General features: G+C 40.5%; 51 protein-coding genes (2 of these 51 running past the window's edge). 29 read left to right on the forward strand and 22 right to left on the reverse strand.

The window, feature by feature from the left end; translation table 11 throughout:
• Window positions 1–1851, forward strand: partial view of an NAD(P)/FAD-dependent oxidoreductase gene (locus tag GO495_RS29065; RefSeq protein ID WP_157303462.1) — the 3' portion only. The gene continues 1194 nt to the left of window position 1, outside the view; only the last 1851 of its 3045 coding nucleotides appear in the window; its start codon lies off the left edge, out of view; its stop codon occupies window positions 1849–1851.
• 51 nt (window positions 1852–1902) lie between these two features.
• Here GO495_RS29065 and GO495_RS29070 read toward each other — a convergent pair whose 3' ends face one another.
• The gene (locus GO495_RS29070) at window positions 1903–2391 is read right to left on the reverse strand and encodes a TlpA family protein disulfide reductase (RefSeq protein ID WP_157303463.1); all 489 of its coding nucleotides are present in this window, start codon (window positions 2389–2391) and stop codon (window positions 1903–1905) included.
• Between the two features lie 176 nt (window positions 2392–2567).
• Between GO495_RS29070 and GO495_RS29075 the strand changes: the two genes are divergently transcribed.
• From GO495_RS29075 to GO495_RS29095, 5 genes are all read left to right on the forward strand, one after another.
• Window positions 2568–2915 carry an RNA polymerase sigma factor gene (locus GO495_RS29075; protein WP_157303464.1) on the forward strand — a complete coding sequence of 116 codons (348 nt, stop codon included), beginning with the start codon at window positions 2568–2570 and terminating at the stop codon, window positions 2913–2915.
• Between the two features lie 140 nt (window positions 2916–3055).
• Complete coding sequence (locus tag GO495_RS29080; protein ID WP_157303465.1) at window positions 3056–4036, forward strand: hypothetical protein; 981 nt, start codon at window positions 3056–3058, stop codon at window positions 4034–4036.
• Between the two features lie 89 nt (window positions 4037–4125).
• Window positions 4126–5787 carry an NAD(P)/FAD-dependent oxidoreductase gene (locus GO495_RS29085; protein ID WP_157303466.1) on the forward strand — a complete coding sequence of 554 codons (1662 nt, stop codon included), beginning with the start codon at window positions 4126–4128 and terminating at the stop codon, window positions 5785–5787.
• A 464-nt stretch (window positions 5788–6251) separates the two neighbouring features.
• Window positions 6252–7259 (forward strand): helix-turn-helix domain-containing protein, encoded by a 1008-nt coding sequence (locus GO495_RS29090; RefSeq protein WP_157303467.1) that lies wholly within the window; start codon window positions 6252–6254, stop codon window positions 7257–7259.
• Between the two features lie 50 nt (window positions 7260–7309).
• Complete coding sequence (locus GO495_RS29095) at window positions 7310–7864, forward strand: hypothetical protein (protein ID WP_157303468.1); 555 nt, start codon at window positions 7310–7312, stop codon at window positions 7862–7864.
• On the opposite strand, the gene GO495_RS29100 is transcribed toward GO495_RS29095, so the two are convergent.
• Both GO495_RS29100 and GO495_RS29105 read right to left on the reverse strand, forming a co-directional pair.
• On the reverse strand, window positions 7857–8606 hold the full coding sequence (locus GO495_RS29100) for a hypothetical protein (protein ID WP_157303469.1): 750 nt from the start codon (window positions 8604–8606) through the stop codon (window positions 7857–7859). The two genes, GO495_RS29095 and GO495_RS29100, sit on opposite strands and share 8 nt — an antisense overlap.
• Before the next feature lie 69 nt (window positions 8607–8675).
• The gene (locus GO495_RS29105; protein WP_157303470.1) at window positions 8676–10118 is read right to left on the reverse strand and encodes a hypothetical protein; all 1443 of its coding nucleotides are present in this window, start codon (window positions 10116–10118) and stop codon (window positions 8676–8678) included.
• 277 nt (window positions 10119–10395) lie between these two features.
• Here GO495_RS29105 and GO495_RS29110 point away from each other — a divergent pair, with 277 nt between their 5' ends.
• Together GO495_RS29110 and GO495_RS29115 are read left to right on the forward strand one after the other, a co-directional pair.
• Window positions 10396–11397, forward strand: a complete 1002-nt coding sequence (locus GO495_RS29110) for a helix-turn-helix domain-containing protein (RefSeq protein ID WP_157303471.1) — start codon at window positions 10396–10398, stop codon at window positions 11395–11397.
• A 169-nt stretch (window positions 11398–11566) separates the two neighbouring features.
• Window positions 11567–12655, forward strand: coding sequence for a type I restriction endonuclease (locus GO495_RS29115; RefSeq protein ID WP_157303472.1), 1089 nt, complete (start codon window positions 11567–11569; stop codon window positions 12653–12655).
• 121 nt (window positions 12656–12776) lie between these two features.
• Here the strand turns inward: GO495_RS29115 and map are convergent, their stop codons facing one another.
• Both map and GO495_RS29125 read right to left on the reverse strand, forming a co-directional pair.
• Entirely contained in the window at window positions 12777–13541 is a 765-nt protein-coding gene (gene map, locus GO495_RS29120) for a type I methionyl aminopeptidase (protein ID WP_157303473.1), read from the reverse strand.
• 1 nt (window position 13542) lies between these two features.
• Entirely contained in the window at window positions 13543–14787 is a 1245-nt protein-coding gene (locus GO495_RS29125; RefSeq protein WP_157303474.1) for a DEAD/DEAH box helicase, read from the reverse strand.
• A 54-nt stretch (window positions 14788–14841) separates the two neighbouring features.
• On the opposite strand from GO495_RS29125, the gene GO495_RS29130 reads away from it, so the two are divergent.
• On the forward strand, window positions 14842–15510 hold the full coding sequence (locus GO495_RS29130; protein WP_157303475.1) for a DUF1345 domain-containing protein: 669 nt from the start codon (window positions 14842–14844) through the stop codon (window positions 15508–15510).
• 1 nt (window position 15511) lies between these two features.
• Here the strand turns inward: GO495_RS29130 and GO495_RS29135 are convergent, their stop codons facing one another.
• The 4 genes from GO495_RS29135 to GO495_RS29150 form a co-directional block, all read right to left on the reverse strand.
• Entirely contained in the window at window positions 15512–16411 is a 900-nt protein-coding gene (locus GO495_RS29135) for a hypothetical protein (RefSeq protein WP_157303476.1), read from the reverse strand.
• On the reverse strand, window positions 16408–16875 hold the full coding sequence (locus GO495_RS29140) for a hypothetical protein (protein WP_157303477.1): 468 nt from the start codon (window positions 16873–16875) through the stop codon (window positions 16408–16410). Before GO495_RS29140 ends, GO495_RS29135 begins: the two co-directional genes overlap by 4 nt.
• A gap of 53 nt (window positions 16876–16928) precedes the next feature.
• Entirely contained in the window at window positions 16929–17771 is an 843-nt protein-coding gene (locus tag GO495_RS29145; protein ID WP_157303478.1) for a hypothetical protein, read from the reverse strand.
• Between the two features lie 161 nt (window positions 17772–17932).
• The gene (locus tag GO495_RS29150) at window positions 17933–18190 is read right to left on the reverse strand and encodes a DUF6520 family protein (protein ID WP_157303479.1); all 258 of its coding nucleotides are present in this window, start codon (window positions 18188–18190) and stop codon (window positions 17933–17935) included.
• A 207-nt stretch (window positions 18191–18397) separates the two neighbouring features.
• On the opposite strand from GO495_RS29150, the gene GO495_RS29155 reads away from it, so the two are divergent.
• Genes GO495_RS29155 through GO495_RS29170 form a run of 4 tightly spaced genes read left to right on the forward strand, consistent with a single transcriptional unit; the run spans window position 18398 to window position 21263 of the window.
• Window positions 18398–19078: an NUDIX hydrolase gene (locus GO495_RS29155; protein WP_157303480.1), complete on the forward strand. Its 681-nt coding sequence runs from the start codon at window positions 18398–18400 to the stop codon at window positions 19076–19078.
• Window positions 19079–19080: 2 nt separating this feature from the next.
• Complete coding sequence (locus GO495_RS29160) at window positions 19081–19611, forward strand: RNA 2'-phosphotransferase (protein ID WP_157303481.1); 531 nt, start codon at window positions 19081–19083, stop codon at window positions 19609–19611.
• On the forward strand, window positions 19611–20531 hold the full coding sequence (locus GO495_RS29165) for an ADP-ribosylglycohydrolase family protein (RefSeq protein ID WP_157303482.1): 921 nt from the start codon (window positions 19611–19613) through the stop codon (window positions 20529–20531). The genes GO495_RS29160 and GO495_RS29165 overlap by 1 nt, the downstream gene beginning before the upstream one ends.
• Window positions 20532–21263, forward strand: a complete 732-nt coding sequence (locus GO495_RS29170; RefSeq protein WP_157303483.1) for a metallophosphoesterase — start codon at window positions 20532–20534, stop codon at window positions 21261–21263. It abuts the gene before it with no gap.
• On the opposite strand, the gene GO495_RS29175 is transcribed toward GO495_RS29170, so the two are convergent.
• Together GO495_RS29175 and GO495_RS29180 are read right to left on the reverse strand one after the other, a co-directional pair.
• On the reverse strand, window positions 21264–21848 hold the full coding sequence (locus tag GO495_RS29175; RefSeq protein WP_157303484.1) for a hypothetical protein: 585 nt from the start codon (window positions 21846–21848) through the stop codon (window positions 21264–21266).
• A 30-nt stretch (window positions 21849–21878) separates the two neighbouring features.
• Entirely contained in the window at window positions 21879–22874 is a 996-nt protein-coding gene (locus tag GO495_RS29180; protein WP_157303485.1) for a phosphotransferase enzyme family protein, read from the reverse strand.
• Between the two features lie 123 nt (window positions 22875–22997).
• Between GO495_RS29180 and GO495_RS29185 the strand changes: the two genes are divergently transcribed.
• Entirely contained in the window at window positions 22998–25217 is a 2220-nt protein-coding gene (locus tag GO495_RS29185) for an InlB B-repeat-containing protein (protein WP_157303486.1), read from the forward strand.
• Between the two features lie 33 nt (window positions 25218–25250).
• Here GO495_RS29185 and GO495_RS29190 read toward each other — a convergent pair whose 3' ends face one another.
• Window positions 25251–25769, reverse strand: coding sequence for a hypothetical protein (locus tag GO495_RS29190; protein ID WP_157303487.1), 519 nt, complete (start codon window positions 25767–25769; stop codon window positions 25251–25253).
• Between the two features lie 95 nt (window positions 25770–25864).
• On the opposite strand from GO495_RS29190, the gene GO495_RS29195 reads away from it, so the two are divergent.
• From GO495_RS29195 to GO495_RS29225, 7 genes are all read left to right on the forward strand, one after another.
• On the forward strand, window positions 25865–27439 hold the full coding sequence (locus GO495_RS29195; RefSeq protein ID WP_157303488.1) for a flavin monoamine oxidase family protein: 1575 nt from the start codon (window positions 25865–25867) through the stop codon (window positions 27437–27439).
• Window positions 27436–28572, forward strand: coding sequence for a pyridoxal phosphate-dependent aminotransferase (locus tag GO495_RS29200; RefSeq protein ID WP_157303489.1), 1137 nt, complete (start codon window positions 27436–27438; stop codon window positions 28570–28572). The genes GO495_RS29195 and GO495_RS29200 overlap by 4 nt, the downstream gene beginning before the upstream one ends.
• Window positions 28569–29549 (forward strand): hypothetical protein, encoded by a 981-nt coding sequence (locus GO495_RS29205; RefSeq protein ID WP_157303490.1) that lies wholly within the window; start codon window positions 28569–28571, stop codon window positions 29547–29549. The genes GO495_RS29200 and GO495_RS29205 overlap by 4 nt, the downstream gene beginning before the upstream one ends.
• Window positions 29550–29718: 169 nt before the next feature.
• Window positions 29719–31377 (forward strand): RICIN domain-containing protein, encoded by a 1659-nt coding sequence (locus tag GO495_RS29210; RefSeq protein WP_157303491.1) that lies wholly within the window; start codon window positions 29719–29721, stop codon window positions 31375–31377.
• Between the two features lie 323 nt (window positions 31378–31700).
• Window positions 31701–32801: a hypothetical protein gene (locus tag GO495_RS29215; RefSeq protein WP_157303492.1), complete on the forward strand. Its 1101-nt coding sequence runs from the start codon at window positions 31701–31703 to the stop codon at window positions 32799–32801.
• A gap of 242 nt (window positions 32802–33043) precedes the next feature.
• On the forward strand, window positions 33044–33790 hold the full coding sequence (locus GO495_RS29220; RefSeq protein ID WP_157303493.1) for a hypothetical protein: 747 nt from the start codon (window positions 33044–33046) through the stop codon (window positions 33788–33790).
• Window positions 33774–34394 carry an ATPase gene (locus GO495_RS29225; protein WP_157303494.1) on the forward strand — a complete coding sequence of 207 codons (621 nt, stop codon included), beginning with the start codon at window positions 33774–33776 and terminating at the stop codon, window positions 34392–34394. The genes GO495_RS29220 and GO495_RS29225 overlap by 17 nt, the downstream gene beginning before the upstream one ends.
• Before the next feature lie 444 nt (window positions 34395–34838).
• On the opposite strand, the gene GO495_RS29230 is transcribed toward GO495_RS29225, so the two are convergent.
• The 3 genes from GO495_RS29230 to GO495_RS29240 all read right to left on the reverse strand — a co-directional run bounded on the left by GO495_RS29230 (window position 34839) and on the right by GO495_RS29240 (window position 36289).
• Window positions 34839–35405 carry a hypothetical protein gene (locus GO495_RS29230; protein ID WP_157303495.1) on the reverse strand — a complete coding sequence of 189 codons (567 nt, stop codon included), beginning with the start codon at window positions 35403–35405 and terminating at the stop codon, window positions 34839–34841.
• A 168-nt stretch (window positions 35406–35573) separates the two neighbouring features.
• Window positions 35574–35894, reverse strand: a complete 321-nt coding sequence (locus tag GO495_RS29235; protein WP_157303496.1) for a LytR/AlgR family response regulator transcription factor — start codon at window positions 35892–35894, stop codon at window positions 35574–35576.
• 104 nt (window positions 35895–35998) lie between these two features.
• Entirely contained in the window at window positions 35999–36289 is a 291-nt protein-coding gene (locus tag GO495_RS29240) for a hypothetical protein (RefSeq protein ID WP_157303497.1), read from the reverse strand.
• Between the two features lie 564 nt (window positions 36290–36853).
• Here GO495_RS29240 and GO495_RS29245 point away from each other — a divergent pair.
• Both GO495_RS29245 and GO495_RS29250 read left to right on the forward strand, forming a co-directional pair.
• The gene (locus tag GO495_RS29245) at window positions 36854–38179 is read left to right on the forward strand and encodes a hypothetical protein (RefSeq protein ID WP_157303498.1); all 1326 of its coding nucleotides are present in this window, start codon (window positions 36854–36856) and stop codon (window positions 38177–38179) included.
• A 123-nt stretch (window positions 38180–38302) separates the two neighbouring features.
• Window positions 38303–38566, forward strand: coding sequence for a hypothetical protein (locus GO495_RS29250; RefSeq protein ID WP_157303499.1), 264 nt, complete (start codon window positions 38303–38305; stop codon window positions 38564–38566).
• Window positions 38567–38614: 48 nt separating this feature from the next.
• Here the strand turns inward: GO495_RS29250 and GO495_RS29255 are convergent, their stop codons facing one another.
• Window positions 38615–40756 carry a family 78 glycoside hydrolase catalytic domain gene (locus tag GO495_RS29255; RefSeq protein ID WP_240915373.1) on the reverse strand — a complete coding sequence of 714 codons (2142 nt, stop codon included), beginning with the start codon at window positions 40754–40756 and terminating at the stop codon, window positions 38615–38617.
• 443 nt (window positions 40757–41199) lie between these two features.
• Here GO495_RS29255 and GO495_RS29260 point away from each other — a divergent pair, with 443 nt between their 5' ends.
• Both GO495_RS29260 and GO495_RS29265 read left to right on the forward strand, forming a co-directional pair.
• Window positions 41200–42045, forward strand: coding sequence for a glycosyltransferase family 2 protein (locus tag GO495_RS29260; protein ID WP_157303501.1), 846 nt, complete (start codon window positions 41200–41202; stop codon window positions 42043–42045).
• 554 nt (window positions 42046–42599) lie between these two features.
• Window positions 42600–43562, forward strand: coding sequence for a hypothetical protein (locus GO495_RS29265; RefSeq protein WP_170302743.1), 963 nt, complete (start codon window positions 42600–42602; stop codon window positions 43560–43562).
• 7 nt (window positions 43563–43569) lie between these two features.
• On the opposite strand, the gene GO495_RS29270 is transcribed toward GO495_RS29265, so the two are convergent.
• From GO495_RS29270 to GO495_RS29280, 3 genes are all read right to left on the reverse strand, one after another.
• The gene (locus GO495_RS29270) at window positions 43570–46179 is read right to left on the reverse strand and encodes an outer membrane beta-barrel protein (protein ID WP_157303503.1); all 2610 of its coding nucleotides are present in this window, start codon (window positions 46177–46179) and stop codon (window positions 43570–43572) included.
• A 132-nt stretch (window positions 46180–46311) separates the two neighbouring features.
• Window positions 46312–47481: an acyltransferase family protein gene (locus GO495_RS29275; protein WP_157303504.1), complete on the reverse strand. Its 1170-nt coding sequence runs from the start codon at window positions 47479–47481 to the stop codon at window positions 46312–46314.
• 98 nt (window positions 47482–47579) lie between these two features.
• Window positions 47580–48218, reverse strand: a complete 639-nt coding sequence (locus tag GO495_RS29280) for a hypothetical protein (protein ID WP_157303505.1) — start codon at window positions 48216–48218, stop codon at window positions 47580–47582.
• A gap of 381 nt (window positions 48219–48599) precedes the next feature.
• Between GO495_RS29280 and GO495_RS29285 the strand changes: the two genes are divergently transcribed.
• The 4 genes from GO495_RS29285 to GO495_RS29300 all read left to right on the forward strand — a co-directional run bounded on the left by GO495_RS29285 (window position 48600) and on the right by GO495_RS29300 (window position 54795).
• On the forward strand, window positions 48600–49625 hold the full coding sequence (locus tag GO495_RS29285) for an AraC family transcriptional regulator (protein WP_157303506.1): 1026 nt from the start codon (window positions 48600–48602) through the stop codon (window positions 49623–49625).
• Between the two features lie 460 nt (window positions 49626–50085).
• Window positions 50086–51636 (forward strand): hypothetical protein, encoded by a 1551-nt coding sequence (locus tag GO495_RS29290; protein WP_157303507.1) that lies wholly within the window; start codon window positions 50086–50088, stop codon window positions 51634–51636.
• Window positions 51637–51674: 38 nt separating this feature from the next.
• Window positions 51675–54371 (forward strand): class III lanthionine synthetase LanKC N-terminal domain-containing protein, encoded by a 2697-nt coding sequence (locus GO495_RS29295; protein ID WP_157303508.1) that lies wholly within the window; start codon window positions 51675–51677, stop codon window positions 54369–54371.
• 163 nt (window positions 54372–54534) lie between these two features.
• A complete protein-coding gene (locus GO495_RS29300) occupies window positions 54535–54795 on the forward strand; it encodes a hypothetical protein (RefSeq protein WP_157303509.1) in 261 nt (86 codons plus the stop codon).
• A gap of 77 nt (window positions 54796–54872) precedes the next feature.
• On the opposite strand, the gene GO495_RS29305 is transcribed toward GO495_RS29300, so the two are convergent.
• The 3 genes in view from GO495_RS29305 to GO495_RS29315 are tightly spaced (at most 34 nt apart) and all read right to left on the reverse strand, a layout consistent with a single transcriptional unit that may run on beyond the window.
• Complete coding sequence (locus tag GO495_RS29305) at window positions 54873–56426, reverse strand: S8 family serine peptidase (protein WP_157303510.1); 1554 nt, start codon at window positions 56424–56426, stop codon at window positions 54873–54875.
• A 25-nt stretch (window positions 56427–56451) separates the two neighbouring features.
• A complete protein-coding gene (locus GO495_RS29310; RefSeq protein WP_157303511.1) occupies window positions 56452–57618 on the reverse strand; it encodes a TlpA disulfide reductase family protein in 1167 nt (388 codons plus the stop codon).
• A 34-nt stretch (window positions 57619–57652) separates the two neighbouring features.
• On the reverse strand, window positions 57653–57671 hold the final stretch of the coding sequence (locus tag GO495_RS29315; protein WP_157303512.1) for a RagB/SusD family nutrient uptake outer membrane protein. It continues 1442 nt past the right edge of the window; only the last 19 of its 1461 coding nucleotides appear in the window; its start codon lies off the right edge, out of view; it ends in the stop codon at window positions 57653–57655.

A 57671-nucleotide genomic window follows, 5' to 3' on the forward strand; every position in this document is an offset into this window, starting at 1 on the left:
AATGAAACGGATGCTTTCTGGAAATTATCCGACGATAAAATTGCGGCACTCGCCATAGAGGAATTACAAAAAATAGGACTGGCAGAAGCAGAAGATGTACTCGACAGTACCGTATTAAGAGTAGAAAAAACATACCCCGCTTACTTTGGCGCTTACGAACGCTTTGACGAAATAAGACAATTCACGGATCAGATAGACAACCTCTTCCTGGTTGGCCGGAACGGGATGCATAAATACAATAACGCGGACCACTCTATGCTGACCGCTATGGTAGCTGTAGACAATATCGCTGCCGGCGTTACTACCAAGGAAAATATCTGGTCGATCAATACAGAACAGGAATACCACGAAGAAAAAACAAGCGGTGCTCCGGAGACTACGGCCAACATCTCCCTGAAAGATTACATATTCAAAGTGCAGGAGAACAGGCCCTATATGTGGACTGCCATCATTGGTGTCATAGTCCAACTGCTGTTCTTCAAATACTGGTATCCCTTTGCCAGTTATATCAATGGTGATTCCTATGCTTACATGGAAACCGCTTATCTGAACCTGGACATCAATACTTATCCTGTAGGTTATTCCATGTTCCTGCGGCTGTTCAGTGTATTCACTCATTCAGATACAGCACTGGTCGTGTTCCAGTATGTGCTGTTGCAATCCAGTGTACTATCGCTGGTATATACCTTATTCTATTTTTACAACCCGGCAAAACTCACCAAAATCGGCTTATTCGGCTTTATGCTTTTTAACCCGGTATTCCTGTACCTGGCCAATTACGTATCCAGCGATACACTCTTTCTTTCACTAAGTATCATGTGGTTTACCTCTCTGTTATGGATCATTTACAGGCCTTCCACAAAACTGATGGTATTCCATAGCCTGGTGTTATTCCTCGCCTTCACGATCAGGTATAATGCATTGTTTTACCCGATGATAGCGGCTGTGGCTTTCCTGTTATCTAAAAGACGTTACCCGTTAAAACTGGCCGGACTGGCACTCTGCGTACTATTGATCGGCAGCTTCATAAACTATAACACGAACAAATACAAAGAGCTGGCAGGCTTCAAACAATTCACCCCATTCACCGGCTGGCAAATGGCCAATAATGCGATGTATGCGTATAAGTTTGTCCCGCCTGCCAAACGCAAACCTACACCTGCAAGATTCCAAAAGATAGATAAGATGGTCCGCGATTATTTCGACAGCACCCGTAATAACCGCATGCATCCCGAAGAAGACCTTGTTGCCAGTACGATCTATATGTGGACGCCTTCCGCTCCCTTACGCATGTACATGCAACAACAGTTTAAAAAGGATTCCACTGCCCCGGAAATGAAACGCTGGGCTACGGTAGCCCCACTGTACAAAGACTATGGCACGTTCCTGATAAAGACATACCCCGCAGCCTTCTTTCAATATTATCTGTTCCCCAATGCATTGAAATATTATGCGCCTCCGGTAGAATTCCTGGAAAGCTACAGTACAGGCGTAGATAGTGTACATCCGATCGCACAAAAGTGGTTCGATTACAAGAGCAATAAAATAACAACAGTATTTAAAGACTTCAAAGTAAATATCCTCGATTTCTATCCCATTCTGGTAGGAACAATGAATGTGATCTTCTTCCTGGGTATGATCAGTTTCCTGGTACTGGAAGGATATAAACAGCATAAGCTGATGGGGAAGGGATTGCTGCTGGTAGTATGCCTGTGGCTGGTGAATTTTGGATTTAGTGTATTTGCATCACCTATAGCACTACGGTTCCAGTTATTCCCTATCATCGTCATGACATCCTTTGCGTTCTTATTTATGGGATATATCATAAGTGAAGCCACTAAGAAAGAGTAGTCTCCCTGAATATAAAAAAGCTCCACCCGTAAGAGTGGAGCTTTTTTTATATCATTCTGTGCTTTCTATAATTTCGCCTGCACTTATCTTTCCGATAAATGCTTCGTGCAGGATCTTGTTCTTCCTGTAAATAGCCGTAAAGGGTACCCCGCGGGCTTCATAATAATTGCTAAAGAACTCAGTATAATCTCTTCCGACTGTAACATTGGGATATTCATTCAATGCATACTGTTTACAGAATGCTTTCATTTCATTGAAAGGCGCAGTTGTAATCAGATAAAACCGAATATCCTTCATCTTATCCATTTCACTTACGATCTCTTCCATCTGCGCATGTGAATACGGGCAATGAGTTCCAAAATAGAACAACACAACAGGCTTACCGGCAGGAATACTACGGGTAGTAAAATAAGTAGTGCTATCAGCCAGCAGCAGGCTGAATATCGGCAATGGTTTCCCTTCCTTTCCCGTCTCTTCACGGTTACGCGCCAAACAACCTGAAAGCGCTATCAGTGGTAATAAAACCCAAAATCTTCTCATGGTGATGTATTTTAATTTGGGGAGTGGGTATTCAATATCAAATGTAGGTTGGCCTTGTGATACAAAAGTTAGGAGATCCGGTAAATCAATAACCACTTGTTAACAAAAGTATGCAAGCGATTAACCTAATTTCATATTTGAATTCCATCGATATTTTTGATATCTAAAGAGCCAATATGAAACCAAAATTTGCAATAGATCAAATACCGGACATAAGACTGATTAATGCGCTTAAATCTGACAAGGATCATGCTGGCATTGCATTTAAAATAATTTACAATCTGCATTGTATCTCTTTAAATAAACTGGCATATGGGATGTTAAAGGATGATGAAGGCGCCCGGTATATAGTTCAGGAAATCTTTATTTCCCTCTGGAATAACAGACTTCATCAGATTATTTTAGAAGACAATATTGAAAAATACCTGGTCCATATAGTGAAAAATAAATGCATTGACATATTAAGGGAAACAGAAACCAACACATTTTTTGAAATAAAGGACCTGCATATCCACTCCCGGTAAAATCATCATTCTCATTAACCCTATATCTGTAATACAAAGAAATTCAATTAATTAACTGATCATTAACTAATTAAACAGATGAATTTCCTAGCTTCGTTTTGTTGGTAAACAAGCCCCCTCCTGGTAAAACCTTGTAGAAGATGTATTCCTCAAAATATAAAGTGAACAAATTATTATTCCTCGAAAGAACCCGCCATACATACATGGACCCCGGTAATCTGAATTCAGAGCTCCATAATCTGTTAATTCCCGAAGCAGGAATTTACTTCCGGCATGATGCAGAATGTGATATACTTTCCCAGCATATTCAACTGCCTGCATTTTCGGTATGGATAAATGATATCTTTTCAAAGAAGGATATCGTATTGCGTCCGTTTGTACCAATACCCATTCACACCCTGCATTTCATGTTCGAAGACAGCCTTCAGGCCCAATTCCGGCAGGAACCGGGATACCTGCTGGAGGAACGGGAATGTAACCTGTTCAATCTTCAGCCGGGACTTCACAAGATCCCCATGGCTAATAGCAAAAAGGTGCTGTCCCTCCATATCAACATCAAACCGGCAGCTATTTCCGGTCTGGTACAGCAGTATCCCGGACTGCAATTCCTGGCACAAAAAAGTAATACTACGGGGCCTGTTAATATCCATCCTTATCACATCAATCCCGTCTGTGAGTCATTGATCAAACAAATACTGACTTGCAACTATACCGGGATCAGGGCCCAACATTTCCTCCATCGCTGTTGCATAGATCTTTTACTCAATATCGCACAGCAACAGTCTGCGGCCACCAAGCCCATCCTGTTTTCAACGGTAATGAACGGAGCAGCTTATCACCAGTTATTTCAGTACATCGAAAATTATCCTCACAAACAACATACGATACCAGAACTCGCATATATATTTAATATTCCAGCCGAACAACTGGCAAATGGCTTCCTGCAACTCTTTGCTATCAGCGTAGAAGACTTCTCACATATGACGAAAATGATGTTCATCTATAATCGCATACAATCAAAAGCATTTCCTCTTTCACTGATAGCAAAAACCATTGGCTATAACGATATTTCACGTATGGTCAGCGATACAGAAAGTTTTTATGGCAGTAGTTTTTCCTAATGTCATCTCCTAACTTTTATTCTTCATCTCCTAATTTTGCTTCTGCCCTCCTACCCTAACTTTGGAATATCATTAAATGGTTAACCCCTATGGATCAGCCCGTATTATTTACCGGAAAGGACACCGTAACTCCATTACCACGCAAAGCTATTATTATTGGTGCCGGCCCCGCCGGTTTAACTGCCGCTTATGAGTTGCTGAAACGTTCTGATATTATTCCCGTTATATTGGAAAAGAGCGGAGATATCGGAGGCATCTCCAAAACGATCAATTACAAAGGGAACCGCATGGATATTGGCGGGCATCGCTTCTTCTCAAAGTCGGACCGCGTAATGAACTGGTGGCTGAATATTCTGCCAGTGCAGGATACCGGCAATTCTAACTTCAGTATTACCTACCAGAACAAAAGCAGGGAAGTTATCCCGGGCCAAAGCATTGCCTCTGGCAACACCGATAAGGTCATGCTGGTAAGGCAACGCTTGTCCCGTATCTATTTCCTGCGGAAATTCTTTACATACCCCATACAGCTGTCTATTGATACGCTGCAGAAATTAGGTATAGGTACTACCATCTCTATCCTCATCTCCTACCTGAAGGCACAGGCCTCGCCCAGGAAACCGGAGAAAAGCCTGGAAGACTTTATGATCAACCGCTTCGGACTAACCCTTTACAACCTTTTCTTTAAGGATTATACAGAAAAGGTATGGGGCGTTCCCTGCCATGAAATACCGGCAGAATGGGGCGCGCAACGCATCAAAGGAGTGAGTATACGTAAAGCTGTTCAGCATGCAGTACAAACTGCGCTGAAAAAGAAAAAGAATACGGGGGATATTTCTCAGAAAGATACAGAAACCAGTCTCATCGAACAATTCCTGTATCCGAAACTAGGTCCGGGACAACTATGGGAAGAAGTAGCCCGGCAAGTGAAAGAGATGGGCGGCATTATCCTCATGCAGCATGATGTGGTACAGGTAAATACAAACAATGAAAAGGTAGTGTCTATTGAAGCATTCAATAAAGATACCCTCGAAACAATAGAACTGAAAGGCGATTACTTTTTCAGCACCATGCCGGTAAAAGAACTGGTAGCAAACATGGATGCAGACGTCCCCGCCAATGTAAGGGAAATAGCTTCCGGTTTGCAATACCGCGACTTTATCACTGTTGGGATCTTACTCCGCCGCTTATCTGCTCAGGACAAAAACACAGGTAAATGGAAAGAGCTGCAGTTGAAAGATACCTGGATTTATATACAGGAGAAAGATGTAAAAGTGGGCAGGTTACAACTCTTCAACAACTGGAGCCCTTTCCTGGTAAAAGATCCCGGTACAGCATGGGTAGGTATGGAATTCTTCTGTAATGACACAGATGACTTCTGGAAATTACCGGATACTGACATTGCCGAATTGGCTATCCGGGAACTGACTAAAATAGGACTGGCATCTGCCAGCGATGTACTGGATTCTACCGTACTGAGAGTGGAAAAAACCTATCCTGCCTATTTCGGTGCTTATGAACGCTTTGACGAAGTGAAAGAATATATCAACAAATTCTCCAACCTGTTCCTCGTAGGCAGGAATGGCATGCATAAATATAATAATGCAGACCACTCTATGCTTACTGCGATGGTAGCAGTGGATAATATAATAGCTGGTGTGGAAGGGAAAGATAATATCTGGGCCATTAACACGGAACAGGAATATCATGAAGAAAAGGCTACAACGTCCCAGGCAACAACCCCCGATAAATAAATCCCCAAAAACACCGTTAACCCCTAAAGTAAAAGATCCCTTTCCCCCCGGAAGGGATCTTTTACTTACTAGCCGTTTTATTTTTCCCTGTTAACATTGAATTAACTTATAAGGAAACGCTATTGATTATTTTTATCATAGTGACATACGTGTTATACAATTGGCCATTTTGCATTGATTGTAAACGATCTTTATAATACCAGCTATGAAAGTTATCAGGAGTGTCCGATTGGAGAATTCAGAAGATGGTATTAACCAATCCTGTGAATAATTCAGGGAGCATCTGCTCCCTTTTCTCAGTTTTATCCGGATCAATTGAACAGCCAATATTATTATTTTAACACAATGTTACTTTATATGCTATTATGCAACTTATATCGACAAAGAAAATAACCGCGAGAAGAAAATTTAACCTAAAAGCCTGATAAGTATCAAGATAACCACGTTCGTAACACAACTTTGTTATGGTAACACCGCTATCCAACAGTCCCGAAAAGCTGTTTTACATTGAAAGGGAAGAACCCAGCTATATACCCGTAGCGGCTATTCCTGAAGAATACCTCCAGCTTATTTTACCGTACGCTGGCGTCTATTTTGACAGAGACGAACATTGCGATATGTTAAGCCAACATATCCAGATAGGCCCGTTTTCATTCTGGATCCAGGAAACATATGCTAATGCCGATCTGACTTTATGCCCGTTTACACCACGTCCGATATGGGCTCTTCATTTCATGTATGAAACAAGTGTGCATGTAGAACTATACGAGGATGTCTCTTTTTCTCTTGAGGAAAAGGAATGTAACCTCTTTAATCTTGTATCAGACCTGCACAAAGTGCCTATGGAAGATGGGCAAAAACTCACTTCCTGTCACATTAACATCTTACCAGAAGATCTCCGCACACTGGCCAAAGAATATCCCGCCCTGCGCAGGTTAGCCAGTAAGAAACCAGCGAATATCACCGGTCCTATTAACAAGCAACCTTATTTCATTAATTCCGTTTGTGACTTCCTGATCCAGAAGATGCTTACCTGCCGGCATATAGAAATGCCTGCACATCGCTTCCTGTATCGCTGCTGCCTGGACCTTTTCACAAACTTCGCTTACCAGGATGCTCATGCGTCACAACGATACTTCATTAATGATGTACTAAACTCCAATGCGTTCCGCCAGCTGTTTGATTACCTGGAAGCTTATCCACACAGGAACCATACCATCCCGGAACTAGGTAAAATGTTCGGGCTGGAGACTCCTGTTCTCCGTGAAGGATTCCAGAAGAACTTCGGGATGCAGATCAATGCCTTTATAAAAATGACAAAAATGATCATGGTATTCGAATTACTGACGGAGAAATCAACTACTTTATCCGAAGTAGCCTTTGCGGCAGGATATAAAAGCAGACTTAGCCTGGACAAAGCATTTACAGATTATTACGGCTGTGATATGGAACAGCTAAGAAGAGCCATGTAAGGATGTTACTTTTCAGGTGAAAGTGCTACATAAATACACACCCCAATTTCATGACAGAACAGTTAGCTGACTTACTCGCCGCATTCACCAAACAGTCCAATAAGGAATTATCAGAATACTTTTTTGATAATGCTGAAAAGATCGACTCCCTTATACAGCTCTATACTCATTTTAACCAGCAAACCACCCAGTTGCAGGTAAAGCGCATCCGGGAATTGAAGCGGATCGTACAAACACTTACCGGTGACTACGACTGGCAGAGCCCTGAAGGACTGGAACTACAATACAGCCAGTACAATGTAGAATTACCTGTAATTCTCCTGGAAGGTGGCTTCGAATCTACCAAAGGGAATGCATTAGGGAAATTTGTTGTCAGGATTACGACAAGAACAATACAGGCCTGGAATTATTATGAGGATCAGTTAATGCAGGATTTTCCGGCCATAGAACCTATCATAGCCGGAGATAAAACAACACTGATAGTAAATACTATCAATGGAAATGATGAGACTAAGATCTTAGGCGCACTGATGACGATACATACTTACCTGGTAATGCTTACAAATAAAACAGTCCGTTTATCGCGGGCCATCCATATTAAATAACTATTTCTGCAATATACTGCTGCGCCTTATCTCCCAGTTTCTGCTTTATGGTGTTCCGTACAGTAGCATATACTTCTTTGCTTAACGTACAGGCCATCGAGTTACTGGATACTGTCGCCTTTTCCTTTGAAGACGAGAAGAAAAGGATATGCTTAACCTCGCTGGTAGCAGATAAAATAAACCCCGCCATATGCAATGTAACGGTACCATTCACTTCTTCAGCCATCGCCAACTGGAAAGTCCCTTTTCCTGCGCTATGTGTATTTTTCTCAAATGCAACAATCTTGCTATCAGTATCACTTAAGCTTTGCAGCGCGTCCATTACTTTGGTCACAATAGCCAGGTAATTACCGCCAAATGCCGCGCTGACAATACCCAGGATAGCATTCTTCATTTCAAATAAAGAGCCGGAAGAAGTCACTTCTGAAAACTCATTTGTCTGTACGGCCCAGCCGATGTTCTTCAGCACTTCTGTGTATTTAGCATACCATTCTTTAAGATTCTCAGGGTCCGGATATAAATGTCCGGCCGCGAGCTGTGCCAGCAATGTGGAATCAAGGACGTCCTGCCTGTTGTCCGGACTTACACCCGCTACAAAAGACATGATTGATTTGTTATCGAAATAAGCTTTTTCGTCAATACTCTGGTCAACTGTTTCAGCGCCTCTCATCAAACCTCTGTACGTTTTCTCAGGATAGCTGATCTGCAGCGCATTTATGTAGGACGTAAGATCCTGTGGCATTCTATTAATTTTGGTGGTGATCAATACAATAATGAATACGGGTATCGCAATTTAATCAAATTAAGGATATTAACCGAGCCTCGCCCGCTTCAGGTACATATCCACTAACAATATTGAAAATGTAACACCTAATATCATATTGAATAACTGATATCGCAGTACAACCGGGGATGCCAATACACTAAACCCAAAATGTACGATCCAGTAAAAAGTAGTCATTCTAAAAGCCTGCCTGAAAGCCGGAGCCGTAAATTTCCTTCCGCCTATCAGTAAATATGCGATCCATACACCTGTAAACAGGATGATGATAAATACCATGAATGCAGAATAATAATCAAACAATCGCATTTCACTTTTATCAGATACCGTGTATACTTTATCCGTTTTATACCGGAACCATGTTTGCGCTATTGACCACACACTATCAGCGCCATCATTATAGACCGACATATTCTCTGCAGGAGGGTTCGCATACTGCAGCATATTAGGCCATATATAATACCGGATATATTGCAAAGGATATTGGTTGATGAGGTACTTCCCATATTTATTATACAGCGGAGATACTGCAGCCATCCTCTCCAGATGTACTTTGTTATCCGCTATATGCGCTGCACCGGGAACCGGCTGTAAAGGAGAACCGGGATCCCACAGGTAAAAAGCCATTAGTGGCCTGTCCGGCCGGAAAGCCATGGGAATATGTTGCAGGGAATCCAGGTATATGGTCACCCGCTGATGCACAGCGGCAAACGCAGACGGTACTGTAATGACCGGCCTTACCGGCATATGCGCATAGGCATATACGGCATTACTGGCCATCTGCCATCCACTGAATGCGGAGAATTGCCGGGTACCCATTACTTTGCCGGTCTGCCCTGTTGTATAATAGATGAAACCACTTATCAAAGTGATAATAGCTATGATACTGGCCAGTTTAGTCCTGACTGACACCCCGCAGAATACGATCACTGTAATACTGATCACCGGATAGATCAGTGCATGGTAACGCACCGTAAAAGCCAGTAACAGCACCAGCAAATGTGCCAGCAGTAGCAATCTCCCTGGCTTGTATATCAATTTGAAAAGCTGGGAGATCCAGACCAGACTGATACTGATAAAATAGACATCACTGGTGATATAATTGCTTAAGTATAGAATTGCAGGATTTAAGAATAAGAACGCGAAGATGGTCGCTTTAGCCCATTTACCGGAAGGGGTAAGGTCCAGGATAGTAAAGAAGAAATACAGGGCGCAGCAATGGTAGCATAGATACTGTACGAATACCAGCAGGGTATCTGAATGCGAGAAGAAACCGACAAAACGGACCAGCTTTGCATATCCTACAGGCCACATATTTGCATCCGCGTTAGTATAGGTACTACGCAGATAGTTATATGAATCCTGCATGAAATTGGGGAATGGGTACAGGTATTTAAATAAGAGGAACTGTATTAACATTGTGATTCCCGCAATAAATACGTACCGCTGCCTGTCTTTTAAATGGATTCGCATATTTATGTGTCTGGCTGTAAATAAAGTTACCACAATATTTTTTTACTCGTTAACGAATCATTAACGAACGTCTTTTATCAATTTCCTAGCTTTAGTTTGTAGATAGCAAATGCTGGTAATTTACCAACATAATGTTATTATTTAACTGATTTTCATTGTTTAACTATTCCCAAACCAGAGACAACGACAAAGCATTGTTCGGATCGTATACTCTGGTTGTGCAGTAACCTGAAACAGGCCGTTCCGTGAAAGTGAAAGTCACAAACAGTATTAAATTATGTACCCGCAATTACACGACGAAAATAAACTTCTTTTGGTAGACCGGTTCGCCCAGGACTACCTGCCTGCTACACATGTTTCCCCCGAATACCTGCACCTGGTAATCCCTTATGCAGGTCTTTACTATGAACAGGATGTTGATTACGACATTCTGTCGCAACATATACCCCTTGGCCCCTTTTCCCTCTGGCTGCACGATATCTTTACCAGGAAAGATATCGTGCTTTGCCCTTATTCTCCTTTCCATCTCTGGGCGCTGCATTTTATGTATGAAGACAGCCTGCGGACATCCTTCCAGACAGACGACTTCATACTGGACGAAATGGAATGTAACCTCTTTAATCTCTACGCTGAAATGCACAAGGTCCCCATGCCAGCGGGCAAAAAGATCCTGTCGTTCCATATCAATATCCTGCCGGGAGCATTAAAACAACTGGTACAACGTTACCCTCCCCTCTATTACCTTACTAACAAACACCTGGAAAATGTCAGTGGGATCATCAATCAACGGCCTTATAAGATCAATGCCGTTTGTAACATGCTTATCCAGAACATCCTCACCTGCAAGTATATCGAAGAACAGGCGCATTGCTATCTGTACCGCTGCTGTGTAGACCTCTTCCTCAATTTCGCGCAACAGGATGCCGCCAATCCGGAGCCCCTGCTTTTATCCAATGCAACGAGTGCTAAACTGTTCAACAACATATTCTCTTACCTGGTGGAACATCCTCATCTCGCTCATAGCGTAGCGGAACTCGCCAATATGTTTAATATGCATGGGGCAAGACTGGCACATGGCTTCCGTCAGTATTTCAGTATGGGCATCACTCCATTTATCAAAATGAACCGGATGATGATGATCTATAACCGCATGATGCAAAAGTCATTTACCCTGTCTATGATTGCAGAAGCAACGGGATATAGAAATGCACAGGAGATGGTGAAGGAAGTGGAAGAATATTATGATTGCGATGTACAGGTATTAAGAAGAGGGATGTAAAATATCACTATTAAAGGTTATATTTACCTGATAAAGAATGAGATTCCAATTTTCTTCAAACTAGTCGAACATATTTAATCCTTAAATGTTATCCCATCACATGATATCAGCAAGATCCCTAATACACATTAAAAACATCAACCCCACTTATAATAATAAACTATAAACTATGGACTTTAAAGATCTTATCAAACAACTTGGCGACCGTGTTATCAAGCTTAAAGACCAGGTAAATACGGAAGAAGCCACTAAGAATGCCTTTATAATGCCCTTTATCAAAGAATTGGGATACGATGTTTTTAACCCACTTGAAGTAACTCCTGAACTGGTCGCAGATATCGGTATGAAACAAGGAGAGAAAATTGATTATGCTATTATGGAGAATGGACAACCAATTATTTTGATAGAATGTAAACATCATGCAGCTCCATTAAACGTTCATAACGCATCTCAACTTTTCAGATACTTCCATACAACGAAAGCAAAATTCTCTATCCTGACCAATGGCATTGAATATCGTTTTTATACAGACCTGGTAGAGCCAAACAAAATGGATGAAAAGCCATTTTTTACCTTCAACATCACAGATATAAAAGATAACCAGATAGAAGAACTTAAAAAGTTTCACAAAACTTATTATAACTTCAACAACATTGTAAATACTGCAAGTGAATTAAAATACACAAATGAACTCAGGCTATTACTCACTTCAGAATTCAATAATCCCAGCCCCGATTTCGTCAAACACTTTGCCAGACAAGTATATCCCAGTGTTATTACAGCTAAGATATTAGAACAGTTCACCAACTTAACTAAGAAGTCTATTCAACAAAATATAAATGATCTTATTACCGACCGGTTGAAAACGGCCCTGACTAAAGAGGACGAAGTAACCAAAGAGCAAGAGGCTGCTCAAGCAGTAACAGACCAATCAAAAACTGAAGAAACCAAAATTGTAACTACTGAGGAAGAATTAGAGGCCTTCCTGATTGTAAAAACTATCCTGCGACAAAAAATCAATGCTACCAGAGTATCTCACAGGGATGCGCAATCATATTTTGCAGTTCTTCTTGATAATAATAATCGTAAAACGATCTGCCGGCTTTATCTCGATGGTGCTAAAAAATGCCTTGGAACATTTGACGAACAGAAAAAGGAAATTAAACATAACATTGCAACACTGGATGACATCTTTAAGCTTGCAGATATACTTTTAAAGACCGTGGAAAACTATGACAAAGCCAAGGAATTAGTATAAAAACAAAAAAGCCAGACATGAGTGCCCGGCTACTGCTATATAGACTAAAAATTCAATCAGAAGGCAATGGTAAGACTTTACAAATAAAAATCAGTTAATACGCCGTTAAAAGGATAAAATTTTACTCCCAGATACCATTCATTTCAGTCAGAATGACCGGCTCTCCATCCGTAACAATAATTGTATGCTCGTGCTGAGCAGCATAACCGCCTTTATTGCCTATCAGCGTCCAGCCATCAGGTTGCGTATTGGCAATGGTAGATAGTGTAGAAATGAACGTTTCTATGGCCACTACTCCATTTTTACGGAATTTAGAGCGGTTAAAACGATCCCAGTAATTCGCAATTTCATGCGGGTCCTCATGTAAACTACGTCCTACTCCATGTCCGGTAAGATTACGGATCACTTTATACCCGGATTTCCTCGCCTCTGTTTCAATGAGTTTGCCGATATCTGAAATACGTACATCTCCTTTAATATGATGTATCGCTTTCTGTAAAATACGTTTGGAAGTATCCACCAGCTTCTGGTGATGATGTAAATCCTCTCCCAGCACAAAAGATCCTCCATTATCAGACCAGAACCCACCGAGTTCTGCTGATACATCAATATTCAACAGGGTTCCTTCCTGCAATATTTTCTTCTCAGAGGGAATACCATGCGCAATTTCATTATTAATGCTGATGCAGGTCCAGCCCGGGAAATTATATGTGAGTCTGGGTGCAGATCTGGCCCCTAATTGTTGAAGCACCTCTCCCCCGAAATCATCCAGCTGTTTAGCCGTCATACCCGGTTTTGCGTAGTTACGCATTTCTTTCAGTGTAAGCGCTACTGCTTCACTTATCTTCTTCATCCCATTCAGTTCCTCTTCATTCGTAATCAACATCCTATTTCTTCTTTTTCTTCTTTTTGGCAAACTGTGCTTCCGCTTTATTATGCTCATCTAGCAACAGCTGCCAGTTATCGTTTGGAATATCTTCGGAGAAACTGATCGTTTCCCGGTAATCGTTCTTATCAATCTTCATCACCGTAACCTCTTTCCCTAAATATGTCTGGATAGCATCCAGCACCGGCTTTTCCTCATCACTGCAAAAAGACACGGCCTGCCCCTTTTTCACCCCACGCCCCGTACGGCCTACTCTGTGTACGTAGTTCTCAGGTACATCGGGTAGGTCATAGTTCACTACATAATCTACATCCGGAATATCGATACCACGTGCATTCACATCGGTGGTCACCAACACTTTCACTTCTCCTTTTTTAAACTCGTCCATTACCTGTAAACGGTTATCCTGTTCTTTCCCGCCATGCATGGTCAAGGTCCGGATACCCACACGTTCCATCGCCGCAAACACTCTTTCCGCCCGTACTTTCGTACGTACAAATACGAGGATCTTACTTTCAGGGAATTCCTTAACCAGGCGTTCCAGGAAGAAACGTTTATCATCCATTCCCACATAGGCAACCGCATGCTGTACGTTTTTAGATACAGGGTCCTGTGGGGAGATCTGGATACGGATAGGGTTATATACTACGGAATAGGCAAGGTCTTTAATGTCTTTGTCGATAGTAGCAGAGAAGAACAACGTCTGATGTTTACGGGGTAAATGTTTCATCACATCCCTGATATCGCGGATAAAGCCAAGGTCCAGCATATGGTCCGCTTCATCCAGGATCAGCACCGCTACCTGGCTAAGGTCTATAAAACCCTGACTGATAAGGTCGAACATACGACCGGGTGTAGCGATCAGCACATCTACTCCCTGCGCCAACTTCTTTAGCTGAGGGGCCTGATCTACCCCTCCATGTAAGCCCAGGATATTGAGTTTTGTATATTTCCCTATTTTCTCAAATACTTCTGCGATCTGTATGGCCAGTTCCCTGGTAGGTACCATCACCACACAACGTACTTCTCCTTTCGTTTTCTTCGGATGCCGTTTCTGCAGCATATCCAGGACGGGAATGGCAAAAGCCGCCGTCTTACCGGTGCCTGTCTGGGCTATAGCCAGTACATCGTCCCCCTTCATGATACTGGGGATCGCCTTGAACTGGATATCAGTAGGACGCTTAAAACCCAGCTCTTCCAAACTTCTTTTGATCTCCGGGGATATGTGATACTGCTCGAACTTCATGGGGCAAAGGTAGAATTTTAGTATGAATGCAGTAATTTAACAGAAAATCTGTCCATGCGCGGGAACAAACTCATGTTGCTTCACCCCCTCAACCGTAGTCTGATCAGCCTTGGCTTAACCGCCCTGGTATTTGTATTGATCAGAAATCTTCCCATTACCCCTTTGATACGCATCATGCTTTTATGGGATGTGTTTGCACTCACTTTCATTACTACCTGCTGGATCGTCTTTGTTACCCGTAGCGTAACAGACATCAGGCAGTATGCCAGACAGGATGATGGCAGCCGTCTTTTTGTCTTCGTATTCATCCTGCTGGCGTGTTTCTTCAGTATGCTCCTCGTATTACTGCTGATGTTATCTAAAGAATCCAGCGAAGCCAGTATGTTCCTGTATATTCCGGTAGCTGTAGCGGGGATCTTATTTTCATGGGCCATGGTGCATACGATGTACACCATGCACTATGCTCATATGTATTATGACGATGATGAAGATGATGGGAACAAACATGCCGGGGGACTGGAATTCCCTAAAGAGAATTGCCCGGATTATATCGACTTTGCCTACTTCGCCTTTGTCGTAGGCATGACCTTCCAGGTGTCTGACGTGGAAATCAGCTCCCGCAAAATACGCAGGGCGGTACTATTTCATGGTTTACTGGCTTTCGGGCTCAATACTTTTGTAGTGGCATTAGCGATCAACCTGATAGCAGGGCTCAGAAACTGAGTTATTCCATATTCCAGAATGCCTGCGTAGCAATGGCTCCGGCCCTGCGCAGTCTTCGTTTTTCCCTTAAAGGGCTTACAAGTACCACATACGCATGACGTACATATGGCCAGCCAAAAGCAGCTGTATTGAAAATGATCATGATGGCAGCAAACAATTGAAGTCCCATGAAAATGGCAATACTTACATGCAATAATACTACTGCCAGGTAACCATACGGACGGGAACGGGGCCACCAGATATATAAAGGATATCCTATTTCAATGATCAGTGTACTCCAGCCAATGCATTTGGCTAAAAGCGGGTATTCTGCCATCCAGTGCATATCAAACCGGGCAAACTGTCCCTGCATCAGGGTTTGCCAGATAGCTTCCCCATTCCACCACTGTGCTCCCATCGCCTTCTCTACCCCCGAAGCGAAATATACCAGGCAAAGGTGTAGCTGTAACACACGGATGGCCAGCGTATTCCAGTCATTGGTTTTAATACCGGTCACCGGCATAATGATACAATAGAAGAGCGCTATATGCATAAAGGTCTCCACCCCATACGCGGCCATAAAGCCTGTATTGATAAACATGAACTGTAACGCCCAGGCGACAATAGCGCACACCCGGGTGTATTTGCCAAACAATAATCCCAATAACCCGAGCATATATACTCCCATGAGCATATATACCCAGGTATCAGGACCAGTGCCAGTGGCGGTTGCCAAAGGCTGTAACCAGGAGAGTTGTGGCATATAAGGCGATACGATCTCTTTACTAAGCGACCAGGGAACAAGTCCGTCTGCACCGTACAGTAAAGAGATATTACCAGCCAGCCACAATCCCTGTATCAGTCCGAGGGAAGCAACTGCAATCCTGAAAAACACCAGTGGTCCGGAAGAAGTAGGTTTCATAACTTTTTATAATTCTTAACTAAAAAAGGTTCCCATTTAGGGCTCGCTCCCTGCCGGAAGGAACGCATATCCGGGATTTGTTTACTGATGACGGTCACTCGGACCATTTCCCCTTCAGGGTATTGGCGCATGATATAAGAAGCACAGCTTTTTGCCAGCAGTGACTGTGCTTCATCAATGCTGAAAAAATTATACACTGTCTGAATACGGCGGTTACATTCGGTATTAGCTCCTTCCAGCCGGGTTACCTGCTGATGTGATTTACTATCTGCAATAGTGTATACAACCCCTATTTCATTCCCTATATGCGGCGCGAAAAAGCTGAAGATATTTCCTGCACCGGTAAAATCCGCATAAGCGCTTAACCAGTTTTTACCGCCATACCATTCCTTCAAATGAGCAGCATGTAAGCCCGCTATCAGCAGGTGAAAAGCAGCAAGGCTTATCCAACAGATACGTTTCATAAAAAAAGATTGAATTGAACTTCCCTGAGAAAACAGGGAAGTTCAATGGATAATTAAAATCCTATAATAGCGCCACCGGCAACTTCTTCAATGGTCATCCTGGCAAAGCTTTTGTCAAGACGGGAGAAATTAGCACGGATATCTGTCAGTACTAATGGATCAAAACAACCGATCAGGTTTGGGAAACGCTTGCTGAGGATATCTTTCCATCTGAGACCAACGTAAGCGGTAGTACGTGCACCTGCATCAGGTACTTTGGTAATGTCTCCGATACCGTAGAATCCACGGGTAAAGGCAGGCAGCGTAGTACCGGCGGGTAGTGTAAGACGGAATTTTGCAAGATCAAAACCTGCCAGGTATTTGTCTATGGCATCAGGTTGTAAACCACTGGCGGTAGTCAGGAAAGTTTTGGTAGCCAGCAGTTGCTGGTTCTCTCCGACTTCTGTCACTGCCAGGTCAGCAAATGTTTTGCTGTCTGCTTTTTTGATCAGTTCCGCAGCACGGGCAGCAATGTCCGTGAGGGGGATCATGGTAGGGCAGGTCTTTATCCAGATCTTGTTAAACGGAATGGTAGTGTAGCCAATTTTGTACAACGCTGGAATCGGGCTGGGATAACGTGGGCCACCAAACTGTGTTTCGTCGGACAATGTTCCGTAAACCGATTTGGTAATGTAGTTGTTGGCTGGCAATCCATCAAAACTAAGCAGATATGTATCCGGTGTAAGGTCTTTCAGGATAACATCCAGTTCATCACTGCCGGCAGTTCTTGCACCAGCAGCAGTTTGGGTTTGAGACAACGGTAAAGACTTATCAACCGTTTTTTGATCTTTGGAACATGAGAAGAGCGATAGTGCAGCAATACCTGCCACACCCGCTAACATGAAATGTTTACGCATCTTTTTGGGGTTTGAAATTGAACAATTAAATTTTTGTTGAACAAAATTCAATTAATTCCTTCGTCCCATCACATGCATAAACACCTGATTTGGCCAGGTATTAATACGTGATTAAAGAGATGAGCCACACCGGCTGAGATGCAGCTCATCAGCTTTATATATTATCTAATGAACAGGATCTTTCCGCCTTTACTGGATTTATAAGTGCCAGTAGCAGCATCAAAGTAATAAGTGCAGGTACCAAAATGGTCGAAAGCACATTCATAATCGTACCCTTCTATACCCGCAGGGTAATAGCTGGTGCCCGACTTATAATACTGTGTTTCTTCCAGGTGATTTTTCGTTAACGAGTTTGCCAGTGCGCCTCCGGCTGCCAGGATAATAGCTAATGCCAGTAATGGAAATTTTTTCTTTTTCATCTTGATGGGTTTTACGTTTAGCAGGTGATAGGATTAACAAATGTGGTTACTCAATTAATTGGATGATGAAAGGCCGTGTTTTTTAATGTACGACGAAGATATATTAATCTGCTGCAAGGGTACCGCAGTTCCAAACAATATTTCAGCTAGTAGCATTACAATTTCAATAATACACCTTAACTTTGTGTCAAATCAACGCAAAGAAGCATGAAACCATTCCATAGTTACCAGAATCCTTCACTTGCAATTGACCTTGTAGTGTTTGGTTATCAGCAACGTACATTATCCGTATTGCTGCTAAACAGGAATGAAATGCCGTTTAAAGATACCTGGACATTACCGGGCGCCTTCCTTCAAATGGACGAACGTTTTAAAGATACCTGCTCCAGGGTACTAAAAACAAAGTTAGGGATGGACAATGTGTACCTGGAACAACTGTACTCATTTGATGAACCGGAACGGGATCCACGCGGAAGGGTGATCGCCATCGCACATTATGCGCTCATCAATCCTAAAAACTTTGCCATCACAGCAGGTAGTATGGCAAATGACGTACAATGGTTCGACATACATCAGATGCCCGAACTGGGATTCGATCATCAGGAAATCTTTACGCAGGCACTGCAAAGATTACGTTCCAAGATCCTCTACTTCCCCGTAGGATTTGAATTACTGGACGATCTCTTTACCATGCCCGAATTGCATGAACTATATGAATGCATCCTCGATACGACTATCGACAGGCGCAACTTCAGAAGGAAAATCCTGGATGCACAATATATTATTAACACAGGTAAAAAAAGAGAAGGATTGCAAAACCGCCATCCCGATCTCTACAAGTTTAACAAGAAGCTGCCGAAAAATGCTTTCCAGCTCAACATCAATTAATAATGAACAACAAAACGATCAGCAAATTTTTAAGCCTGATATTACGACACGCTCCTGAAACCATCAACTTACAATTAGATAAAAACGGATGGGCAGATGTAGATGAACTGCTCTCAAAAGCAGCACAACACAAACAACCATTTACTGCAGAAGAACTGGAAGAGGTGGTGGAAACGAACGATAAACAACGTTTTGCTTTTAATGCCGACCATACTAAAATAAGGGCCAGCCAGGGTCATTCTGTTGATATCAATCTTGATCTGCTACCACAGCAACCTCCTGAATTCCTTTTCCATGGCACTGTTGCCAGGTTCCTGGATGGCATTAAAAAAGAAGGGTTACAGAAGATGAGCCGCCAGCATCTGCATCTTAGTCATGATAGGGAAACAGCCGTGAAAGTAGGAAGCCGTCGCGGATCACCGGTGATTTTGAATATCAGAAGCGGACAAATGCATAGGGACGGGTTCCTGTTCTATCTCTCTGACAATGGCGTATGGCTGACAGACAACGTGCCTTCTAAATACATTGACTGATGCGGAACTATATAAAAGATATACTCTATGGTATTGCTACCGGCGATGCATTAGGTGTACCGGTAGAATTTCTTTCAAGGGGGGAAATCGCATTGCGCCCCATCACAGGTATGCAGGGTTATGGCACCCATAACCAGCCTCCGGGTACATGGTCAGATGATAGCTCACTGACTTTCTGCCTGGCGGAAATGTTATGCGGTGAATATGATCTCACCAATCTGGCGAACCGTTTCATCAACTGGAGGAATTATGGGTACTGGACGCCACGCGGCGAAGTATTTGACATTGGCATTGCAACTTCTCATGCCATTAACCGCTTACAGGATGGCATCTCTCCGGTGCTGGCTGGTGGTGATGGCGAATGGAGTAACGGTAACGGCTCATTGATGCGCATCTTACCACTCCTCTTTTATATAAAAGATCTATCTGTCGCAGACCGTTTCAATATCATCGGCGAGGTATCATCTCTTACACACAGGCACAGCCGTTCCATCGTTGCCTGCTTCTTATACCTGGAAATGGCGTTGAATATATTACAGGGCAAAGACAAACAAACTGCTTATACGGAGATGTGTAAAACGGCTAATGACTTCCTGGCCGATGAAAAAGAAGCTTTCAGCAGGGTCCTGTCCGGCGATATCCCTGGTCTTCATATTAATGATATCAAGTCCACAGGTTATGTTGTCCATACCCTGGAGGCTGCCATCTGGTGCCTGCTGAAAACCAATGATTATCAATCAGCTGTGCTCTCTGCCGTCAACTTAGGCGATGATACGGACACCACAGCTGCTGTGACCGGCGGAATCGCAGGTCTGCTCTACGGATGGGAGACCATTCCGGCAGAATGGCTGAATCTTTTAGCAAAAAAGACTAGTATTGACAAGTTGATTATTAACTTGCAGGCCAAAATAGATGTATAAATGGCCCGGACTTTAGTAATTGGTGATATGCATGGTGCAATGAGAGCAGTGAAACAGGTGATTGAAAGGATACAATTGCAATCAGACGATACACTGATCTTTCTGGGTGATTATGTAGATGGATGGTCAGAATCAGCGCAACTGATAGACTTTCTCATAGAACTGCAGGAATATCAGTCCTGTATTTTCATCAAAGGGAATCATGATGCCTGGTGTGAATCCTGGCTGATGGGAGAAACACCCGACCCGACCTGGCTGGCCAATGGCGGACAGGAAACCGTGAACAGCTACTGCGACCATACTTCCGAACAAAAAGCACAGCATATCGACTTTCTCAATCGTATGAAATATTATCATATTGATGAGGAACAACGCCTCTTCGTGCATGCTGGTTTTACTTCCATGAGCGGACCGGCAAGGGAACGCTTCCAGATCACCTTTTACTGGGACAGGACGCTCTGGGAAATGGCGATTGCAATGGATAAACAGATCAGAATGGATGAGCGTATTTATCCGAAGAGATTATTATTATTTAAGGAGATCTATATCGGTCATACTCCTACCACCAATTACGGGATAGAAATACCGATGAATGCCTGTAACGTATGGAATGTGGATACCGGGGCTGCTTTTCACGGGAGGGTATCTGCGCTGGATATTGATTCAAAGGAGTTCTGGCAAAGTGATCCTGTACATCATTTATATCCCGGGGAAACCGGCAGGAATAAATAATTATCTCAGGTACATTTCTTTTTTCACAAGAGAGAAGTTTTCATCTTTTACATCAGCTTCGTAATAATAGAGAGTGCCATCTTCCAGGACGATCCTGTCCTGCAATTCTTCATCACTGATATAATCACAGAAATAAGGTAATACCCATGTTTTTGTAATGCGTCTCCATCGCCCTCTCATATAAGACCAGGTGCTTACATTATAGGAACATCTATGCCTTGATTCCTGGAAGATTGTCAGATCATCCCTTCCGTCATTATTCAGATCGTGTTCATTTACCAGTCTGATCCTTCCTTCCGAGACAGGGAGTGGCCTGATACTATCTGAAGAAAAACGGACGATGTATTTATCGCCTCTGTACAATACAGCATACGCCACATCTACCTGGTGATCTCCGTTAAAATCACCTTCAATACGTAATGTATCGGGAATTTTTTCCGTCAGTTGAGGAGGAGCTGGCATCGTCATTAAACCTGTGTCCGCTTTGGCCTGGACTGCTACTTTTGTTGGCTGATGCCTGTTTCTTTCTTCCGGATCATTACAGGATAATGCAAAGAATACCAATACAATCAGGCATTTGTTCATAGGATTTACTTCATTACTATCGTAAAAGTATCAATTTCCCTCGGGCAGTTGATGATAATTATACCACCTCCTGATTAAAAGATTAATAAACAGTTTGACATGGATCTCATTCAGGAATGTATTACTCCAATTTTCATACCTGTTACATTGTATACCCAGGAAAAAGATAAATACGGACAACCCAAGTACAGGTATTGCGTTCCTTTCGGCTTCACTGATGGGAGTAATACTCTCATATCCGTCCAGGAAACTCTTTAACTTAAGCTGATATTCGGTTTCCTCTTTCTCTATTTTATGCAGTTGCATAACATAATAGCCGATATCCAGGCATAACCATCCGTTTCCACAGAAATCGAAATCAAAAATGGTAATATCACCATTATTATCGAAATGCATATTATCATACCATATATCCAGGTGAACGATCCCTCTCCTGAGTGTACTAGTACTCAATTCATCCAACTGTGTTACCAGATAACGCTTTACTTTTTCGAGGAATACAAATTCATCCGCACTATTATCGATGAAGGGTTGTATGCGGACGACTGCCTCTTCCAGCATGATAGCTGCATTATAAGTTACCCTGTTTATATTTTGGTTGTGGTTTACCAGGTGCATTTTAGCCATTGCCACGCCTACCCTGTAATGAATATCTGTAGAATAAGATAATGACTTTCTTCCTGGTGCATACGAGAACAATACGCCATACCTTTTACCTTCAGGCGCAGTCAGTTCCTGTATATAATTATCATCTGTATCCTGAACTGGATAAGAAACCGGTATCCCATGCTGCTTCAGGTTATCCAGCAGTTTTATTTCTTCTTCTATCTCTGTTACAGAGCGCCAGTTTAAAGTATAAACACGAAGGACGAATTTAGTATCACCATCAGTGATCAGGTAACTATGATTCACGCCTGCCTTTAATAAACTACAGGTAGTATTTATACTCAGGTTGTACCGGGATTGCACAAACGTAGCCAGATGGGTAGCGGACAAAATGGAACTCGAAACGGGAAAGGAAGTCATGCTGCAATTTGCATATAACTATGTATTTGTCCAAATTAAATCGGGAACGATTGCGTAAATAATTCCGTACAATCCGCGCTGATGGCGTGTCAAATCCTGTAATTTCAAATAAAAATATCCGTTATGAAAAAGCATTTACTCACAATGTTATGCCTTGCCATTGGAGGTATAACCCAAGCCCAAACATTGTATGTTTCCCCCGGCGGTTCATCTTCCAACTCCGGTACTTCTATCAGCGCACCTACTACACTGGACAATGCGTTAGCTACCGTAACGGCAGGTGGTACTATCTATATGCGTGGAGGTACATATAGTTATTCTACTTCTATCGTTATTGCAGATACGAACAATGGTACTTCATCTGCCAACAAAAACGTGATAGCATATGGTACTGAAGTACCTGTCATCGATTTCTCTTCACAGGCTGTCGCGGATGCCAACCGTGGTGTAGTACTGGATGGCGACTACTGGCATTTTACAGGTATTACCATTTCATCTGCCGGTGACAATGGTATGCTGTTATCCGGTAACAACAACACCATTGAGAAATGTATTTTCAGCAAAAATCATGATAGTGGTCTTCAGTTGAGCCGCTACAAAACAACGAACACCGCCATTAGTCAGTGGCCATCCAACAACCTCGTGCTCAACTGTGAGGCCTTCGATAATCAGGACCCTGGCAATGAAAATGCAGATGGTTTTGCTGCGAAACTCACTTGTGGTACAGGAAATATTTTCCGCGGATGTATTTCTCATAATAATATTGACGATGGCTGGGATTTCTATGCCAAAACAGAAACAGGGCCTATTGGTCCGGTGACTCTGGAAAACTGTGTATCTTATAATAACGGCGTGTTAAGCTCTGGTACTACTTCCGGTAGTGGTGATAAAAACGGTTTTAAATTAGGTGGTTCCGGTATTGCCGTGAATCATATTGTACGCCGTTGTGTCGCTTTCGGAAACGGACATCATGGTTTTACTGATAATGATAATCCTGGTAATATAGAAGTCACGAACAATACCAGTTACAACAATGCAGAATCCAATTTTAATTTCAGGACAGGCAGTACAGCTACATTTAAAAACAATTTATCTTTCAATGCCGGTTCCAGCGACAAATCCAACGGTACAGATGTGGGTACTTCCAATGTATGGTGGAAGAACAATGTCAGCACTAACAGCGGCAGCCTGGTAGTGAGCAGTGCGGACTTCGTCTCTTTAACCGCCAGTGTAACAAAGAACAGCGATGGAACTCCTAACCTGGGAAACTTCCTCGCACTGGCCACCGGCAGTGATATGATCAATGCAGGTGTTACTGCTACGGGTATTACTTACAATGGTTCTGCACCAGACCTTGGCGCCCGTGAATCCGGCAGCACTACTACCAATCCCGGTACATATACGCTTAGCTTAACAGCCTCTCCCTCTGCTGGTGGTACCATCACTGCCAGTCCTTCTGCCTCTTCTTATACTTCCGGCACTGTAGTTACCTTAACGGCTACTCCTGCCAGCGGTTATACATTTACCAGCTGGAGCGGCGGCGCCAGTGGCACATCTGCCAGCACTACCGTTACCATCACCGCCAACACTTCCGTAACGGCTACCTTTACCGCTACTTCTACAGGAGGAGGCAATACGCTGCGTATCGATGATGCTGCCACCACCACCAGCGGCTACTGCGGAGCGGATGGCAGTCGTCAGAACTCTTACACGGGTGCAGATGGCGGTTACTACATCAACCTTTCTAATTCAGCCTCTAAAGGGGTAAACTATACAGTAAACGTTCCTGCAGCAGGTACTTATTCCTTTGTATGGAGATATGCTAACGGAGGCAGCACCGTATCTACTATCGCCCGTCTATTAGTGAATGGCAGCGCGGTTAATAGCAGCGTATCTTTCCCTGTCACTTCTTCCTGGACAGCCTGGACAACCACCGGTGCGATAACAGCCACCCTGGCAGCAGGTAACAATATCGTACGAATAGAAACAACCGAAGCAAAAGAATTCGCCAATATAGACTGGATGGAAGTAACGGGTACAACACCCACAGCAGGTGCTTGCAGTTCATCATCACGCGTGGCTGCTACACATGACTTTGTGCCTGTATTAAGCAATGTATACCCCAATCCGACATCCGGCCTTTCATCCATTGTTTTCTACAACAAACAACAAGAGAGGGTGATCATCCGGGTATTTAATTCAAATGGACTGCTGGTAAAAACACTGGTAGATAAATCCTTCCCTGAAGGGAATAACCAGTTGACATTTGATGTGAATGGATTGGCAAGTGGGGTGTATTTTATTAAAGTAAATGATGCTACATTACGATTGGTAAAAGAATAATATAAAAAAGCGGGAACCTCACAGTTCCCGCTTTTAAAACTTACATTCTTCTCCCGGTTTCAACTCTCGTCCTCTCTGTTTCTCCGCTACTGCAAATGCTTCATCTCCCAGTACATGAAACCCTTTAGGTGCTTTGGATTTCGGTCCCTTATAAATACCTACAAATGGCTTTGAATATACACGGCGGCTCACCGGATCTGTCATTTTAAAGAACTGTACATACCAGCCCTGTACTATACTATTATCCGGGGGTGGTTTAGGTGCAGCTGCTTTCTCCCTGTTACGTAATATCTGTTCCAGCGATACCTTCTCTACATCAGCGGGTTTGAAAAAAAATACTCTTTTTCCTTTTAAAGATTGCCCGGTAGCGCTTTTAAATACTCCGCCATGATGCCATTCTGTTGCAAAAGGAGATAATTCCAGCGCAGTGATCTTCATCTTGAACTTCTTTGTCAATAACGCAGCGACCTCTCCTGCCTTCAGCAACTTCTTATCCTCAGCATCCTGGTAATTTTCAGACTTCCCCTGCTGCAGATATTTACTCATTTTCATGGTGGGAAGTTACAAATAACCGTTCAACAAATTTCCTGCACAACAATCCCCAATAATTCCTACTTTGTTAAAAGGAAGTATTTAAACATCAACCAATGTCTATTTCGAGGAGAGATTTCTTAACCCAAACCGGTAAGATTGCTGCTGCATACCCCGCCATGCTGGCACTGGGCATGCTAAAAGAATCCCCTGCCCATGCTTTCGATCTTAAAGGAAGCGGCAAAGGCAAACACATCGTTATCCTGGGCGCTGGTCTCGCAGGACTTACATCTGCTTACGAACTAAGCAAGTTAGGGTATCAATGTACCATCCTGGAAGCCAGAAACAGGGCCGGAGGCCGCTGCTGGAGCATACGAAAAGGGGCTGAACAACACGAAACAGACATCCCCACACAAACCGCCACCTTCGACGAAGGGCAATACTTCAATGCAGGCCCTTCCCGTATTCCTCACCACCACGAGCTGACACTACATTATTGCCGGGAACTGAACGTCCCCATACAGGTATATAACAATGTGAATGAAGCAACTTATTATTTCAGCGAGGGGAAAGGACCGCTATCCAATAAAAAAGTCCGTGCCAGGGAAATACATAATGACATGCGGGGATATACCACTGAATTACTCGCTAAGGCCATAGATCAGCAATCATTGGATACCGCCCTCACCAAAGAAGATACTCAGAAGATACTCGAATACCTTCGTGCCGAAGGCGGACTCGATATAGATAAACTCTACAAAGCATCTGACAGAAGAGGATATATAGAATCTCCCGGTGCCGGAGATAAACCAGGTAAGATAGCAGACCCGCACAAACTGGCTGATATTATCTCCTCCGGGCTCGCTGATCCCGACTTCTACAATGTGGCAGAATATACCTACGAACTGCAGATGACCATGTTCCAGGCTATCGGGGGGATGGATAAAATAGCGCAGGCTTTATCTCAAAAAGTACAGAATATCCATTTCAACTGTGAAGTAACCGCCATTTACAACCAGGAACAAGGGGTGAAAATCACCTACAAGGAGAAAGGGGCAGAAAAAGAATTATTGGCGGACCTCTGCATATGTACCTTACCTTTGCCTGTACTAAGCAACGTTCAGCATAATTTCTCATCAGACGTAAGCAGGGCCATCGATTATATCCCCTATATCGCCACAGGCAAAATAGGATTACAGTTTAAAAGACGTTTCTGGGAAGAAGATGAACAGATTTACGGTGGTATTACACATACCAACAATGAACTGACTCAGATCTTCTACCCTTCCTACGACTACCTCGGCAAAAAGGGCATCTTACTGGGATACTACAATTTCAACGATAAAGCCAGACATACAGGCAACCTTACTCACCAGCAACGGGAACAACTCGCACTGGAAAAAGGCAGCCTGATACATCCGCAATACAAACAGGAATTTGAAAAGTCGTTCTCTGTCAGCTGGCACAAAACAAAATACAGCATGGGTGGCTGGGGATTATACACCAGCGCTACCCGGCAAACGCTCTACAAAAGCCTGCTACAGCCTGATAAACAGGTATACTTTGCCGGAGAACATACTACTTACTTAAATGCCTGGATGGCCGGCGCTTTTGAATCCGCCAGAAGAACAGTAGCTGATTTGCATGGCCGTACAACAGAACAACACATACCAAAAACTACACCGCTATGAACAGACGTAACTGGTTAAAGAACACCGCACTACTTACAATGCTTCCTCCGGTACTCAGCCGTCTACCGGCAGCGCCAATACCTGCTCCTATACAACACAGGCTCCGTGAAATGGCATTACCCATGCCTACAGACCTGAAAGCCAGATTATTTGCCAACGAGAATCCTTTCGGGCCCTCTGCCAAAGCCAAACAGGCGATGATAGACAGCCTGAGCACCAGCTATCAATACCAGCTCAACCAGGTACAGGACCTGGAAGCAAAGATCTGTGCCTATGAAGGGATTGACAGTAAAATGCTGGTGACAGGCGCCGGTTCTTCTCCCCTGTTGTTAGGCACAGCGTTGGCATTATGTTCAAAAGGCGGGAACGTGATAACGGCTGATCCTACTTATGAGGACCTCCCGACACGATGCGAAAATGTTGGTGCAAAGTGGATCAAAGTTCCCCTTACCAAAGACTATAAACACGATCTGGACGCTATGGAAAAGGCGATCAATGCAGATACCAAACTCGTGTATATCTGCAATCCTAATAACCCTACCGGCACTATCGTAGACACGGACAAACTGAAATCATTCTGCGAAAGGGTATCCAAAAAGGTTACCGTTTTTGTAGATGAAGCATATATCGACTATCTCCCTGATCCGAAATCCTCTACATTGATCAGCAGTGTAAAAAGCGGACAGAATATAATCGTAGCACGTACCTTCTCTAAGATATATGGACTGGCTGGCATGCGTATTGGTTACGTAATCGCTCAACCGGAAATGATCGCCTTACTCGGCAATTACGCTGATTCCGGTTTATTCCTTTTATCGGCGCCTTCCGTTGCTGCTGCTGCTGCCAGCTATCAGGATACTGCCTACATGCAGGCAACCCAGCAGAAAACCGCTGCCAGCAAACAATACCTGTACGATACCTTAAAGGCCGAAGGATATACCTATATCCCTTCCAGCACCAACTTCGTTATGTTCCCGCTGAAAATGGACGGTACACGGTTCACAGATGAAATGATGAAACGTGGAGTAGGGTTGCGTCACTGGAAACTAAACAATGAAGAATGGTGCCGTATCAGTATCGGCCGTATGGATGAAATGCAAGCATTTGCTACCGCTTTTAAAGAATTATCATGAGAATATATATCCTTCCCTTTTTGCTCCTCATCACTTGTCAGCTATCGGCACAAACACGTCCTATGCGGGCGGAAGAATACGACAAGTGTAAAACCTTTACTGTAAAAGATCTCGACAACGATACTTATGTCAAGTTCAATAATGCCTATGTCCTTGACCGTTATGAAATGCGTAAGCCTTATATCATTACCGGTGATGACGGACTCAAAAAACGCATAGATCTTTATCGCCTGGTGGCAAAAGACAGTATGCTGGATATTGGTACTATGATTTTTTACACCAATGAAAAAGGCAAATTATACAGCGCTGTAATGCCCATCTTCAATACTAATCCGGAAATCTGGAATAAGTATTTTGAAGATATCCATGCTATAGATAAAGAAGAAAGGAACTTCGTACTGAAGCTCTCTTATGTATTATCCAAAGAGTTCAGCTTTCAGTTGTACAAATCTATGAATGGCGGGAAAGATGTAAAAGGAGAATCAGGCACCTATGGAACCGATATCTGTTTCCCGGGAGATCAGTTAGTAACACTGGCTGATGGTTCTCAAAAAGAGCTGCGCAATATTGTCATTGGCGATAAAATCTCCAGTCTGGATGCGGAGACACACCAACCTGATATCGTTACTGTGAAAGAGCTGACTGTACACACGCCAAAGAATTATGCCATTACACAATTACTGGTGATGAATGCTACGCAAACAGATAATTTAACGGCCCATACCGTAACTCTCTCAGGGAAAATATTAAAGGCGACCCCTAATCATCCTGTGCAAACAGTAAGTGGTAAAAAAACGATCGGTGAAGTAGCAACGGGTGATGAGTTATTATGTATGGACGACAAAACAAAAGCCTTCCGTACTTATACTGTCATCAACAAAACCGAATCTGCCGGCGGGTTACAACCTGTTTATAACATCGTCACAGATAAAGGGAGTACGTTCATTATGAATGAAGTAATGGTATTGCAGAAATAATTTACACAGCACGGTAAGATATGGGAACAGGCACCGGAATTTCCCTCTCCGGTGCCTGTTCCCGGCCGTATCCGCCAGAATGAGTATTTATAGAGATATTCCCTGAGTATATGTCCCCCGAAGCCCAATAGTATCCTATATTTGATTAACCTTAAAATAACCCACTGATATGAGAAAGACATTTATGTATCTCATAACCCCTTTCGTTTTTATTACCCTGCAAAACTGTAACAAAACACAAACGAAACTGGTTAATGAATCCTTACAGGCATCTACTGCGCTTGCTGCTACTACAATTAGTGATTATGATATTTATACTTTTGAATGCCTGGCAGGAGGCAAATACATGGAGGTCTCCGGACTTCCTGCGTATAATGAAAAATACAGTGATCAGCGCGGGATCACTCAGTATGCCAGCTCCATATCCAACGGTAATATCGATGGCTGGCAAAGATGGCATATCATCTATAAGAGTACCGTTAACAACATTAAATATTACTACATCAGGAATGTATTCAGCGGTAAATTACTTGATCTGCCCGGCGCTTCACAGACAGCAGGTACACAATTACAGCAATACGCTGAGTTTATTTTCCCTGCTGATGAACAGCTATGGAGTATAACGGCTATGGATTCTGCCAATGTCTATCGCATTACTAACAAAGGCAGTGGTATGGCCATTACTGCCAGCTCCACATCCAATGGTAGTGCGATCACACAGGAAACTCCGGGCACAGGTGACAATCAGAAATGGCGGCTTGTGAAACGCGATGCTGATACTTACCGCGATGATAACGTTGTACGGTTCTTTAACAGAAATGATCCTTCACAGGGATCAGTTGCATTTGATGAAGGCACCAGTATTCCTTTAAGCAATGGTAATGTGCTATGGGTAACACAGGATGCCTGGGATGGAGCTTCTTTACAGCCTAATGGTAAATTCAGTTGTAGCTCCTTCTTTAGCTATGGCAATTCGATCTTAATCCAGCCGACTGCAAGTAACTGGTGGCCCTGGCTTGATATCACTATCAATATGACCCGCGATTCCAGCGCTCAGAACAGACCGAAACAGATCTGTGATATTCAGGCTGGTAATACGTTTGCGTGGCCGGGTCCCGGAATGCAAATAGGGGACCATGTATATCTGCAGTGCGGAGAGGGTTCGGGCTTAGTTGCTACCAATCAATCGCTGTATGACCTGATGCCGAAAAGTGGCAGCAAGTGGCAGGTCAAAAGAACATTACCGGCAGGAATGAGCGGTCAGGCAAGCATCCTCTATTCAGCAGGCATGGTGAAAGCGGATGATGGTTATGTGTATGCATTCGGAACACAGGGAACGGGGTTCGGTTATACCTGTAATGTACATGTAGCCCGCTTTCCAATAACGAATCCTCAATTATGGACATTCTGGAATGGTACCGGTTGGGTTAATGCACCGGTATCCGGTGACGCAGCCAGAATAACAGACGGATTAGGTACAGCTACCATTGCTTATGTAAATGGCAAATATGTGATGGTAACCATGGACCAGGGTTTTAACTGTGATAACAGCAGGAATATATATACAGCAACCAGTAGCAGTCCTACAGGACCTTTTACCACACGTACGCAGGTGTATACTATCAATGAATACTTATACGGTAATTATGCACGGTATTATACACCCGCAATACATCCGGAGTCTGTCAACGGACGCAACGAGTTACTTGTTACTTATTGTCTTAATTTCTCTGCCTGTGGCGTAGAAGGCTGTGTTGACGGGTATCTTGATCCATATTTTTACCGTGTAAAAGGTGTGCGTGTACCTTATGCAAAGATTGGTTTGTAGATAGCGATTAGTGTATTCCATCAGGAGCCTTTTATGTGTTGTTACAAAATGCAATATGTTTTGCCACAAACATATTGAAGGTGCATTAATTATTTTTGATACCCTCTCCTCCTTTACAACAATTCCCTGCACCCCATTGCAGTTATCCCTGAATGAACAAAATGGTTTTCCGTTTTTGGAAATGAACAGAGTGGTTCTTGGCATTCCAATCCCCGAAAATATCTTTGCTTCAGATTTAAATCAAATTACACTTTAGAGTTAATCTCCTGCAGGATTTAACCCACATTTCTCATCTTAACAATTAAAAGATGCCAAATTTAAACATGTCTCGTTTCGAGACACTGGTTCATGCTGCCCCGCAACAGCAATTCTTACCCATCGATCAGCAGGACATTGATGCTATCATATTCGAATTGATCGGGGAGAAAGAGCAGATACTGGAAGCGCTGGACAGATGTACTGATGAAAAAGCAGTAGAACATTATGTGAGAACAAGGCAACACCAGCTGGTGCGCCTGATGGACTTTGTAATGGAAACGAATGATGATATCAGTAAACACATTTTCAGATCCTTGGGGGAGTTGCTTAACTTCCTGGAGAAAGATTTCTCTCGCTACCTGGATGAAGATTGCCAGCTTCCGGAGGCCTATCTGACAATTATCCGGGAAGTCATGATTGATGAGATCGAGCTTGTCAGCTATAAAATAGCCAATCTCGATGAGCAGTTAAAGGGTATCGTAATGAAGCCTTACGAGGTATTTCTCCCCGATGAAGTGCGTGATTCCATGTTCACCTATCACGAAGTGTATTACCTCCAAAAGCTGGTGCATGAATTATATGAAATGCTGACAGGGACAGCAATAATTGAGGATGTACAACTGTTACTATTGCAATTCGATTTTAATGATCCTGAATATTTCAGTTATTTCATTGACATACTCAGGCAGAATATTGATGAAGCAATCAGTATCAAAGATAAAAAAGAGAAGATCTTTTTATTCAAGAAGTACTTTAACCAGATCACTGTTCATCCGGGCATGTATCTCAAAAAGCTGCACAAACCACTTAAAGAACAACTCGAATCCTGGTTGTTGGCAGAGCTTAGCTACCTGGAGAACTATGAGGGATTATTGACTGGTGGATATTTGCCGGGAGAACTGGATATATGGAAAGAGTTTAAGGTACAGACAACTCTTAGCGTACCTCAATTAGGCCGCCTGGTTGGGTTGTTGTTAACATCAGGAATTATTCTCAATAAGAATAAAAAAGAGTTAGCCAGCTTCTTCTCCGCTTTTTTCACCTCACCTAAGAGTGATATTGTCACGATGGACCATGTCCGCAATTCTTTTTACGATAGAAGTATTGGACTGGCAAATTCCATACGTGACATACTTGCTAAACTGATAAATTTGTCCAGGGAATGAAACTATTTTTATAAAATATTTCATTGACAATCAATTTGTTTGCAGGGCTTGTGCAAGTCCTGCAAACATTATCCATTGTTTATTTTACTTCATTTGCTTCATCAATCAATCAAAATCTATGTCCAGAGAGTGGCCCACTAAACAATCTCTCTATCTCTTTAGAGCAGGTCTTTTTCGTGAAATACGGCGGATGCTGAATTCATTCCCTCCGCAAATTTTTAAACCTTGAAAAAGCACATCAAATGACAGTGAATTACATCAAACATCTGAACACCGCTATGTCCAATTTTCACAAAGGAGGGCGAAGATTGCACGTGACTCATGCTGCGCTGTATGTCGCTTTATTTCATATCTGGAACCAATATCATTTTCAGGCTGAATTTCCTGTTATAAGGGAAGATGCTATGGGATACAGCAGGATAGGTTCCCGCAACACTTATCTGCGATGCCTTAAGGAGTTGCATAACTGCGGATTAATCACTTACACTCCCGGTGTTGATATAAACACCCCGGCATTGATCAGTATAACGCAATGGGGCGATGATGGGGAATTACTATTTGACAACCTTGTGAGCCGGGTCGTTTTTGATACGGGTGATAAGAATTACGGGGTTAAAAGAGAGCGGGGTACCCAGCCCCAAACTGAGCATCTACCCGGCTCAAAAAAGAGCCCTACTAATAAACAATATATAAACAATGTTAAACAAGAGAGCGTAAACGCGCTCACGCTCAAAAAAAAAGAAATAAAAAATCCTTCTCAGGAAGAGGTGGAAGGGTACTTCAACACTAACGGCCTGCCGCAGACTGAAGCCCGCAAATTTTTCTTCTATTACCAGGCCAGAGGCTGGATCGTTAAGGGAGCCCCTCTTCGCGACTGGGAATCCGCCGCGCGAAAATGGATGCTGAATACGGGATTCCTCAGCAACGAGGTTGCTACTCCAGGAAAATTACATGTCAATCAAAACAAACGTTATGACATCCCGCTATGATTACGACGCTCTCTTTCAGCACATTACGGGAGATGGTAAACGCATCTATGGGCCCGGATTTGAGATACCTGAGCTGGACCGGCCAGTGGTACGTAAGTTAATCGCTTATGTATTGCATGATGAAGTAGTTGCCCAGGAAGAAAATATTGTTTTCCACAAGGGTGTATTACTCACAGGGAATGTAGGTTGTGGCAAAACATCCCTGATGCATCTCATGAGAAACTTCAGTAAAGATTCCTTTAAGCCGGTGATCAAATCCTGTCAGGAGATCAGCATTGAGTTTAGCCATAAGGGTTATGAAACCATTACAAAGTATACTACCAATGCTTTTCATCCCTATAGCTGCGTACCCCGCATATATTGCTTTGATGACCTGGGACTGGAGACTCCTGTTAATTTCTGGGGAGATAAACTGAATGTGATGGTGAGGATTCTGTTGTCGAGATACGATCTGTTCATTTCGCATAAGATGTTGACACATGTTACCACAAATCTAAACGGCAATGAGTTGGAAGAGATTTATGGGAATCGTTTGAGAAGCAGGATGAGAGAGATGTTTAACCTCATCTCATTTGATCCTGATACAACGGATAAGAGAAAATAGTTTTAGAGTTTGCGTGATATATAATGGTTGGGTAGTCCTGCCTGACTCACGATTTTTGGCTCTGTTTTGAGGGTTTAACAAACAATAGCTATGAAAAACGGCCTGGTAATCCTGCCGGGCTGCTTTTATCCTTATGCAAAGAAATTAAATATAGGGTTAACAAATCAATCATGTAACCGACCTGGCAATCTTATCGGGTTGTTTTTATCCTTGTAAAAGAATTTTGTATTAGTGTTTTCTTGTTTTATGTAAACAGCCCGGTAATCGTGCCGGGCCGCTTTTATCCCTATACCAAGAAGTTCATTTCAGAATGGCTACGTAACCAGACCGGTAATCCTGCCGGACTGTCCATCGATTTTGAGGATACAGTTTTCATAGAACAGGCCTGGTAATCCTGCCGGGCCTTTATCAAAAAAGGGATTCATTGCTGAATCCTTTTTAACATTAAGGAACGATTGCCTCCCTCACGGTTTCATTTGCCGGCAGATCTTTAGCGGTTACCTGGACCTTCGAACCAGCCGTCGCGTTATTCAACGACGTGGCCGTATATTTCCAATCCAGTCCGTTCTCGGTCAGCACAGCATTTCCCAGTTCCACAAATGCACCCGCAGCAGTGGTGATGATCACCTGTACTGTTACGACTTTAAAATCGTCTACAGCACGAATAGTGATGGTATCACCTGGCTGGCCGTGGTAGGCTGTCGTGTTGATACTTTTAATCTCAGGGGCCTTAAAAGCATCTGCAAGCGCCACGTTATAGGCTGTCTGGTTGTTTTTCGCGGCCGCTGCATAGGCGGCTTTGGTAACAGGATTACTGATAGCCGCCAGCGCATATTTGCTGGAGATCTTAAACCTGTCCTGGATGTCCAGCTGGTTCTCTGTGGCGGGGATACTGCTGGCTCCTCTTTTCTTGCCAACGATAGTGTCTCCTTTTTTCTGTGTGAGCGTCATTTGTCTGCCCACAGTACCGGACAGGCCGGTCATGAAGATGTTGTTTTTTGTCTTTGCCATTGTAGCAGGTTTTAAAGATTAATAATTTACTGAGTGATACAAGAGGCGCCTCTCTCTTGTATCGGGCGCAGCCTCAGTATGGCAATATTAATCCTTCGGTTTCCTGTTTTTTCAGGAAACTATATGACCGCACTAAAATGTATAGATGAACACACTAAAAAAGCTATTTCACCTTAATATTTTTAAGCGGCGGAATAAGTTTTCCCGGTATTGTCTGGCGATGGGGATTTGTTTGTCTTCTATGAAAACAGTGTCTGTGTCTATATCGCGGATGCGATCCATAGGTATGATATAAGCACGGTGTACACGGCAGAAAAGATCCGTATTTAGCTCTGCTTCTATCTGGGTGAGTGTGGCATTTACAAGGTAGCTGCCATTCGTAGTAGTGACTTTGGAGTAGTTACCATCAGCTTCTATCAGCAGTATATCCTTACTGTTGATCCGGGTTAATAATTTGTACCTGACCTGGATGAAAATGTCTTCGTACATGGGGTAAATTTAATGTGTAATAAGCTAGTTATAAGGTACGATAAAACTCATCCTACGTTCATCCTACGTCCGGAACGTAGGATGAACGCAGGAGCACTGAATCTCTACCCTTGTTCCATATAATCTTTGATCGCGGTGTGATAAACACTTTTCCCTTCTGCTGCTTTATACGCTGCTTTTTTAACGGGATCATTCACAATCTCCCTTGCAAATTTAACCGCTTCTGCAAATTTTCGCTTCTCTTTCAGTTGTGATTCGGAAGGGATAATATTAGTCATATCCGGATACTTACTGACGTAAGTACTCTCTCCATACGTCCTGAAAACAATTTGTTTTAAGACAGCGCCGCGAAATCCTTTATAGCCTGTCCAGAGGGGGTTCGTAGTCTTTGCCATGGTTATTTGAGATGTACCCAAATTTACTGAATTATTTACTTTCTTTGGTACATTTATGGTAGATGTTTGAGATCCCAATTCGCCATAATTTAACTATTAAAATTTCACACATGGATGCGGTGGAAATGTATGGTGGAATAATTCCTATTGAAAAGACGTATAGTGAGAAATTGTTGAAGAGTTTGAATATTATTTGGGAGAGAGTTTGTATCAAAGTAAAGTGCCGCCTAAGTTCTCTAACTTTTTAGAGGTACTTTACCTCGTACAAACTCCCATAAAACTTAACCTATTCCGTTCCTAAAAAACTAGAACGGACAACCTAATAATCGAAAAATTTATTACCTTTTAGGATAACCCTGAACAGCTATGTTAACTTCTCCGACACAATCCCAACAAGAGAACCCGACTCTTCTACAATTTATTCTTAATAACAGAGTCAATAAAAGATATTTTGTAATAATGCTGATTGGCTGCATTGTACAATTTGTAGTTTTCAAAATATTGTATCCATTTCCGGATTTCATTTCAGATTCCTACAGCTATATAGACACCAATCTGTTCCATATGAAAGTTAATCTATGGCCGATTGGTTATTCTAAATTTATATGGATGATTCATCTGATAACACCCTCTCATGTTTTCCTTGTTTCCATTCAGTATCTGATATTGGAAATTGCACTATTATATTTCTTTTATTCTGTGCTGTATTTATACGGGCTTTCCAAACAAAATACAGTTATACTATTTATATTCTTATTTTTCAATCCGGCTTTTCTATATATTTCTAATTGCGTATTAAGTGATGCTATTTTTTGTGCCATAAGTATTGTCCTTTTCACACAATACTTATGGATGTTTCGTCGACCTATAATACAGAACCTAATTATTCAGGCATTACTAATAGGGCTCGCTTTTACTATCAGGTATACAGCCATCTACTATCCTGCTGCAAGCATTGTAGCTATTTTGCTTTCGGGATATAAATTGCCGGTTAAACTTACGGGAATCATTGCACCCTGGTTATTAATAATTCCCTTTATTATTTATACGAAACAAAAGACAAAAGAAGTAACGGGAACAGCAGAGTTTTCAGTCTTTGGCGGGTGGCAGATTGCTAACAATGCGCTGTATATGTATGGACATATTGACGTAGATAGTACTAAAATACCCGAAGGCACATTAGAACTTGACCGGGCTACGAAGAAATACTTTCACGAGAAGCCTCCAACTGAAGAAGATCTTGAAGAACTACCAGGGACATTTTTCATGAAAATGCCAGATGCAATACTAAAACCGTATATGATATCACGTTATAGTTTTGAGAATGCCCGAGGACAATTTAAGGCATGGGGACAAGTATCACCTATTTATAATAAATATGGCCGTTATCTTATTAAAGAGCATCCATTTGCCTTTGCCAGATATTATCTATGGTTAAATACGAAAAATTACTTTTCCCCCCATCTGGAAAAATTCGGGAATTATAATCTGGAAATGAAAACAGTATGGGAAGCTGTAGTCATCTGGTTTAATCTAAAAACTGACGTCGTTTATCGACTTCCAGTAACCCGATACCAGGGATTAATATTTATATTCTATAAGCCGTTTTGGGCAATGTTGAACTTCTATTTTCTATTATGCATTCTTAATCTACTTTTTACCGGTAAATACAAAAGATTTAGTCGGTTCTTCAAGATCTCCGTATTATTAGTAACTGCATTTCTACTATTAAACTTTGGGTTCAGCGTTTTTGCTACTCCAGTAGTACTTCGTTATCAGATTATTCCAATGATTCTTTTATTTTCTTTTTCTCTTTACTTATCGGAGCAATTGTTTGATAAAGAAACAGATAAAAATACAGCAAGTAATCAGCCAAAATTGGTTGATTGATAATAATTTACGCCCCCCTATTAGTAGTTGTTAATCGGAAATCCCTACGTTTTTTATATAGCTGGAAAGGGGAAATCCAAAACCTTAAAAATATTAGATAATTTTTCAACATAAACCATTTTTATGAAAGTCTCAAATTTCGTACTCCTTGGCGGAGCATTGACATTATTAGTAGGAAGTCTTTTTGCAACTAAAAACGCTAAAAACTTCAAAGCTACTACTACAGCCTATGCTGGCCCTCCATTTGTCGGTGCAAGACTTATATATCCGGATCACATAACAAGTACAATACTTCCGTCATACACGCTATTTTTAGGTACATCTAATGGCCGAGTAACATTATTTACTTCTCCTGCATTACTTAACAAGGCTTACTACAAGCCCTAAGATTCAGCATTATGAATTATTGCGCCAACAAGATGTTGGTGTAACAATTCATAACATTTTCGCAGTGACTGAAGCATTTATTCCTTCAAAGGTAAATTTACCTTCTCCGACTTCCACGTTCTCTTTACCGGGGACGTAGATAGTTGCTTTTGTACCGGCAGGTATCTCTATATGCATGATGACTTTTCCACCATCTATTTCCCAGTTAGAGACAATTCTACCTTGGGGGCAATTATACGAAGCTTTTACCCATGTCAATCCACCACCAGGCCTTGGCCGGATAATGATATTTTTATAGCCGGGGCTGGCAGCATCTATACCTGCCACCACCCTGTACAACCAGTCGCCAACAGCGCCGTAAGAATAATGATTGTAAGACGTAGCTTGCACAGTACTATCTGGTCTGATTGCATCCCATTTCTCCCAGATGGTTGTTGCGCCCATTTTCACAGGATAAAGCCAGGAAGGATAAGTATCTTGATTTAACAGATCATATGCAGTGCTGACATACCCATGTTTGCTCAGTGCATGTAACAAGTAAGGAGTACCTAAAAAACCAGTAGCCAAATGATTACTATTAGTCCGGACAAGTGCCTCTAATCGTCCGGCAGATTTCATCTCCAGACTATCCGGTAGCATATGAAGTTCTAAAGCCAGTACATAAGAGGTTTGAGTATTAGGCATAGTCTTTCCTTCCGGCTGCATATAATGTTGTAAAAAGGCTGTTTTAATTTGTTGTAGCAATGATGTATACTTACTCACATCATGATTATATCCCAAAACAGTACCTGCATTTATAAGCAACTGAGTAGAATACGCCCAGAAACACTGATTAATAAAAGGAAGCGAAGTGGAATCTCCCGGCGCAAGCCAGTCACCGTAACCATTGGCAGCCCATAAACCATTCTCACTCACGCTGTCGATATGGTCTACCCATGCTTTCATACTATTGTACTGATTACAAAGTATCGCACTATCGCCATATACCCAGTATATTGACCAGGGAATAATTGTAGCTGCGTCTCCCCATCCAGCCACTCCTAGCTTACGACTCTTTAATTTGCGGTAAATATTTGGTATGATATTGGGCACTGAACCATTATCCCGTTGATCCGCTTTCAGGTCTTCCAGCCATTTAGTATAAAACTGTTTAACATTATAGTTAAAACTGGCAGTACGAAAAAACACCTGCGCGTCACCAGTCCAGCCTAAACGTTCGCTACGCTGCGGACAATCAGTTGGGATATCCAGGAAGTTACTTTTCAAGCTCCATTCAATGTTATGTTGCAACTGATTAATCTTAGGATTAGAGCAACTGAAACTACCAGAAGGCGCCATGGCAGAATACAAAGCAACAGCAGTAAAATCTTTTGCCTGAACAATACAGCCCTCTACCTTTACATACCGAAACCCATGCCAGGTAAAATGAGGTTCAAAGGATTCCTCTCCATTACCCCTTAAAATGTAAATATCTGTTGCTGCCGCATCCCGTAAATTACCGGTATAAAAGTTCCCTTCCTTATCTAATACTTCTGCATGGAATAATTTAATGGTATCTCCGGGTTTGCCTTTCACCTTAAAATGAACCCACCCAGACATATTCTGACCAAAATCAATCACCTGCTCACCCTTATTTGTTTTAAAAACCTTTACAGGCTTAAAGACTTCTTGTTTTTTAACAGGCTCTGCGATGCTGGGAACTAATAACGCCTTGAAAGAATCAATAGGAGTAACACCATACCATTGCTTCGTGTCAACACCAGCATCATAAATTTCACCTCCATAAATATCCGAGTGTATAATAGGACCGGCCCCACTGCTCCAAGTATTATCAGATACAATCTGTTCTTTACTCCCATCTTTGAAAAGAATATCAATCTGGCAAAGCAGGGAAGCATCCTTTCCATAATTATCCCGTTCCATCAATCCACCAAAAGCGCCTCTATACCAGCCTTCTCCGATAGTAACCTGTAATTCATTATTGCCCTTCTTAAATTGATCCTTTATATTATATACCTGATACTGGATTCGTTTATCATAGCTTGTCCAACCGGGAGTGAAGTAAGCTTCCCCTATACGCTTGCTATTAAGAGATGCTTCATATATGCCATGTGCGGTTATTGACAGTGTTGCCGAGACTACAGACTTATCAAGTGTGATGGTCTTTTTAAAAACTGGACATGAACGCATCACAGAATCCTCTGTATAAACAGGAGTAATCCAAAAGGCCTTGGTACTCCATGTTGTTGTTTGCCCATGAACATTAGATATAGAGAGTAATATAATAACTAGTATACGATTCAAAAATGAGATCATCGGGTTAGAATTGGTTGAAATAATAAATATTATGCATTTTATAGAATAGTTCTTTAGCAATAGTTAACAGGTCGTTAATGTTCGTAATTTATATTCCATTGAGCTAAAGATATTACGCATCGTATTACAATGATAAATTGTAATAATAAATTTTCTTTAAGTTTTTTTTCTTCTGCGTAAATAATGCAGTAGGTATAACGAACTTTAGAATACCAGCAACAGCTATGAATATTTACCCTTGAATCTCACAATAATAGCCAACTTGTTTAACCCGGTTCGTAATAAAAACATATTCCTTTATTATTAAAACACAGACTATGATTAATGGTCAAAAAGTAGTTGTGGTTCTCCCCGCCTACAATGCCGATAAAACTCTCCGTATAACGTATGAAGAAATCGACAGAACACTCGTAGATGAAGTCATTCTGGTTGATGATGCCAGTAAAGATAATACGGTTGCTGTTGCCAAGGACATAGGTATCCACTATATTATCTGCCATGAAAAAAACAAAGGATATGGCGGTAACCAGAAATCCTGTTATCTGAAAGCCCTGGAATTGGGTGCTGATATTATCGTTATGTTACATCCCGATTATCAGTATACTCCCCTCCTGATAGCTCCAATGGTTTCTATTATAGCTAACGGAGTATATCCGGTAGTATTGGGATCAAGGATCTTAGGGATGGGTGCCCTTAAAGGAGGTATGCCCATCTATAAATATTTCTTCAACCGTTTACTGACAGTCAGTCAGAATATCCTGATGAGACAAAAATTATCTGAATACCATACTGGTTACCGGGCTTATCATAAGGATGTATTATTATCAGTCCCTTTCCAGAATGATTCGGATGATTTCATTTTTGACAATGAGCTACTGGCACAGATATTTTACAGAGGATATGAAGTAGCTGAAATTACATGCCCTACCAAATATTTTGAGGAAGCCTCGTCTATTAATTTTAAACGCAGCGCGATTTATGGTTTAGGCGTTTTACGTGTGAGCCTGCAATATTTTCTACAAAAAATGGGCATCTTAAACTCTAAGATTTTCAGGGGAATAACTCCGGATAATACCCATAACATTAATAAAGGTAAACACTCTCTTAAAAAGAGACTAAGAGGCCCTGTAGATAATAAAATGCATAGAACTAGAACTTCTTAGGATGGAATTAAATAAATCTCTTTGTGCATATTAAAACACCATTATTACCTATTAAATTCAAACAATATATCTGGCATAATAAGGAGAATCGGCTCTCCTTATTATTGTCTACTATATTATCTCTTATTTTGTTCTTCATATTTAAACAACTATATCCCTTTCCTAACTTCCTTCCGGATTCTTATTCTTATCTGGATGCGGCAATGCACAATCTCAACATTAACAGGTGGCCGGTAGGGTATTCAAAATTCCTGATTCTCATAGGTTTCATCACGCACTCAGATACAGGAACGACATTAATTCAATATTTAATCTTACAAACAAGTATCCTATTCTTACTCTTTACGCTAGGCTATTTATTGGAACCGGATAAACTGATCATGCGGATATTATTTGCGTTCCTGATATTAAATCCTCTATGGCTCTATATAAGCAATTTTATATCCAGTGATACATTGTTTGCTGCCCTTAGCTCCTTATGGTTTACCAGTTTATTATGGCTCATATGCCAACCTAACTTAAGAATGTTGATATTCCATACACTCGTTTTAAGTATGGCTTTCACAGTTCGGTACAATGCTTTGTATTATCCAATTATCAGTATCCTTGTAATCTTATTAATGCAGGAAAGTATAAAAACAAAAATTTTTCTCATTTTGATGTTATTAACTCCAATTTCCTTATTTGTCATTTACACGATTAGGACATACAAGGCAAATACAGGTATCACACAATTTTCCACTTTTGGTGGCTGGCAAATAGCGAGTAACGCATTATTCATGTATGCGCACATTCCCTCTCCTGGAGCAACTCCTATTCCTAAAGAGTTTAAAGAACTACACGACATTACTATTAAGCATATAGACTCATTGAAACACGTAAAACAACGCCCTGATAATGAATTAGGTATTTACTATCTATGGGATGACAATGCACCGCTAAAATTATATATGGCTCAAAAATATGCGCATGATACAATACCATATTTAAGGCAATGGGCACTAGTTCCTCCATTATATAAGAAATATGGATTATGGTTGATTTCCAAATATCCTATCGGATATGCTAGATATTACTTGTTACCTAATTTGAGAAACTATTGTTATCCGCCAACGGAATTTCTTGCAATTGATAATATTTACACTGACACGGTAGAACCGGCCGCAGTAAATTGGTTCAGATATAAGACTAATAAAGTAACAGCGCGGTCCAAAGACCGAAAAATCATTTTTACAGAATTATTTCCGCCAATCCTGACCATAATAAATCTGACCTTCTTCCTTACATTCATCTTCTTTATATTTTCACGTAAATTCAGGTTAGTAGATCCATATTACAGGAAGACCGTAATCATTGTCGCACTTGTATGGATATCTAATCTGATATTCAGTGTATTTGCTTCGCCTATTGTATTACGATACCAGCTATTTTCATTAATTTTTACATTTACTTTTAGTGGATTATTGGTGATGTCTATTATAGAGAATGTAACTAAAAGAGAATCGCATCCCTTATAGCAAATCATTATTTCCCCTTGAATAGTTTTAAATCGCATTGCAAAGTAAAAATGAAATATCTACCGGCAAGTTGGTTTCTACTTTCAGTCACCGTATTGCCGGAGATAGATTGCGACACACTAGCACCTTCATCCAGTAGATTATATCCTTGTAGACGGCAAGTAAGTCTACGCTTAAAGAAAGTCTTCTCCAGTGTGCCATTCAACATCAGAGGATTAGTATTCACGCCACCGCTGTAACCTGTGTTTAATTGTTTCCTTACATCTCCGGCTAACGAGAATGTTTTCAGGAAATATGCTTTAGCATTCATATTAAATGACCAGGTGGTGATATTCGTAATACTACTCTGTGCCATTGCATATACATTTCTGTTATAAGCATATCCGATACTACCTGATAACTCTAACCATTGCTGCAGCATGGTCCCTCTTACTGTCTGGGACAATGAGAGGTTTTGTGCTGCTTTCTTTACGTTATCAAGAAACAGAATGTTATTATTATAGAAACCACCACCATTCAGATGAAGGTTATACTTACCATCGCTGAACCTTTTTGACCATCCATAATTAAGTCCAACGTTATAATTACCGTCTGCATTCAGGAAACGGGTCTCCTGTTTTACCGTATTGAAACTATCTTTCACTAATACTACATTGGTAACAATATTGTCCTTTACGTAATTTCCGGAGAGAGATAAGAACAAGGTATTCAAGCCTATTGAACGGTAACTCAAAGAAGAGGAATGCGTAAAAGAAGTACGTAGATCGGGATTGCCGATTACCGGGAATTGTGCATTCGTCAGGTCTGCGACAGGCAGTAGCTGCTGGTAACTGGGAAGCCCCACGTTACCAGAGTAATTCAGCATCAGCATCGACTTTTTAGACAATTTGTGTTGCATAGAAAGGACTGGTACCAGTGGCGCACTGCGTTTGAATGCCCGCTGACCGGATATAATGCTGCTGCGTAGTAAAGAAGGTTGCAGGCGTACACCTAAAGTATAATCCAGCTTCCCTTTGTTACGCCGGTAATTGAGTTCAATCTGTTGTTGAATCATCGTATAAGAATACCGGTTACTAAGAGAGTCTATAAACGTTTTTTTGCCTCCCGGATTTACCCACCGTGTTTCTAACAGGTTAGAAGTTCTATTAGAATTGATTACATATTTTAACTCCAGACTGGAGAAAGAATCCAAAGGTTCTACATAGGATAATTGTGCAACTGTATTAAGATTTCCATTTGATTTATATAGCAACTGATGCAAAAGAGAATCTTTCAATACCGTATTATCAGCATTATAATAACGCAGGCTATCGTAGCTGTCCTGGTTGCTCTTATTATCTGCGTTATTAATGGAAAAATTTAATGATACTACCCTCCCCAGTCCCTTAAACCGATGCATGGCAAATCCGTTGACGCCAATAGCCGGAGCATTATTGGTCATATAATTGGATGTAAGCTGATCCTTATGCTGGAATCCTGTCTGGTTAGCGGACTGAATGCTGTTGTTGATGGATGAACTTCTGCTTAAATTCAGGTTAAAGTTCGCCAGTGTATTGATAGTAGGCTTATACTCTCCGCCACCGCCAAAACTGTAATTATCACTTCTGCTACTGCTATTACTTGTATTAGCACTGGAAAGTGTCCCTTCGCTAGTAACGGTCTGGACATTACTGGAAGATAACTGGCTACTCATATTATGCCCGGCATTAAAACCGGTGTTCACGACAAATGCTTTATTGATGTTGTTCCTGTAATTAATATTACCGGTAGAAGTCGTTACTTTCCCTGTCTGAGAACTTGTATTATTACTGTTACCCATTAAAGAAAATTGCTGCTCCTCGCTGAAATAATTTGTCATCAATCCGAGATTATGCCGGCCATCATTGCCTGCTCCCGCAATTGCTTTTCCCTGATAGGCTTTACTCAGGTCAGACTTCGTCTGAATATTAATGACATGTTGAGGTTCTCCTGTTTTTCGACCGGTTGCTCTTGCCATATCACCGTAGTCATCAATCAACTGGAGCTTATCGATCAAATCAACCGGTAACATACGTGTTAACGTTTTGATATCATCCACCATAAAGTCTTTCCCATTGATGCGGATCTTTGTGATCTTTTTACCCTGTGATATTATATTCCCATCCTGGTCCACTTCCATACCCGGCAATCGTTTTACAAGGTCTTCCACCACAGAGTTTGGCCTTAACTTATATTGATCTGCGCGGTACTCTATTGTATCTTCTTTCATGATAATAGACGATACCTTTCCTTTTACAACAATCTCATTCAGGTTATTGGTTTTCATTGTCATTGTGATCAAAGGAAGATCAATAACTGCGCCCGCATCTTTATATGAAAATTCTTTGTACCATGGATCATACCCCATGATAGTAATGCGTAACGTAAAAGTGGTTTGTTTTACTTTAGGGAACCTGAATTGCCCCTTTTCATTACTGGCAGTGTGCAGGCTATCTTTTCCTGCAATGAGCAATATATTTGCACCTATCATCTCCTGACCAGTACTGTCTTTTATACTTCCAGACACCGTATAGGTTGCCTGCGCACATAAAGCATGCACGCTAAACAGGAATGATATGAATAATAAGATTCTTTTCATACAAGACGATGAAGTACACAATGGAGTATATCCAAACCACGGGTTAATAGCTTGTTAAATTTTCCAATACGTGAGACCTGCTAATTATAGTTTTTCTTCAATGAAATTAACCAATTTCAGGGAGATCAATGTTTAAGAACGCGACAGGCTTAACAATTTCCTCCTGTCGTTTTCCTTATACAAAATATAATCCCTGATCCGAAGAAATGGTTTCTCTACTACATACCTCATTATTAGTGCTCCTATGACTGTTGTAACCATACAAATAAAAAACATCAAAGGCCCCTTTTCTGCTATTCCCCATTTACTACATTGCAGTTGAGTCAAATGAATAACACCTTTATGACACAAATAAATCGAATAAGATAGAATTGCTATACGAGATGAATTCCTTGAATTAAGTCTGTAAAGAAAACAAGACGGACTGATCGCTGCTGTTACAATTGCTCCATAAGCAATGGCGATCAAAGGAAATCCAAAAATCGTCGCATTGAATGATTCCTGATCCATACATAAGAAATAAGCGCATGCCAGTAATAATACCCCTATGATCAGAATAACATTCCCATATCTTGTGATCTTTTCCCTCACTGCCGGCCAGAACTGGAATATACCGGCGATACTTCCCCCCACCAGGAGGCTATCCAGCCTATTGTAAGTGGGATAATAGATCGCCCGGTACCATGCTACCCAGGAATCATCCGTCGCCTGGAATGGCACCACAAATTGCGTCCAGCTCATATATCGCAATGCGAACCCTGCTATGAATAATATGCCAATCAGCCAAGTAGATTTACGACCTGCTTTGAAATAAAGTAATACTGTAATGATCAAAGGCAATAATAAATAGAACTGCTCTTCTATACAAAGTGACCACGCATGAGAAAAAGTACCATTTGTTTTGAGGTTTAGCCCCAGGTTCTGTGTAAATGTCAGGAACTTCCATAACGGTGGTAATGCTTCCCTTTCCCTAAATACCGGGATACAAAAATAAAGAGCCACTACTACCAGGTAAGCCGGGATTATCCTGAAGAACCTCTTAAGAAAGAACTCCTTTAATGAGAACCCCTTCCCTATTGCAATTTTGCTGAATAGCTGCGCGGAGATCAGGTATCCGCTAAGGACGAAAAAAAGATCAACGCCTGTCCAGCCAAAAGCGAAAGCCTGGTCCATCCAGTCAGGATGCTTAAACATCCTGTAATGGAATAAGATAACGAATGTGATAGCGAATGTTCTGAGGTGATCTAATCCAAAAAGTTTGGTGTTCTCCGGCTTCCCGGGCAATGATACAGATTGAGACATATATTGAGGAACAGCGTATTCCAAATGGAAAGTACACAATTCCCCATTCAACCACCAGCAAAGCTGGATGAAGCATCTTTAATTTTGATGAGCGGAGTTTATTGCTTTTGAAGGATTAACGCATCATGTTCGAATGTTAAAACCAGGAGTTCCCGTAACTTCAGGTAAAACCATTCTTCCCGTAAAGGTGTTAGAACAGGCGTATGTTTAAGCTCATGTTGCAATGCATATAATTCATCCCAGATAATTCCTTTATTTACTAAAGCAGAGCCGCCTAATTCATACTTATCAAGCAAGTATCTGACAGGTACCTCTCCTTCTACCAACCTTTTAATGATTTCCATTGAGAATTCGCAACGTAACAATTCATAAGTGCCAGGTTGTAAATAGGATCCATGGGCATCATTATTTAGGATTGAAACCGCATATTCCCCTTCTTTGAAAGGAAATTGCTCCTGTCCATTTAATTGAACTATCATATCTCCCGATAACATACATTCAATAACATTTCTTGTTCTACTTATTGAAGTCTGTAACATTACTGGTTGTTTTACATAAAAAAGTATATTCCTTAACGCACACCCTTTAAAGTAATGTTCATGAAACATTATATCAAGATAGCTGGAGGTAAGAACAAACGGCTTGGCAAATTCACGGATAGAATTGCAATAATTTAAAGGAATCGAATCATTTAATTTTAATACCTCTCCGGGAACATCTGCAATTTCAAATTTCATTGGGCAAACAATTTGTAAGAACTAAAGATCCTTTTATTGGCTGAATTATTATAACAGTCATGTTAAGTTTTTACACCTATTATTATTCCGAGCCAAATATTATTTCAATGTTAAGCTTTTGATCATGCAAAATTATAGCGGTATCAACAATTAATTTGCTATTGCAATTATGTTAACCCTGCAAGACATTCGCAGGTAACTGAAACTTGAATATTTAAGCCCTTGTATAGCCACCATACAAGAACCCATTTATATCACAATCCTGCAATACTGATTGAAGCTATCCAGAGCGGATTTGCTTTTGTCCAAATTGGCTTTGGGTAGGTAGTCTATGCATTGTCGGAAAAACAGAGACTCTTAATATAGAAATAAAACGTGCTTATGAACATCGCGGAAAACCCAGCCATTATTAGATTCGATGTTGCATCTAAAGATAAGCTGAACAGTAGTATCTCTCAACAATTACCTCAAAAATATCAGGCTCACTCCTTGAAAGAAGCGACCGTACAATATATGGAAGCGCTTTCCGGGGCCTACTTTACTCAGGAAATCAAGGATAAACTCTGGGTGATCAATTGGTTGAATTTTTTTATTAAAACACCAATTACACTTCAGGCCGTCGCCGATAGACCAATGGTTGCTCTTTTATTCGTACTTAAAGGTAATATCACCATTAATCTACAGGGCTTTGGGAAACTCTCATTGCAAAAGAATAAGTTTGGCTTTTATTATATACCTGCAAACGCAAAAAATGCAGTAGATCTTATTTCAGATGAGTATGATGCAATCTTTATTTCAATTTCCATCTGTTTGTTGGAAGAATTTGCAGCGCAACACCCTCATTTCCAGGAATTGTATAACCTTCAATACAATCAGAATGAAAATGCGAGAGTATTACCCACCTTTGACGTAGGTTCAGATGAACGGAAAATAATAGATGCTATTCGTTATAGTGATTTAAAAGGGCCTGCGCATAAAATCTTCCTGCAGGCAAGAATTTATGATTTATTGGTCAGGTATTTTACTGCACAGAACGAAACAGATAAGAACAACCTTGTTAATACAGAGCAGGAAGCCCGGCTGTTGGAAATCCAGAAATTCATTCAACAAAATATCAATTTACCATTGTCTATTCGTGCATTAAGCAGGCAAGCAGGTATGAACCTACGGAGTTTTGAAAGAAATTTTAAACGACTATTCAGTTTAGCACCAAGAGAATATATAGAATATCAACGCATTAAAGAGGCCGCAGAATTATTAAAGAACACTAATATGTCTGTAAATACAATCAGCATGCACGTTGGCTTTGCAGGATCTAATTATTTTTCATTTGTCTTTCGTAAGCATTATTACTGCTCTCCGAGGCAATATCGTCAGCAATGGCTTGAAAGTAGCCAAATAGATTGATAATAAGCACCAAAACAGAGAACAAGTGACGAAAAATTGTAGATTTTAAATTCGAATAATCGAACATTATTTAAAAGTTAAATCTTCATCTTTACAACACAGCTTTAGAGATGAAATATACGCAGAATAAAATATGCATTCTACGCAATCTGAATAATCGAAAACTTATGACCAGTGTTTTATACCCATCATTTCAAATATAAAAACAGATCTATTAATTAACATCTATATATACTGCAAGTTCAAACAGTTTTATTAATACGCCGTTGTTATGGGAAACATAATAACTCTTTGCTTACATCTCAATAATAATTCTTATACAGTCAAAACATTGTGCAATATCCAGGTTTACTCATGGATATTCAGATTTGCTGCATAAATCCAGACATTCATTTTATAACTCAGTACCTATTGATAGTAAACAACATTGATAATTAGCATTAGGCCAATTAATATTATTATGGATACAAAAATGATTCAGGGAGGCTCTACACTAAAGCACCCTACCAATAGCCCTTCAACTGATTTTAAAATTCAACAGCTATCCTTTGCTGATTTTATACTTCAAGGTAAGAGAAATCGTATGTTCCTTTTGATTGCATTAGCTGCTACCATTGCACAGTTCATAGTATTCAAATTCCTATATCCTTATCCTGATTTTTTTTCTGATTCCTACAGTTACCTCTTTGCGGCAAAAGCAAATGTGGATATTAACATATGGCCTATTGGATATTCAAAATTCTTGAGATTACTTCATTTTATCACAAACTCAGATATTGTATTGGTAAGTTTTCAATATTTTCTCATTGAATTGTCTGGCCTTTATTTCTTTTTTACGATATTATACTTTTTCAAGCCGGTTAAAACGAATGAGAATATATTATTTGCATTTCTGTTCCTTAACCCATTGTTTCTATACATCAGCAACTATATAAGTAGTGATCCTTTATTTATTGCATTAAGTGTATTCTGGTTCACACAATTGATATGGATTCTTAATCGTCCACAAATCCATCAGATATTTATACAAGCCATTTTACTCTTAGCTTGTTTCACTATTCAAAGTAATGCTTATTACTATCCGGTCATTACAGTTATAGTATTCTCGCTATCCAAATTTCCGCTTGGACGGAAAGTAGCCGGAGCTTTATTAGGACTATTATTCATCATACCATTTGTTATACATACCCGTAATGAGGCTTATAAAATGACAGGAGCAAAGCAATTTTCTCTATCTATAGGCTGGATGCTGGCAAGTAATGCCCTTTATATGTATGAATACGCCGATACTGCTAAGACACTTTCTCCTGAAGCTACAAAACTAGATGGGATGAGCAAAAGATTCTATAGTATGATGAATAGAGTAGACTCTGAATTTCATAGTGGTCTCCCCGCCTATGAGGGCAATTTCTTCATTTCGCATCCTTTCTCCCCCTTGCAGGAATACATGGAAATAAACTATAAAAAAACAGACGAATATAGCATGGTACAGGCATGGGGCAAGTGTTCCATTATATTTTCAGAATATGGCATTTATCTTATAAAGCATAATCCAGTAGCATATTTCAGAGAATTCATGGTACCGAATGTAAAAAACTTCTTTTTACCTCCATTAGAGAAGATGAAGGTATATAATCAGGGGGAAAACAACATTGAGCCTATCGCAAAATCATGGTTTCGATACAAAACTACGAAAGTAACAAGCATTTCTTATAAAGCGCAGGGTACAATCTTATATATATTTACGCCATTGTTCATGCTCATTAGTGTATATCTAGCAGGTATGGCGATTGTATACTGGATCAAGGATAAACATAAATTTGCATCTCCTGCATATAAATGGACATTCTTTTCAATGAGCATTTTCCTGTTCCTAAACTTCTGTTATTGTCTATTCGTAAGCGGTATTGTTTACAGGTTCCAGATTTTCCCTTTAATTATTAGCCTGGCATTTTCACTACTCCTGACAGAAATTAATTATAAGAAAGTACCCTCAAGTACAATTGCCTAAATAGTTAACCAAAGTCATAACTAGAATAATCAGCATATATGCGTAAAAACAATAGCAATATTACTCCTTACAGCTCATCTGCGTTAATCGTTCCACCTCTTGAAATGGGAAGTGATTATAAAGTGATACTCGAATACTATCAGCTCGATTATAAGATGGTTGACTACTATTTACAGGTAGGCGAAATCACACGTGTACAGGGTTGGATATTACATTTATCTGCTGTGATTTCCCAGGTATCTGATCTCTTAAAAATAGTTATACCAGTCTTAATAGAAGCACATGTTCCTTTTAAAATAGCTGCTGGTAAAACGGACTGCACGTACCTATTGAGTGGCTATTTAGGAGTTGCGCAAATTGGCAAAATTATCAGCATCTATCCAGAGGATGATGCTTCATCCCTCTCCTTGGCTCAAAGGTTAATTCAAATAACGCAAACATTTAAAGGTCCTGCCATCCCTACGGATATAAAACTTGGTAATATTGTATATACAAGGTATGGAAGCTTCAATCCTATTATGCGGAAGAATATAGCCGGCATAGAGGAAAAATATATTTACGATGCTAAAGGCGCATTAATAAAAGATCCCTACAATATTCCCTTTTCCATGCCAGAAGGCATATCCTGGCCTTTTAGTGTATTAACGAATGTGCTTATTACAAAGCAAAAGAAGGTATTTAAAAATATTTATAAACTATTATCAACATTAAAAACGGATGTAAGGGGCAACGTTTATAAAGGTATTTATGTGAAAGGGCTTTTTCGTACTGCGCCATGTGTTATCAAACAGGGCATTCAAAATATGTCTTCCGAAGACACTGGGCGTGACATACATGATCGTTTGTCTTGGCAACAAGAATTATATCACAAGCTTGCTGACACCATTCCTCTCCCTAGGATTATTGATCTGTTCAAAGAAGATGGAGACAGCTATTTGGTAATGGAATACATTAAAGGCAATTCATTATATGATATTGTTAAAGAGATAAACATTGATTCTAATTGCTGGTTTCAACTTCCACCTGATAAAGCCTTAAGAATATTAAATTATCTCATCAACATTACTTCCATCATTGAAAAGTTGCATAACAGAGGATTCGTCCATAGAGACATTGTACCTGTGAATTTCATGATCGACAAAAAAGATCAGATTTTTCTGATTGATATGGAATTAACTTATTCAATTAAGGAGCACAAATTTGATGCCCCATTTCAATTAGGCACGGGGGGGTTTATGTCTCCAGAACAACAGTTAGTAATGACGCCTACGATAAAAGAAGACATTTATGGATTAGGCGCCACAATATTGGAAATAACTACAGGGTTGTCTCCAGTAAAATTTAATAACTACTTTACTAAGGATCTATCCAATAATATTTTTTTCTTTACGAGAGCTAGAGAACTTTCCCAAGTAATAGCTGATTGCCTGAACCCAGATCCAACATGCAGGCCAGTAATTTCTTTAGTTTATTCAGCTCTTACAGATTATCAACGAACACTACAATCCACTAATCATATCGATAAAAACAAGGATTATAACACTAAACCCAGCATTCAGCAGATAAGAGAAATAACTGCCGCAGCCATTGAGGGGCTTAATACATCCCCCATGGTCATGTTGAATGATGTGTGGTACTCGCGTGAATCTAAACTCGCAAGTTTCAACACAAGTCAAAATAAAGAATACATACGGTACATTGGATTTAGTGAGGGGCTGAGCGGCGTGCTTTATTTGTTGGCAAGGGCATCTAGAATAGGATTCTCAATCGATTCCTGTATGAAGGGCTATAAAAAAGGATGGACATTTATTGAAGAAAAATGCATGCTACTTCTACCCGATATTTCACCAAGTTTGTATAGTGGAGCAGCAGGGGTAGCAATTGCATTATCAGAGGGCATAGAGGCAGGGCTCCTTGATAATAATGAATTAAACAAAACCAAACTACAACAATGCCTTGAGGTATCTGATTCTCGATTGGATCTGATCAATGGCATCACTGGACAGGGAATTGCACTACTAAAATGTAGTGCATATTTACCAGAAGGATTTATACAAACATCATTAAATAAAATCATCACTATTCTTCTGCAAAATCAACAAAAAGATGGTTCCTGGATTTTCCCTGTTACATCAAAGGGAGAAAAGCTGTTAAGCTTTACATATGGCAACACAGGCATAATATGGTTTTTATTACAATATAATTCTCTTTACAAAGATGAACAGGTATTAACAATCACACACAAGGCTATAGAATGGGTATTAAATAGAGCCCATCATTTAAAGATTTTTTTTGATAAGCAGTACTTTAACAATAACGTATCAGATGATTTTGAAGTTGGCGATGAACGAAGGGGAATTATACTAATGCTGATAAAAGCATATGAAGTACTACACGAAGAAAATTATAAACAGCTGGCTGAAAGAGCTTTGTTGCAATATACGTCCTGCATTGTAAGTAATAATTTCACACAAAAAGATGGATTGGCATCAATAGGTGAATTATATATTGAAGCTATGCGTGTATTTAATAATGAAGAGTGGCAAAAACGTGCAAATTGGATAGCAGAAGTATTCCTCCATACCTTGATAAGGAATTCAAATGGTTCAGGCTATTGGAACTTAGAACAATACAATGATCCTACAGCAGATTTCATGATAGGTAATAGTGGCATAATTCATTTTTTGCTAAGATATCTTGAACCAGCTTTATTAGGTTATCGTCTGTTGAACTGATAATAAATTACATCTACTTCATTAGTAGTAATCAATCCGTGACGACGGATAGTAAACTAAGATGAATAAAACGGGACACCCGATACCGTTGAATTATGGCGGGTAAGGAGAAACCGAAAACCTTTAAAAGAGTAGGTACAATTTTTAACTTTCAATTTTTTTTATGAAAATCTCAAAATTCATGCTCCTAGGTGGCGCATTTACATTGGTAGTAGGAAGCCTTTTCGCAACGAAAACCTCTAAAAAATTTACTGCTTTTTCTACTGCTTTTGCTGGTACTCCATTCCTAGGTGCAAAACTTATTTATGCGGGACACTTGACAAGTGCAACACGTGCTTCACACACGCTCTTTTTAATCACCGCTAATGCCCAGGCAACATTCTTCACTAGTGCTGCTTCAGCCAACAAGATTTACTACAAATAGTAAGTTTTGGCATTATTTTTTGCAATAAATGACTATGAATTATTGCACCAACAAAATGTTGGTGCAATAATTCATAGTCATTTATAACTATTAGCCAATTGAATGGCATTATACATGTTTATAATGCCGCCAGAAACACATAGGTCAGAAAAAGGAAGCGATTGCAAATGCCCGTTAAGCTCCTTAATATTAACATTGTGGTTCACTTTCATTACTGACTTCATAATAATTTCCTTTATCTGTAAGGCGGTCAATGTAGGATAATATTCTCTCAATATTGTTGCTAGGCCTGCTACCATAGGAGCTGCCATGCTGGTACCATTCAGGGAAACATAGGTTGAACCTGGCGCAGTAGAATATATCTGCACCCCAGGTGCAAATACATCTACATTTTTTTTACCGTAATTAGAAAACAATGCTATCAAACTACTATCATTTATAGGCCCTGTTGCACCGACCTCTATCCATGCTTGTGCAACCCCTTCATCTTCATATCTTGGATTAGGATAAATATTATTAACATCGAGGTTTAATGCATCATTACCTGCAGCATGAACAATTAAGACATCCTTCTTCATTGCGTATTTCACTGCACTATCAACTGCTAATTTATTCCATGTGTATAGTTTACCGAAACTCAAATTAATTATTTTAGCACCATTATCAACTGCGTACCTAATTGCATCAGCCAGGTTTTTATCACGCAATTCCCGAAAAGAAGATATAACGCGCAATGACATAATAGACACAGAATCAGCAATCCCATCCATGCCAACTCCATTATTCCGTACAGCACCAATAATTCCAGCTATATGCGATCCATGATATGGACCTGGAAAAGGGAAAAGAGTAAATGGCCCCATTACATCAGAATCATCATTATTTATAATTGATAATGTTGTATCTGCAATATTTAATCCATGTTCAATATGCTCTTTTATCAATGTTATTTGATTATTAATCTCGTTTTGTCTATACTGAATAAAATCAACATAATAAGGCAAATATCTAATTATGATTTCGCAGATTTGCTTTTCTATATCATTTGCTGGTCGATATTTTTTAAAATCTGACGATAACGGATTTGTTTTACCTATTTGTTTAATTATTTGCTCAACAATTTTATTTCGCTCTTCAAGATCAAATAAGAGATTCTGCGCATTATTTAGATGAGATTTAAATTCCTTAACACTCTTCCTATTGCATTGATATTCAGTACGATAAAGTTCATTCACCGCAGTATAAGAAAGGCTATCAAAAAATTGCTTCTTAATTCCCGCAATATTAGTTACATCTTCTTTTCCATTTTCAGAGCCAACAAAGTTCCATCCATAAATATCATCAACATATCCATTATGATCATCATCTTTCCCATTACTTGGAATTTCATTCTTATTAATCCAAAGCATTTTTTTCAAGTCTTCATGCGTAGTATCTATCCCGGAGTCAATAACTGCAACAACCACAGCCGTCTTTCTCTTATCCTTTAGCAATTCAGCATATGCTTTATTAGTGCTTATACCAAATACACTATCAGTCTTTAAATCCATATGCTGCCAGTTACTTTTCTGCGCATAGAGTATAAAATTTACCTGCATAATAAAACAAGTCAATGCCATCTTCCTGATCATTTTGATATCATTTTATTAGTAAATATTAGCTGCCAAATTCTCTCCATAGATAATATTGTAGTTCTATACCAGTAAGATCCCATGCAACAATTTTACCTTGTTCATCAACCAAAATATCAGTAGTATTAGGAACTCTGTGCCCTCCTTCATGGTATATCTCATTAGTTATTTTTCCTTTTAAATCTATAACATTGTACCAAGGATATTTATCAACATCTAGCGCCTCCTTCCATTCTTCTACATAAGAGTCTGCTGAAATTCCGATAATATTAAATCCTTGATTGTGGTATTTATTATACTGCATCACCAACTCTGGTTCTATTTCGTTCCTAAATGCAGACTTATTGGCCCAAAGATGCACTAATGTTAATTTTCCTTTAGACACAACATCTTTTAACATTAATAATTTACCATCTACAGTAGGAAGCTTAAATTCAGGAAATGGTTGATTAATTAATAATCTGCAATAGTCTTTTAATAACTTGCCATAATGCGATTTTTTTATACTCTCATCCAATCCAATGTATACATCCCCAAAAGAAGCCGCATGACCTGAATATGAAATCAAACTATGCACTACAATTTCAAAAGGAATAACTGATTTAGGATAAGGTTGATCCCAATGATAAAAAGAACTTATAATAAAACTTTCTGTAGACATTTCCCTTGCTTTTAAAGCTGACTCAATCAATGCTGGATTAAACCCTAAAGAATCTTTTATTTTTTGTACATACCCATTGAGATTTATCATACTTGTTAAATAAAAATCTATAGAGCTTTGTGAAAGATGCCATTTTTCATTCGTTGGGCTTCCTTTAATATTAAAATAATTATCTAATGTAGACGGCCTGATTTTTGAAATATTACTATCACAAGATATACTTACAATTTGTTCATTATCCAAATACAGACGACAAAATTTATTAGTATGCTTATTAAAACTCATTGCATAATAGCCTCCCAAGCTATCCGGGGCTTCACTACTAATAAGAAACTCTCCATTTTTCACTAATGCAGAATCCTTAATGGACCAATTCATTTTTTTAAAATCGAAAATAGATAATGCTACTTTTTCGCCTTCTTCCAATCCTTTTATATGACCTGTAATTTTAAATCCTTTTAAAGTTTGAGAAAACAGTGAAAGGGGCGATAATGTAACTAATAATAAAATTCTAAAAAGCCTGATAGACATGTAATATTAAATTTTAAGTCAAAAAAAAATTATACTAATACCCAGGATTCTGT

The sequence above is a fragment of the Chitinophaga oryziterrae genome (genome assembly GCF_009758125.1).
Classification (GTDB): domain Bacteria; phylum Bacteroidota; class Bacteroidia; order Chitinophagales; family Chitinophagaceae; genus Chitinophaga; species Chitinophaga oryziterrae.

Excerpts from the sequence above, each read along its gene's own strand:
- GO495_RS29070 (WP_157303463.1), bottom strand. The coding sequence starts at position 2,391 with ATGAGAAGATTTTGGGTTTTATTACCACTGATAGCGCTTTCAGGTTGT.
- GO495_RS29075 (WP_157303464.1), top strand. The coding sequence starts at position 2,568 with ATGAAACCAAAATTTGCAATAGATCAAATACCGGACATAAGACTGATT.
- GO495_RS29080 (WP_157303465.1), top strand. The coding sequence starts at position 3,056 with ATGTATTCCTCAAAATATAAAGTGAACAAATTATTATTCCTCGAAAGA.
- GO495_RS29085 (WP_157303466.1), top strand. The coding sequence starts at position 4,126 with ATGGATCAGCCCGTATTATTTACCGGAAAGGACACCGTAACTCCATTA.
- GO495_RS29090 (WP_157303467.1), top strand. The coding sequence starts at position 6,252 with ATGGTAACACCGCTATCCAACAGTCCCGAAAAGCTGTTTTACATTGAA.
- GO495_RS29095 (WP_157303468.1), top strand. The coding sequence starts at position 7,310 with ATGACAGAACAGTTAGCTGACTTACTCGCCGCATTCACCAAACAGTCC.
- GO495_RS29100 (WP_157303469.1), bottom strand. The coding sequence starts at position 8,606 with ATGCCACAGGATCTTACGTCCTACATAAATGCGCTGCAGATCAGCTAT.
- GO495_RS29105 (WP_157303470.1), bottom strand. The coding sequence starts at position 10,118 with ATGCGAATCCATTTAAAAGACAGGCAGCGGTACGTATTTATTGCGGGA.
- GO495_RS29110 (WP_157303471.1), top strand. The coding sequence starts at position 10,396 with ATGTACCCGCAATTACACGACGAAAATAAACTTCTTTTGGTAGACCGG.
- GO495_RS29115 (WP_157303472.1), top strand. The coding sequence starts at position 11,567 with ATGGACTTTAAAGATCTTATCAAACAACTTGGCGACCGTGTTATCAAG.
- map (WP_157303473.1), bottom strand. The coding sequence starts at position 13,541 with ATGTTGATTACGAATGAAGAGGAACTGAATGGGATGAAGAAGATAAGT.
- GO495_RS29125 (WP_157303474.1), bottom strand. The coding sequence starts at position 14,787 with ATGAAGTTCGAGCAGTATCACATATCCCCGGAGATCAAAAGAAGTTTG.
- GO495_RS29130 (WP_157303475.1), top strand. The coding sequence starts at position 14,842 with ATGCGCGGGAACAAACTCATGTTGCTTCACCCCCTCAACCGTAGTCTG.
- GO495_RS29135 (WP_157303476.1), bottom strand. The coding sequence starts at position 16,411 with ATGAAACCTACTTCTTCCGGACCACTGGTGTTTTTCAGGATTGCAGTT.
- GO495_RS29140 (WP_157303477.1), bottom strand. The coding sequence starts at position 16,875 with ATGAAACGTATCTGTTGGATAAGCCTTGCTGCTTTTCACCTGCTGATA.
- GO495_RS29145 (WP_157303478.1), bottom strand. The coding sequence starts at position 17,771 with ATGCGTAAACATTTCATGTTAGCGGGTGTGGCAGGTATTGCTGCACTA.
- GO495_RS29150 (WP_157303479.1), bottom strand. The coding sequence starts at position 18,190 with ATGAAAAAGAAAAAATTTCCATTACTGGCATTAGCTATTATCCTGGCA.
- GO495_RS29155 (WP_157303480.1), top strand. The coding sequence starts at position 18,398 with ATGAAACCATTCCATAGTTACCAGAATCCTTCACTTGCAATTGACCTT.
- GO495_RS29160 (WP_157303481.1), top strand. The coding sequence starts at position 19,081 with ATGAACAACAAAACGATCAGCAAATTTTTAAGCCTGATATTACGACAC.
- GO495_RS29165 (WP_157303482.1), top strand. The coding sequence starts at position 19,611 with ATGCGGAACTATATAAAAGATATACTCTATGGTATTGCTACCGGCGAT.
- GO495_RS29170 (WP_157303483.1), top strand. The coding sequence starts at position 20,532 with ATGGCCCGGACTTTAGTAATTGGTGATATGCATGGTGCAATGAGAGCA.
- GO495_RS29175 (WP_157303484.1), bottom strand. The coding sequence starts at position 21,848 with ATGAACAAATGCCTGATTGTATTGGTATTCTTTGCATTATCCTGTAAT.
- GO495_RS29180 (WP_157303485.1), bottom strand. The coding sequence starts at position 22,874 with ATGACTTCCTTTCCCGTTTCGAGTTCCATTTTGTCCGCTACCCATCTG.
- GO495_RS29185 (WP_157303486.1), top strand. The coding sequence starts at position 22,998 with ATGAAAAAGCATTTACTCACAATGTTATGCCTTGCCATTGGAGGTATA.
- GO495_RS29190 (WP_157303487.1), bottom strand. The coding sequence starts at position 25,769 with ATGAAAATGAGTAAATATCTGCAGCAGGGGAAGTCTGAAAATTACCAG.
- GO495_RS29195 (WP_157303488.1), top strand. The coding sequence starts at position 25,865 with ATGTCTATTTCGAGGAGAGATTTCTTAACCCAAACCGGTAAGATTGCT.
- GO495_RS29200 (WP_157303489.1), top strand. The coding sequence starts at position 27,436 with ATGAACAGACGTAACTGGTTAAAGAACACCGCACTACTTACAATGCTT.
- GO495_RS29205 (WP_157303490.1), top strand. The coding sequence starts at position 28,569 with ATGAGAATATATATCCTTCCCTTTTTGCTCCTCATCACTTGTCAGCTA.
- GO495_RS29210 (WP_157303491.1), top strand. The coding sequence starts at position 29,719 with ATGAGAAAGACATTTATGTATCTCATAACCCCTTTCGTTTTTATTACC.
- GO495_RS29215 (WP_157303492.1), top strand. The coding sequence starts at position 31,701 with ATGTCTCGTTTCGAGACACTGGTTCATGCTGCCCCGCAACAGCAATTC.
- GO495_RS29220 (WP_157303493.1), top strand. The coding sequence starts at position 33,044 with ATGACAGTGAATTACATCAAACATCTGAACACCGCTATGTCCAATTTT.
- GO495_RS29225 (WP_157303494.1), top strand. The coding sequence starts at position 33,774 with ATGACATCCCGCTATGATTACGACGCTCTCTTTCAGCACATTACGGGA.
- GO495_RS29230 (WP_157303495.1), bottom strand. The coding sequence starts at position 35,405 with ATGGCAAAGACAAAAAACAACATCTTCATGACCGGCCTGTCCGGTACT.
- GO495_RS29235 (WP_157303496.1), bottom strand. The coding sequence starts at position 35,894 with ATGTACGAAGACATTTTCATCCAGGTCAGGTACAAATTATTAACCCGG.
- GO495_RS29240 (WP_157303497.1), bottom strand. The coding sequence starts at position 36,289 with ATGGCAAAGACTACGAACCCCCTCTGGACAGGCTATAAAGGATTTCGC.
- GO495_RS29245 (WP_157303498.1), top strand. The coding sequence starts at position 36,854 with ATGAAAGTTAATCTATGGCCGATTGGTTATTCTAAATTTATATGGATG.
- GO495_RS29250 (WP_157303499.1), top strand. The coding sequence starts at position 38,303 with ATGAAAGTCTCAAATTTCGTACTCCTTGGCGGAGCATTGACATTATTA.
- GO495_RS29255 (WP_240915373.1), bottom strand. The coding sequence starts at position 40,756 with ATGCGTTCATGTCCAGTTTTTAAAAAGACCATCACACTTGATAAGTCT.
- GO495_RS29260 (WP_157303501.1), top strand. The coding sequence starts at position 41,200 with ATGATTAATGGTCAAAAAGTAGTTGTGGTTCTCCCCGCCTACAATGCC.
- GO495_RS29265 (WP_170302743.1), top strand. The coding sequence starts at position 42,600 with ATGGCTTTCACAGTTCGGTACAATGCTTTGTATTATCCAATTATCAGT.
- GO495_RS29270 (WP_157303503.1), bottom strand. The coding sequence starts at position 46,179 with ATGAAAAGAATCTTATTATTCATATCATTCCTGTTTAGCGTGCATGCT.
- GO495_RS29275 (WP_157303504.1), bottom strand. The coding sequence starts at position 47,481 with ATGTCTCAATCTGTATCATTGCCCGGGAAGCCGGAGAACACCAAACTT.
- GO495_RS29280 (WP_157303505.1), bottom strand. The coding sequence starts at position 48,218 with ATGAAATTTGAAATTGCAGATGTTCCCGGAGAGGTATTAAAATTAAAT.
- GO495_RS29285 (WP_157303506.1), top strand. The coding sequence starts at position 48,600 with ATGAACATCGCGGAAAACCCAGCCATTATTAGATTCGATGTTGCATCT.
- GO495_RS29290 (WP_157303507.1), top strand. The coding sequence starts at position 50,086 with ATGGATACAAAAATGATTCAGGGAGGCTCTACACTAAAGCACCCTACC.
- GO495_RS29295 (WP_157303508.1), top strand. The coding sequence starts at position 51,675 with ATGCGTAAAAACAATAGCAATATTACTCCTTACAGCTCATCTGCGTTA.
- GO495_RS29300 (WP_157303509.1), top strand. The coding sequence starts at position 54,535 with ATGAAAATCTCAAAATTCATGCTCCTAGGTGGCGCATTTACATTGGTA.
- GO495_RS29305 (WP_157303510.1), bottom strand. The coding sequence starts at position 56,426 with ATGATCAGGAAGATGGCATTGACTTGTTTTATTATGCAGGTAAATTTT.
- GO495_RS29310 (WP_157303511.1), bottom strand. The coding sequence starts at position 57,618 with ATGTCTATCAGGCTTTTTAGAATTTTATTATTAGTTACATTATCGCCC.